50 protein-coding genes and 2 rRNA genes (2 of these 52 running past the window's edge) are annotated in these 57,671 nt (G+C 38.5%); 17 read left to right on the top strand and 35 right to left on the bottom strand.

Annotated elements, in window-relative coordinates; translation table 11 throughout:
• Positions 1–1,296 carry the 5' portion of a cation:proton antiporter gene (locus G4Y78_RS00905; RefSeq protein ID WP_163830807.1) on the bottom strand. The gene continues 1,170 nt to the left of window position 1, outside the view, so the window shows 1,296 of its 2,466 coding nt (coding positions 1–1,296); it begins with the start codon at positions 1,294–1,296; its stop codon lies off the left edge, out of view.
• Positions 1,297–1,435: 139 nt separating this feature from the next.
• Here G4Y78_RS00905 and G4Y78_RS00900 point away from each other — a divergent pair, with 139 nt between their 5' ends.
• Both G4Y78_RS00900 and murI read left to right on the top strand, forming a co-directional pair.
• A complete protein-coding gene (locus tag G4Y78_RS00900; RefSeq protein WP_163830806.1) occupies positions 1,436–2,407 on the top strand; it encodes a hypothetical protein in 972 nt (323 codons plus the stop codon).
• Positions 2,408–2,469: 62 nt separating this feature from the next.
• Entirely contained in the window at positions 2,470–3,324 is an 855-nt protein-coding gene (gene murI / locus G4Y78_RS00895) for a glutamate racemase (protein WP_163830805.1), read from the top strand.
• Here murI and G4Y78_RS00890 read toward each other — a convergent pair.
• Positions 3,321–5,204 (bottom strand): methyl-accepting chemotaxis protein, encoded by a 1,884-nt coding sequence (locus G4Y78_RS00890; protein ID WP_163830804.1) that lies wholly within the window; start codon positions 5,202–5,204, stop codon positions 3,321–3,323. The genes murI and G4Y78_RS00890 overlap by 4 nt on opposite strands.
• Before the next feature lie 196 nt (positions 5,205–5,400).
• Between G4Y78_RS00890 and G4Y78_RS00885 the strand changes: the two genes are divergently transcribed.
• Positions 5,401–6,894: an aldehyde dehydrogenase gene (locus G4Y78_RS00885; protein WP_163830803.1), complete on the top strand. Its 1,494-nt coding sequence runs from the start codon at positions 5,401–5,403 to the stop codon at positions 6,892–6,894.
• Between the two features lie 66 nt (positions 6,895–6,960).
• Here the strand turns inward: G4Y78_RS00885 and G4Y78_RS00880 are convergent, their stop codons facing one another.
• The 5 genes from G4Y78_RS00880 to G4Y78_RS00860 form a co-directional block, all read right to left on the bottom strand.
• Positions 6,961–7,161, bottom strand: a complete 201-nt coding sequence (locus tag G4Y78_RS00880; RefSeq protein WP_163830802.1) for a hypothetical protein — start codon at positions 7,159–7,161, stop codon at positions 6,961–6,963.
• Positions 7,158–8,012 carry a methyl-accepting chemotaxis protein gene (locus tag G4Y78_RS00875; protein ID WP_163830801.1) on the bottom strand — a complete coding sequence of 285 codons (855 nt, stop codon included), beginning with the start codon at positions 8,010–8,012 and terminating at the stop codon, positions 7,158–7,160. Before G4Y78_RS00875 ends, G4Y78_RS00880 begins: the two co-directional genes overlap by 4 nt.
• A gap of 38 nt (positions 8,013–8,050) precedes the next feature.
• Entirely contained in the window at positions 8,051–9,229 is a 1,179-nt protein-coding gene (locus tag G4Y78_RS00870) for a PAS domain-containing protein (RefSeq protein WP_163830800.1), read from the bottom strand.
• Between the two features lie 86 nt (positions 9,230–9,315).
• The gene (locus G4Y78_RS00865; RefSeq protein WP_163830799.1) at positions 9,316–10,107 is read right to left on the bottom strand and encodes a hypothetical protein; all 792 of its coding nucleotides are present in this window, start codon (positions 10,105–10,107) and stop codon (positions 9,316–9,318) included.
• Between the two features lie 252 nt (positions 10,108–10,359).
• On the bottom strand, positions 10,360–10,950 hold the full coding sequence (locus tag G4Y78_RS00860; protein ID WP_163830798.1) for a hypothetical protein: 591 nt from the start codon (positions 10,948–10,950) through the stop codon (positions 10,360–10,362).
• Positions 10,951–11,510: 560 nt separating this feature from the next.
• On the opposite strand from G4Y78_RS00860, the gene G4Y78_RS00855 reads away from it, so the two are divergent.
• A complete protein-coding gene (locus G4Y78_RS00855; protein ID WP_163830797.1) occupies positions 11,511–12,782 on the top strand; it encodes a coiled-coil domain-containing protein in 1,272 nt (423 codons plus the stop codon).
• Between the two features lie 149 nt (positions 12,783–12,931).
• On the opposite strand, the gene G4Y78_RS00850 is transcribed toward G4Y78_RS00855, so the two are convergent.
• The 5 genes from G4Y78_RS00850 to soxR all read right to left on the bottom strand — a co-directional run bounded on the left by G4Y78_RS00850 (position 12,932) and on the right by soxR (position 18,484).
• On the bottom strand, positions 12,932–13,483 hold the full coding sequence (locus tag G4Y78_RS00850) for an HNH endonuclease (protein ID WP_163830796.1): 552 nt from the start codon (positions 13,481–13,483) through the stop codon (positions 12,932–12,934).
• 552 nt (positions 13,484–14,035) lie between these two features.
• Positions 14,036–14,719: a response regulator transcription factor gene (locus tag G4Y78_RS00845; RefSeq protein ID WP_163830795.1), complete on the bottom strand. Its 684-nt coding sequence runs from the start codon at positions 14,717–14,719 to the stop codon at positions 14,036–14,038.
• Positions 14,720–14,732: 13 nt separating this feature from the next.
• Entirely contained in the window at positions 14,733–16,400 is a 1,668-nt protein-coding gene (locus G4Y78_RS00840) for a sensor histidine kinase (protein ID WP_163830794.1), read from the bottom strand.
• An 80-nt stretch (positions 16,401–16,480) separates the two neighbouring features.
• Complete coding sequence (locus G4Y78_RS00835; protein ID WP_163830793.1) at positions 16,481–17,821, bottom strand: vWA domain-containing protein; 1,341 nt, start codon at positions 17,819–17,821, stop codon at positions 16,481–16,483.
• A 222-nt stretch (positions 17,822–18,043) separates the two neighbouring features.
• On the bottom strand, positions 18,044–18,484 hold the full coding sequence (gene soxR, locus G4Y78_RS00830) for a redox-sensitive transcriptional activator SoxR (protein ID WP_163830792.1): 441 nt from the start codon (positions 18,482–18,484) through the stop codon (positions 18,044–18,046).
• Positions 18,485–18,600: 116 nt separating this feature from the next.
• On the opposite strand from soxR, the gene G4Y78_RS00825 reads away from it, so the two are divergent.
• Both G4Y78_RS00825 and G4Y78_RS00820 read left to right on the top strand, forming a co-directional pair.
• The gene (locus G4Y78_RS00825) at positions 18,601–19,017 is read left to right on the top strand and encodes a VOC family protein (protein ID WP_163830791.1); all 417 of its coding nucleotides are present in this window, start codon (positions 18,601–18,603) and stop codon (positions 19,015–19,017) included.
• A 38-nt stretch (positions 19,018–19,055) separates the two neighbouring features.
• The gene (locus G4Y78_RS00820) at positions 19,056–19,607 is read left to right on the top strand and encodes an NADPH-dependent FMN reductase (RefSeq protein WP_163830790.1); all 552 of its coding nucleotides are present in this window, start codon (positions 19,056–19,058) and stop codon (positions 19,605–19,607) included.
• A gap of 138 nt (positions 19,608–19,745) precedes the next feature.
• Here G4Y78_RS00820 and G4Y78_RS00815 read toward each other — a convergent pair whose 3' ends face one another.
• The 4 genes from G4Y78_RS00815 to G4Y78_RS00800 all read right to left on the bottom strand — a co-directional run bounded on the left by G4Y78_RS00815 (position 19,746) and on the right by G4Y78_RS00800 (position 24,021).
• The gene (locus tag G4Y78_RS00815; protein WP_163830789.1) at positions 19,746–20,621 is read right to left on the bottom strand and encodes a queuosine precursor transporter; all 876 of its coding nucleotides are present in this window, start codon (positions 20,619–20,621) and stop codon (positions 19,746–19,748) included.
• 11 nt (positions 20,622–20,632) lie between these two features.
• Positions 20,633–21,268 carry a helix-turn-helix domain-containing protein gene (locus G4Y78_RS00810; RefSeq protein WP_163830788.1) on the bottom strand — a complete coding sequence of 212 codons (636 nt, stop codon included), beginning with the start codon at positions 21,266–21,268 and terminating at the stop codon, positions 20,633–20,635.
• Between the two features lie 191 nt (positions 21,269–21,459).
• Positions 21,460–22,248 (bottom strand): class I SAM-dependent methyltransferase, encoded by a 789-nt coding sequence (locus tag G4Y78_RS00805; protein WP_163830787.1) that lies wholly within the window; start codon positions 22,246–22,248, stop codon positions 21,460–21,462.
• A gap of 186 nt (positions 22,249–22,434) precedes the next feature.
• The gene (locus G4Y78_RS00800; protein WP_163830786.1) at positions 22,435–24,021 is read right to left on the bottom strand and encodes a methyl-accepting chemotaxis protein; all 1,587 of its coding nucleotides are present in this window, start codon (positions 24,019–24,021) and stop codon (positions 22,435–22,437) included.
• A 607-nt stretch (positions 24,022–24,628) separates the two neighbouring features.
• Between G4Y78_RS00800 and G4Y78_RS00795 the strand changes: the two genes are divergently transcribed.
• On the top strand, positions 24,629–27,409 hold the full coding sequence (locus tag G4Y78_RS00795; RefSeq protein WP_163830785.1) for a M16 family metallopeptidase: 2,781 nt from the start codon (positions 24,629–24,631) through the stop codon (positions 27,407–27,409).
• A 136-nt stretch (positions 27,410–27,545) separates the two neighbouring features.
• On the opposite strand, the gene G4Y78_RS00790 is transcribed toward G4Y78_RS00795, so the two are convergent.
• The 4 genes from G4Y78_RS00790 to G4Y78_RS00775 form a co-directional block, all read right to left on the bottom strand.
• Positions 27,546–27,842: a hypothetical protein gene (locus G4Y78_RS00790; protein WP_163830784.1), complete on the bottom strand. Its 297-nt coding sequence runs from the start codon at positions 27,840–27,842 to the stop codon at positions 27,546–27,548.
• A 161-nt stretch (positions 27,843–28,003) separates the two neighbouring features.
• Complete coding sequence (locus G4Y78_RS00785) at positions 28,004–28,537, bottom strand: hypothetical protein (protein WP_163830783.1); 534 nt, start codon at positions 28,535–28,537, stop codon at positions 28,004–28,006.
• A 144-nt stretch (positions 28,538–28,681) separates the two neighbouring features.
• Positions 28,682–29,617 carry an IS1595 family transposase gene (locus tag G4Y78_RS00780; RefSeq protein ID WP_163830705.1) on the bottom strand — a complete coding sequence of 312 codons (936 nt, stop codon included), beginning with the start codon at positions 29,615–29,617 and terminating at the stop codon, positions 28,682–28,684.
• A 73-nt stretch (positions 29,618–29,690) separates the two neighbouring features.
• Entirely contained in the window at positions 29,691–30,056 is a 366-nt protein-coding gene (locus tag G4Y78_RS00775; protein ID WP_163830782.1) for a hypothetical protein, read from the bottom strand.
• Between the two features lie 300 nt (positions 30,057–30,356).
• Between G4Y78_RS00775 and G4Y78_RS00770 the strand changes: the two genes are divergently transcribed.
• Positions 30,357–30,839, top strand: a complete 483-nt coding sequence (locus G4Y78_RS00770; protein WP_163830781.1) for a MaoC family dehydratase — start codon at positions 30,357–30,359, stop codon at positions 30,837–30,839.
• Between the two features lie 7 nt (positions 30,840–30,846).
• On the opposite strand, the gene phaZ is transcribed toward G4Y78_RS00770, so the two are convergent.
• Positions 30,847–32,013, bottom strand: a complete 1,167-nt coding sequence (phaZ, locus tag G4Y78_RS00765; protein ID WP_222937616.1) for a poly(3-hydroxyalkanoate) depolymerase — start codon at positions 32,011–32,013, stop codon at positions 30,847–30,849.
• A 13-nt stretch (positions 32,014–32,026) separates the two neighbouring features.
• Positions 32,027–33,826, bottom strand: coding sequence for an alpha/beta fold hydrolase (locus G4Y78_RS00760; protein ID WP_222937615.1), 1,800 nt, complete (start codon positions 33,824–33,826; stop codon positions 32,027–32,029).
• A gap of 499 nt (positions 33,827–34,325) precedes the next feature.
• On the opposite strand from G4Y78_RS00760, the gene G4Y78_RS00755 reads away from it, so the two are divergent.
• The gene (locus tag G4Y78_RS00755) at positions 34,326–34,757 is read left to right on the top strand and encodes a phasin family protein (protein ID WP_163830780.1); all 432 of its coding nucleotides are present in this window, start codon (positions 34,326–34,328) and stop codon (positions 34,755–34,757) included.
• A 141-nt stretch (positions 34,758–34,898) separates the two neighbouring features.
• On the opposite strand, the gene G4Y78_RS00750 is transcribed toward G4Y78_RS00755, so the two are convergent.
• The 5 genes from G4Y78_RS00750 to uvrD form a co-directional block, all read right to left on the bottom strand.
• Positions 34,899–35,537, bottom strand: coding sequence for a TetR/AcrR family transcriptional regulator (locus G4Y78_RS00750; protein ID WP_163830779.1), 639 nt, complete (start codon positions 35,535–35,537; stop codon positions 34,899–34,901).
• A 277-nt stretch (positions 35,538–35,814) separates the two neighbouring features.
• The gene (locus G4Y78_RS00745) at positions 35,815–36,090 is read right to left on the bottom strand and encodes a polyhydroxyalkanoic acid system family protein (protein WP_163830778.1); all 276 of its coding nucleotides are present in this window, start codon (positions 36,088–36,090) and stop codon (positions 35,815–35,817) included.
• A gap of 61 nt (positions 36,091–36,151) precedes the next feature.
• Positions 36,152–36,457 (bottom strand): hypothetical protein, encoded by a 306-nt coding sequence (locus G4Y78_RS00740; RefSeq protein ID WP_163830777.1) that lies wholly within the window; start codon positions 36,455–36,457, stop codon positions 36,152–36,154.
• A 171-nt stretch (positions 36,458–36,628) separates the two neighbouring features.
• Positions 36,629–37,747, bottom strand: coding sequence for a TRAP transporter substrate-binding protein (locus G4Y78_RS00735; RefSeq protein ID WP_163830776.1), 1,119 nt, complete (start codon positions 37,745–37,747; stop codon positions 36,629–36,631).
• Between the two features lie 417 nt (positions 37,748–38,164).
• On the bottom strand, positions 38,165–40,354 hold the full coding sequence (gene uvrD / locus G4Y78_RS00730) for a DNA helicase II (protein ID WP_163830775.1): 2,190 nt from the start codon (positions 40,352–40,354) through the stop codon (positions 38,165–38,167).
• Positions 40,355–40,541: 187 nt separating this feature from the next.
• On the opposite strand from uvrD, the gene hexR reads away from it, so the two are divergent.
• Complete coding sequence (hexR, locus tag G4Y78_RS00725) at positions 40,542–41,402, top strand: transcriptional regulator HexR (protein WP_163830774.1); 861 nt, start codon at positions 40,542–40,544, stop codon at positions 41,400–41,402.
• A gap of 463 nt (positions 41,403–41,865) precedes the next feature.
• On the top strand, positions 41,866–42,054 hold the full coding sequence (locus G4Y78_RS00720; protein ID WP_163830773.1) for a PA3496 family putative envelope integrity protein: 189 nt from the start codon (positions 41,866–41,868) through the stop codon (positions 42,052–42,054).
• 171 nt (positions 42,055–42,225) lie between these two features.
• On the opposite strand, the gene G4Y78_RS00715 is transcribed toward G4Y78_RS00720, so the two are convergent.
• Entirely contained in the window at positions 42,226–43,113 is an 888-nt protein-coding gene (locus tag G4Y78_RS00715; RefSeq protein ID WP_163830772.1) for a DUF4123 domain-containing protein, read from the bottom strand.
• A 452-nt stretch (positions 43,114–43,565) separates the two neighbouring features.
• Between G4Y78_RS00715 and G4Y78_RS00710 the strand changes: the two genes are divergently transcribed.
• Positions 43,566–45,275, top strand: coding sequence for a SufS family cysteine desulfurase (locus G4Y78_RS00710; RefSeq protein ID WP_230425672.1), 1,710 nt, complete (start codon positions 43,566–43,568; stop codon positions 45,273–45,275).
• Here the strand turns inward: G4Y78_RS00710 and tcdA are convergent.
• Together tcdA and G4Y78_RS00700 are read right to left on the bottom strand one after the other, a co-directional pair.
• Complete coding sequence (tcdA, locus tag G4Y78_RS00705; protein ID WP_163836344.1) at positions 45,270–46,052, bottom strand: tRNA cyclic N6-threonylcarbamoyladenosine(37) synthase TcdA; 783 nt, start codon at positions 46,050–46,052, stop codon at positions 45,270–45,272. The two genes, G4Y78_RS00710 and tcdA, sit on opposite strands and share 6 nt — an antisense overlap.
• 175 nt (positions 46,053–46,227) lie before the next feature.
• Positions 46,228–46,977, bottom strand: coding sequence for a M48 family metallopeptidase (locus G4Y78_RS00700; protein WP_230425671.1), 750 nt, complete (start codon positions 46,975–46,977; stop codon positions 46,228–46,230).
• A gap of 826 nt (positions 46,978–47,803) precedes the next feature.
• On the opposite strand from G4Y78_RS00700, the gene G4Y78_RS00695 reads away from it, so the two are divergent.
• The 3 genes from G4Y78_RS00695 (at position 47,804) to G4Y78_RS00685 (ending at position 50,489) form a co-directional block, all read left to right on the top strand.
• A complete protein-coding gene (locus G4Y78_RS00695) occupies positions 47,804–48,223 on the top strand; it encodes a Mov34/MPN/PAD-1 family protein (RefSeq protein ID WP_163830771.1) in 420 nt (139 codons plus the stop codon).
• A 114-nt stretch (positions 48,224–48,337) separates the two neighbouring features.
• Positions 48,338–49,474 (top strand): ImmA/IrrE family metallo-endopeptidase, encoded by a 1,137-nt coding sequence (locus G4Y78_RS00690; RefSeq protein WP_163830770.1) that lies wholly within the window; start codon positions 48,338–48,340, stop codon positions 49,472–49,474.
• A 352-nt stretch (positions 49,475–49,826) separates the two neighbouring features.
• A complete protein-coding gene (locus tag G4Y78_RS00685; protein WP_163830769.1) occupies positions 49,827–50,489 on the top strand; it encodes a DUF4360 domain-containing protein in 663 nt (220 codons plus the stop codon).
• Here the strand turns inward: G4Y78_RS00685 and G4Y78_RS00680 are convergent.
• Positions 50,476–50,829 carry a VOC family protein gene (locus G4Y78_RS00680; protein ID WP_163830768.1) on the bottom strand — a complete coding sequence of 118 codons (354 nt, stop codon included), beginning with the start codon at positions 50,827–50,829 and terminating at the stop codon, positions 50,476–50,478. The genes G4Y78_RS00685 and G4Y78_RS00680 overlap by 14 nt on opposite strands.
• Before the next feature lie 271 nt (positions 50,830–51,100).
• Here G4Y78_RS00680 and G4Y78_RS00675 point away from each other — a divergent pair, with 271 nt between their 5' ends.
• Positions 51,101–51,802: a response regulator transcription factor gene (locus G4Y78_RS00675; protein ID WP_163830767.1), complete on the top strand. Its 702-nt coding sequence runs from the start codon at positions 51,101–51,103 to the stop codon at positions 51,800–51,802.
• A gap of 14 nt (positions 51,803–51,816) precedes the next feature.
• Positions 51,817–53,136, top strand: a complete 1,320-nt coding sequence (locus G4Y78_RS00670; RefSeq protein WP_163830766.1) for a sensor histidine kinase — start codon at positions 51,817–51,819, stop codon at positions 53,134–53,136.
• Positions 53,137–53,163: 27 nt separating this feature from the next.
• Here G4Y78_RS00670 and G4Y78_RS00665 read toward each other — a convergent pair whose 3' ends face one another.
• The 4 genes from G4Y78_RS00665 to G4Y78_RS00650 all read right to left on the bottom strand — a co-directional run.
• The gene (locus G4Y78_RS00665; protein ID WP_163830765.1) at positions 53,164–53,655 is read right to left on the bottom strand and encodes a GNAT family N-acetyltransferase; all 492 of its coding nucleotides are present in this window, start codon (positions 53,653–53,655) and stop codon (positions 53,164–53,166) included.
• 104 nt (positions 53,656–53,759) lie between these two features.
• Positions 53,760–54,803, bottom strand: coding sequence for an ADP-ribosylglycohydrolase family protein (locus G4Y78_RS00660; RefSeq protein ID WP_163830764.1), 1,044 nt, complete (start codon positions 54,801–54,803; stop codon positions 53,760–53,762).
• A 237-nt stretch (positions 54,804–55,040) separates the two neighbouring features.
• Positions 55,041–55,156, bottom strand: a 5S ribosomal RNA gene (gene rrf / locus G4Y78_RS00655).
• Between the two features lie 154 nt (positions 55,157–55,310).
• A 23S ribosomal RNA gene (locus tag G4Y78_RS00650) occupies positions 55,311–57,671 on the bottom strand; it runs 528 nt beyond the window's last position.

The following is a 57,671-nucleotide window of genomic DNA, read 5'->3' as shown; positions in this document are numbered from 1 at the left end:
GGCTTGCTTAGCTGGAGGTAGTTGATCTAACTTTAGTTTTTTTAATACCCAGCCCATGCTGGCACCATTAATTAATATGGTAAATACTACTATTCCAGCACACAAAAATAATATTTGATCACGTACATCCCTGGGTAATATATCATCCTGAGCAATAATTAATGCTAGCGCCAATGAGACAGCCCCTCTTAACCCACCCCACACTAACACAATTGCTTTTTCTCGGGTAATTCCAATGCCTATTCGTTTTAGCAGTGGCATAAATAAAGTCACAGCAAGTGCACGTATAACTTGAATACCTACATATAAAATAACCAACGCTATCCAAGCATTGATATCATCCAAATGTACTCTTGCTGCAATTAATACCCCTACTAATAAAAAAATTAAAGTATTGGCAATATGCGCCATCATTTCCCAAAAGCTATGGAGAAACTCTGCCACTTCTGGTGATATTCTCGTACGCCCAATACCAGCAAAGATAAGCGCTAAAGTAACAACTGCCACAATACCAGAAACATGCATTTGCTCTGCAGCAAAATAAACTAAATAAGCAGTAGCAATTGACAAGGTAATTTCTATCATTGGGTCATTAAAAACCCTACCAATCCATGCCATTACTAAAAATCCAGCCAAAACTCCCAAAATCAAACCAATACTCACCACCCAGGTGAAATCACCTGCTACCCCCAAAATATTAACGCTTTCTTGCTCACTAATTGCCACCGCCCAACCATAAAATAATGAAAAAAATACAATCGCAGTGCCATCATTAAGTAAAGACTCCCCTTCTATTAAAGTTTCCAGTCGCTTTCGCGAACTCACTTCTTTTAACATAGCCACAACAGCTACAGGATCCGTAGCACTGATCATGGCTCCAAACATTAAACACAAAGCCCAACTCCACTCCCATGGAAACGTCCATTTAGCCAGAGCAGCAGTCAAAGTTGTGGCCACAATTAATCCGGGAACAGCTAATAAAGCAATTTGTGCAAAAATTCTTCTAAATAGATGAACTTCAAGAGAGAATGCGCTTTCGAAAATTAACGTAGGTAAAAATAAAAATAAAATTAAATGCGGGTCAACCTCTGCTACTAGTTTTAATGTTCCATCCAATAGTGGAATGTGCTCCGTAAAAAAGCCACTACGTTGAATTAACCCAAGCCCAAGACCAATAACCAGTAAACATACAGAGTAAGGCATTTGAGTGCCTTTAATAATATTCCTCAGTGCAGCTCCTATAAGTAAGGCAATAATGATAAAAACTAATACGGAGATACCTGTATCATACTGCATGGTTACAACTTAACATTAGTAAGCACTGAAGATCAGTACTATTGTTATAGTATCGATATGCTATTGAGCAAAGGTTTATAGCTTTAGCTATACCTTCTTAATTATGATAGCTAATTCAACCGGTATAAGTGAGTTTATAATGGCTTATACAGCACCAATCAACGACATTAAAATACCTGATAAGCGTCAATTAATTAACTCCATCAATGATATATGCTTACTTTATTTAACCAGTAAACTTACGAAAACAGATTATCGTATTACCATTGAGGGGAGCTGGCCAACAACTGAAGAAATTGATCTTCCTTACCTCTACTTTGAAAATATTAATATGCCTAAAGCTAAAGATGCTGGTTATATTATCGAAACAAAAGCCGTTTTTAATTACTTTAATCAATATCCAGAAATAACAGATGAGATGTTTAATTATGAGTTGAGAGCACTTGCTCGCAGCTTTTGTGTGCCAGGCTCTGTATGGCACTGCTTAGGTTTTAGCTACTTTTCTTTTGATTTTTTATTTGCATCAAGAATTAATGAGTATTCCCGACAAGTTAGCTTCCCTCCAGACTATCAGTATTTAACTGATAAGCAATTTCCTTATTATGCTTGCTTACAACTAGCAGAAAAAGAAGTAACAGGGGTGGTTTTAGGCAAAGAGCACGGTCAACTTATTTTCAGATTTTTTGAAGATTATACAGGGGCAGCTCCCCAATGGCTGCCTAGTACAGGTGATGAACTCTATATTGATGATGCCAACCAGCATTCTATTGTGCTGTTCGAACATGATTTACTACTAGTACCAGAAGAAACCACTATTATTCCTGATTTCTTTAGTGAACAGGCTACAGATATCTCTGAAGAAGCCATCACAGCTCATTTTTCCAATCTTTTTTTACACACAACGCCACATAAACTCGATATAACAGCCAAAGCCAATAATGTCGTTTCATTACAACCGATCAGGCAGCATTATCAAGCTGCTGAAACCGAAGACCTATCAGTAATCACTCATGAAGCTGATGAACCAACCACTGAAGGATTGTTAACAGTTTTGATTCTTGCCATCTGCCTCGCAGTATCCGCTTTCCTTTTTGAAGCCTATGTTCTGTAATTCAAATCAAAAGCTCAGTAAAATACCCAGCTTCAATTTGAATATAGACTTAACGATAGCCAATGGTGACAGCATTAATTTTTGACTCTGGTGTAGGTGGCTTAAGCATCTTTCAAGCAGTATCACGGTTAATACCACAACTTTCCGTGGTGTATGCCAGTGATAACGCAGCTTTTCCCTATGGCACCAAAGATGCTGACTGGTTACAGCAGCGGGTAGTTGATTGTGTACATGCTATTAGCAACCGTTGTTCGTTCGATATTATTATTATCGCCTGTAATACTGCTAGCACTATTGTGCTGCCTAGTTTACGTAGCTGTTTCGAAATCCCAGTTGTAGGTGTGGTTCCAGCAATAAAAACAGCAGCCCAGGAAACCAAAACCGGGTGTATTGGCTTACTTGCGACCCCCGGTACTGTGACCCGTCCTTACACTGATCAATTGATTAAAGACTTTGCTAGCCATTGCCAGGTGATCAAAATCGGCTCTACTGAGATGGTTGAACTAGCTGAACAGAAGTTAAGGGGCGAGCAAATTTGCCTTAACCGGCTGACTGCTGTTATTCAACCCTTATTTGATCAATCACAGGCCCATCCAGCCTCCTCTACTCATCAACCTGATCAGGTCGTGCTTGGCTGTACTCACTTTCCTTTGCTTCGAGAAGAATTACAACAACTAGCTCCCGATATAAGCTGGGTGGACTCAGGCACCGCTATTGCCAATCGAGTCGCCTCTTTACTACCACATATAACCCATATAGCAAACGACTCTGTTGGCTCTGCAACCAATCCAGTTCACTTAAAAAGTAATGGCCATATCGCCTTGTTCACTGAAGCGAACCAACAAATAAACCGGCTAATACCTGCGCTAAAACTGTTAGGAATTGAAGAAGTCGATTATTTAAATCTACCCGTTTAAATTTTAAAGCTACCGACTAACTTTTGTAACTTAGTCGATTGTTCATCTACCTCACCACAGGCTTGCAAGGTTTGTTGTAAACAATCAACTGATTCTTGGTTTAAGTGATTGATATGGGTAATTTCCTCATCCAAAGTACCCACTACTGAGGTTTGCTCTTCTGTTGCAGTCGCAACAGATTGGTTCATGCCATCTATTTCACCAATCACTGAATTGACTTCATTTAACATATTGCCCGCTTCATTCACCACATTCACACTTTGTCTGCTAAATTCCTGGCTTTTATTCATTGTTTCTACTGCTGTATGAACACCACTTTGTAACTCTTCAATCATACTGTGAATTTCTTGAGCAGACTCTTGGGTACGATGGGCTAGCCCTCTCACTTCATCAGCAACCACGGCAAAACCACGGCCAGCCTCACCTGCCCTGGCAGCCTCAATTGCCGCATTTAAAGCTAATAGATTGGTTTGCTCACTAATCCCTTTAATGACCTCTAATATTTTTCCAATGTTTTCAGTGTTAGCACTTAAGTTTTGAATGTGATCACTTGAACTAGTTATATTGCTCGACAGCTGTTCTATAATTTCAATGGATTGGCTCATTACAGTTTTGCCTTCCACCGTTGTATGCTTCGCTTCCGAAGCGCGATCAGAAGCTGATGCTGCATTTTGAGCAATTTCATGTGCTGCAGCACCTAACTGATTAATTGCTGTAGCAATACTACTAGTGCGGTGTGACTGTTCATCAGATTTATTCATGCTGGTTTCAGTCCATGACAACACTTTTTGAAATAACTCTGCTAGCGTAGCACTAGCTTGTGCAACGTTTTTTATAGACTCATGTATTCTACCAATGAATAAATTGAAATTATCGGCAAGCTGACCTAACTCATCCTTTGAGTTAACTTTAAGTCGCTTGGTTAAGTCTCCCTCTCCTGCTGCAACATCACTCATTGCAATAGAAATATCTGCAAGTGGTTTTAAGACCACCTTCATCATAAAACTCAGCAAGCCTACAATGAGTAATATGCCAACAAGGGTAAAAGTAACTGCCGACATCATAAACTGGTTAATAGCAGCAAATGCTTTTCCTCTATCCACTACCAAACCAATATACCAATCAACGGTTTTAATACCAGATATAGGCACAAACATGGTTAGCGCATCCATTTCTTCTACAATGGCCCGCTGCAAACCGCTATTCTTTATATCAATTTTTTTATTGCCATAGAAATCGCTAATGTTTTTTTCAACCCATTCACCATTAGGGTGAATAATAATTTTTCCATCACCAGTTGCCAGAAAACCATAACCTAAACCACCAAAGTCTTCTTTATTAACCATTTCAGAAATACTTTTTAGTGAAATATCTCCCCCTGCCACGCCAATAAAACTACCTTGCTGTTTGACATTGCTAACAGCAGTAATTAGCAGCTCTTTTGAGTCAGCATCAACGTATGGCTCGGTAAATGTATTAGCGTTTTTAGCTTTGGCTAGTTGATACCATGGCCGCTTACGTGGATCATAATCTGCACCACTGGGTTTATCATTATTATCAATAAATTTACCATCCTGCTCCCTGCCCACATAAACTGAATCAAACTGACTAGACCAACCTGCTTGGTCCACAATGGCCCTTACCCTTTGATCATCAACAGGCTTATCCAGACTTTTAGCTACTGCATCCATTATTTGCAGTTTATTGTTCATCCAGTCAGCAATACTATGGGCAGTTAATCCTGCTAATTGCCCTAAGTCTTTCACCAAGTCTGACTCTGTTTGGCTTTTAATTAATATATACTGGGATCCACTAAACCCAGCAAATGCAACTACCATTACAGCTGAAGCAGCAAAAAGTATTTTGTGGGTAAACTTCATAGGTAACCTATATTACTTACCATTCAGTTATTACCAAATCAGAACCTGTTAATACTACTTGTGATGGCTTAAGTAATATTGGCAGGCCATCTATACCTTTATATATAACTTATGCAGAATCCATCCTTAAGAATAGCTTAATAAAATGAAAATGCTTGTTATAATGCTTTTTTAGGATATGGACAGGCAAGTTACAATGAAAAAGTTAACCCAACAGGACTGGGAACACCGCAGCAAACAATTATCTTTCCCTAATCAAGCATTTATTAACGGCCAATGGCAAGCAGCCCAAGCCGGGGCAGTCTTTAATTGCATTAGTCCAATCGATGGCCGAATACTAAGTGAAGTGGCTAGTTGTACCCAAACAGATGTCGATTTGGCTGTTGCTGCAGCTAGAAATGCCTTTAATCAACAACTATGGTCTGGTCTCCCCCCTACAAAACGTAAAAAAATACTGCTTAAGCTGGCTAAGTTGATTTCCCAAAACCAGGAAGAGTTGGCTTTATTAGAAACCCTGGATATGGGAAAACCCATTAACGACAGTCTAACTATTGATATCCCTGCTGCAGCCCAATGTATCCAATGGCATGCAGAAGCCATAGATAAAGTATATGGTGAAATTGCCCCGACTGCAGCAGACACAATTGGTCTAGTCACCCGTGAACCGGTTGGTGTCGTAGGCGCAATCGTACCCTGGAATTTTCCTTTGCTGATGGCTTGTTGGAAAATCGCACCTGCCTTAGCAGCCGGCAACAGTGTTATTTTAAAACCATCAGAAAAGTCACCATTAACTGCATTAAAGTTAGCAGAGTTGGTTCACCAAGCAGGCATTCCAGCTGGTGTTTTTAATGTATTACCTGGGCTAGGCGAAGACGCTGGCAAAGCTATTGCACTTCATCCAGATATAGACACTTTAGTGTTTACGGGGTCAACTCGTACTGGCAAACAACTATTGATGTATTCGGGCCAATCCAATATGAAACGGGTATGGATTGAAGCAGGTGGCAAAAGTCCTAATATTGTTTTTGCTGATGCCCCTGATTTAAATGCCGCTGCCAAAGCAGCTGCCCAAGCTATTTGCTTCAATCAAGGAGAAGTTTGTACTGCAGGCTCACGCTTATTAGTAGAAAGCAGTATTCAAAACGAGTTTGTTAAATTAGTACAACTAGAGTTAGCCAGCTGGCAACCAAGCCACCCTTTAAACCCTGAAACCCAAATAGGTGCAGTTATTGATCAAACTCAACTGCAAACTATTTTAAATTACATTCAATTAGGTAAAGAGGAAGGCGCCCAATTAATAACTGGTGGTAACCAATGTTTACAAGACAGTGGCGGTTTATTTGTAGAGCCTACTATTTTTGATAATGTCACCAACCAAATGCGCATTGCCCAAGAAGAAATTTTTGGCCCAGTGCTGTCTTGTATCAGTTTTAACTCTATAGAAGAGGCAATTAACATTGCCAACGATAGTCAATACGGTCTTGCAGCAGCAATTTGGACTAAAGATATCAGCAAAGCTCACCGAGTAGCTAAGGCATTACGGGCTGGATCAGTCTGGATTAACCAGTATGACGGTGGTGATATGACGGCACCATTTGGCGGTTATAAACAGTCAGGTAATGGAAGGGATAAATCACTCCACGCCTTTGATAAATACACGGAAATTAAAGCGACCTGGATTCAGTTATAAAAATAAATAATAAGCTCCTTTATAGGAGCTTATTACACTCTTGCTTACTATTTTTCTTAAAACCTTTTAAAACTCATCCCATTCGCCATCATCTTCATAAGATACTGATGACTGGTGATTTTTAGACATTTTATGTTGTGTAACTGGCGATTTATACTGATTTATAGGCTTATTTCCTGGTCCTATAGTGTGAGTATGGCTATTATCACCACTTACTGTAATGACAGAATTGGCATCTAGACTGAAAAAGTTCATCAATCTATTCATTTTTTCTGCATGCTCATACTGGCTGCAGAAGATTCCTCTACTAATGCAGCATTTTGCTGAGTCATTTCATCCATTTGAGAAATGGCAGAGTTAACTTCATTAATACCAGACTCTTGCTCTTGAGCACTAGCTGTAATTTGATCAACCATCTTGCTGACTTTATCAACTGACTCAATTATTTCATTGAGTGTTTCACCCGACTTTTTAACTAACTCTGTACCATCATTAACCTTTAGCACACTATCTCGAATAAGGTTTTTGATTTCTTGAGCTGAAGTTGCAGAGCGTTGAGCCAAATTACGTACTTCTCCTGCCACCACAGCAAAACCTCTACCATATTCACCAGCTCTTGCTGCTTCAACTGCACTATTCAATGCTAACAAATTAGTCTGAAATGCAATTTCATCAATTACACCAACAATATCTTCAATTTTTTTGCTAGCCGTATTAATTTCTTCCATAGCAAGTACAGCTTGATTTACAACCTCTCCACCACTTTCTGCTTTTTCTTTAGCAGTTACTGACATCCGATTAGCTTCACGGGCATTTTCTGCATTACTTCTTACCGTGCTAGTCATCTCTTCCATACTAGCAGCAGTTTCCTCTAAAGAAGAGGCCTGCTCTTCAGTACGTGAACTTAAATCTTCACTACCCTGTGCTATTTGTTGGGCACCTGAGGCAACGGCTTCACTAGCAGACATAATTTCACCAATAATCTCAGTGAGACGCTCTATGGTAGAATTAGCATCAGCTTTCAATTTAGCAAAATCACCTTGGTAGTCTTTATCAATTTTCTCAGTTAAATTACCATTAGCTAATGCATCTAATACCCTAGCGGTATCATTAACCACCTATTCAGCAATATCAACCAATTTATTAATCCCCAAACTTAAATTACTAAAAAAACCCTCTTTATTTTTTCTTCAATACGCTTGGTTAAATCACCATTCACCGCTGCTGTGACAACACTATCAATCTCTTGTTCAATAGCCAATTCCTGAGTTCTATCTGCCCATTCAACAACGGAACCTAAACGCTCACCAGAATCACTAAATACTGGATTCACAATAATACGCATTGTTCTATCACCAAGAGTTAACTGGCTTTCAAAGGCACTATTCAAATCTTTCAGGATATTTCGCTGATGAGATGGATTTTTATGAAATACATCAATACAAGTTCCTACTAATTTATTGATATCAAAATTATTCAAGCCTTTCTTTATATCATCTTCAGCATTTCGCAACATTATATCTAATGAATTATTTAAATAAACTATTTCTAAATCATTATTTGCAATCATAACACTTGATGTAACACTGTCCAATGCTTGTTTCACTCTACTATTTTCGGCTGCAAGATGTTGTGTTTCTTTATCTTTCGCCAATTTCTCAGTTTGATCGTCCCACTCAACTACCGAACCTAGTCGCTCACCATTTTTATCTAGAATTGGAGTGGAAATTATATTAAAAGTACGCCTACCTACAGAAATTTTACTTTTATAAGTGCTAGTTAGCTCATTCAAAACTTTACGTTGATGTGCAGGATTTTTATGAAACCGGTCAATTGATCCTCCTAGTAAATTATTTGAATCAAAATTGTTAATTTCCTGCTTTATATCAGCTTCTGCTGCTTGCATCATTTCAACCGCTGACTCATTCATGTAAATAATATCAAAATTATTATCAGCAATCATGACATTAGTAGTTGCCACATCCAGTGCTTGTTTAACTCGGGAGCTTTCTTTCATTTGCTTTTGTAAACTATCTATATTTTCTTTGAGTTTTGCTTGTAAATCGACTAATCTGGTTATGACCGTACCTACTTCATCTTTAGACTGTAAAGATGTTACGTCTCTCGATTTATAATTACCTGAATTAATATCATCAAATATTTCTAATATAGTGCGAAGCCCTCGATTAATAACTTGATTAAACCACCAAGTAAATAATAATCCTATGCTTACCAATGCCAAAATAATTAATAAATGTTCTGTTCTTTCAGCTTTGATTGCCTCTAATTTTAATGACAGCAGTCTGGAGGTATTGGAGTCTATTTTTTGAAACAATTTATTTGACAGCTCTATTACTAGAGAGCCTTTAGAAAAAAGAATACTTCCAGATATACTACTCTCAACTCGAGTAGCCGTTGCATTTAGTATATTATCATTAATTTCTTGTAAAAAATATTTATTGCAGAATCCAATTCCTTTTCATAGTTTACAAGATTTTGTTTAAGTTCAATGTCATTGGTATTACTGTAAGCTATAACTAACATCTTTTTAAGATTACTGATATAACTCTTAACATTCCTAATATGTAGTTTTAATTCAACTCTTTGGTCAAATGTTATCTCTTGTTTATTTATTATCTCTGTTGCGCTCCCCCTAAGCTGGCCTAACTCATTAATTAAAACAGGAAGAACATTTACTTCAACATTAAATAAGTAGTTATTGGCAACAGAAGCATCTAAAATTAACTTAGACTGAGTACTATCATGCAATATAAGATCATGAATTTGTTTAATTAACTGATTGTGTGTATTGAAAGATTGAGTAGCCTCTATATTAAAGGAAGTCAGTTTTAGGTTTTCCCATTCATTTTTAATCGATGATAGCTTATGGTTTATAATCAATACTGAGCTATGTTTAACATCAAGTTGTTTTAAATTTTCTAGATTATTTTCGATATTATTTCGCTCAGATTGTATCTGTGATGCTAGATTTTTATTACCATTAAGATAAGCATTTGTTAAATCACGATGCTTCGCCAGACTCATTTGCAAAGGATAAGTATTAATTAAATATTCCTTACCAACCATCTGCTTTTCAACAAAATTAATGTGGTAATTTTCAGAGTCAAGAAAAAATTTCAATAACATTACCGTTGGAATAAATAATATTATTGAGTATATAGATAACTTAAATGAAAGATTTAAGTCTTTCACCCATTGAGATAACTTTTTTTCCCATCATGTTGAGGTCCTCCCTTGACTCTTAACAAGGTTAGCTAATCACTAATATCCTGCCAACTTAGAAAAGATCTGATTTTTAAAATTTAGTCATATAGAATAATAAAGATACAAGCGCTATCCTAACAGCGCCTATAATGAAGGAATTAAGAAAAATATATGATCTGAAAACTGTTGGATTTTTTAAAATCAGCCAAGTAACATATTATTTATCATAATTTTTTATATTTATACAGCTTCTTGCACTGATTCAGTTGACTCTTGATTTTGACTAAACTCAATACCAACTTTTGATTCAAATATTTTAAACTGATCCAAGCAGTATAAACCGGATTCACTTCGTATTAACATTGATTTAACATGCTTAGCTATTTTTTTAATTTCAAAATCTGATGTTTCTGATTTAAGCAAATTTACTATATCTGTACCTATTAATATTCTTGAGTTGAACTTTTGTTTTGCTATTAGTTTCACACTACTCTCAATAGCAGAACCAGACATTGTATTATTGGTAACCTTGAATTCACCATAAGCAGTACTACTATGCAACATATCACCAAAACTAAAGAGGAGTCCCTGAATATGCTCTAAAGCAAGTAATTCATGCAGTATCAATAGCTTAATATCGTCCTGACTATAACCACTATCAAATGGCCTTACTCTGACAAATGCTTCTTTTAGTTTATAACAATATACATTTAACTCTTTAGATACATCATGCTGAAATATATTTTTTATTGCTTTTAGTACGGCAGCATGTTGGTATTTTTTTATAATTGAAGAAAGATCTATATACGTCACTACCGCATCTTTTATCATAAATAGACTCCATTTAAATTTTTTATTTATAATATGCCATTAACCTACTGTTTTTCCCCAAACTAGCTTAGAAATAACCATACCTGTTAATTTTTGGATAGTCCATAGATAGTTTATATATTTTACCTAATTTACCATATTGCTTACATAGAGGTTTAAATAAGACAGTATTATGTCTAATAATTTGTATCCCACATTCACCAGACCTCTGCCATACTGAATTATCAAATGGTCTCAATATACAAACTTTCTCAGAATTAAGTATTCTACTTAAACTAAATAATATCAACCTCCGATATATTATTTATAAGTTACAATATAAAACACGAAAATCATATGCCCAAAGCATAAGACAAACTGATATTGACTTAGGTTCAATTTTTAAAATTACAGTGGATAACATTTCTGATAAATGAACTATAATTATAGTAGTTAGGTAATAACACAACCAAAAGAATATATAAAACAATAGCTTATTCAATATTAGCAATAAGCATCCAATCTGCCATAAAATTGTATAATAGTATACATAAAACAGATTCGGTTTGGTATCATCTTATATGCAAGACAAACTTTTCTTAATTTTATTAGTTAACTACTCTCTAGTTATTAGTGTCATTGCTTTTATTGCCTTAAAGCAACTAAATAAAATTAACAAAAAAGGAAAAGATTATTTGTCAAACAAATATAATATTATAGAAAAATACTTAAAGCTAAATTTAGATGAAATTTCAGATGAAATTAGCCTTAACGGAGATTTAAGTACTAAGGAATTTTTGAAATTAAAAATATCAAAAAGGCACATTTTATATCTTAGGCGAATTTTATTCAACTCAGAGATAGAACTTTTTCAACACGCCATAAACAATGAAAAAATATATTCAATAAAAACAGAATATAACTCTTTTATTGAAAGAACACATAGAGAAATCAGCAAATTAGTAGAAAAGAAGCAAGTAGATTACATTACTTATTTAAATAACCAGTTGCAATTACTAAATGAACAACAATCCTATCATGGCAAGTCAACTTTAAGTAATGCTTCTATTGTAGGTTTGACGTTACCTAATTTTTTAACATTAAGGAAAGAGCTTATTAAACTTGAAGTTTCTGCATTAAAAAGAAAATTAGAACAAAATAATTTCCACCATTTTTTGCACGAGAGATATAAAATACTCTTTAACAAACTTCTATCTACTAATGAAAAAATTGATGTAGAAAAAATAAATGATATATACATCATAAATCTAGAAAAAAAACATACTAAAGAGATTAAGTCTTACCAAGATAAAATCAAAAAGCTCGAAGAGCTAAAAGAATCTTATGAAACTATAATTGACGAATTAAGTAATAAAGGAGTGCCCAAAATAGATGACAGCAAACTAAATGATGAAATACTGCAAAATTTCACTAATTTAATCAAAGCCTCAAATGAAAAGATATTATCTCTTGAAAAAGAAATTAAAGATTATGAGCTAGCCATTTCAGAAATAAATGCAAAAAATGACCGACTTAAGAAAAAAGATACTTCAGCTATTGACTCAGATGATATTGAAGAGAAAAAAATGCTGCAAGAGTTCTTTGAAGATATAACTAAACTCACTAAGAAGATAAATAACTTAGAGAATGAAAAACTTACTCTTGAACAACAACTAAAAGAAAAAAATAAAATTATCCTCTCACTTAAGTCATCAGACTACAAACAAGCTTACGAATCCGCTATTAGTAAGCTAAAAATGCTAAACCATTCCTATGAAGAGCTTGAAGAAATGTATATTAAACTGTTGAAACAGCACCAAAACCAGGGAACAGATATAAAGAAAGTAAGTTAATCACGAGATTCTTAGGGTTTTGACGAAGCAGTTTGCTTTATGTTCTTTGAGCCTTAATGATTTTTCAAGATTTTAAAGTAAGCTAGGGTTTGTTAACACTATAAGCCTATAAGTGATAACACCCCCTAAAAGTCTTCGTGAATGGTATACTATGCAGCGACCCAACTTCTTTGCCCTGTAAATCTAGCGCTTAAGTATTCCATTTGATCACCTAAAATATTACGGTTAGCAAGATACATAAATTCAAAAACATTGGGCTTGAATGGAATTGCTAACAATTGCATACCGGCTTGTTCTGGTGTACAACCGCCTTTATAACCATTACAACGTTGGCATGCAGCGACTACATTCGTCCAAATGTCAGCACCACCTTGCACTCTTGGAATAATATGATCACGAGTTAACTCTTTATCTGTAAATATTTCTCCACAATACATACAATGAAACTCATCACGTCTAAATAAAAGAGAGTTACTTAGTGCTGGCGTAAAATTTTTCTTTTTATAATTGCCGTCACAAGCAATTATCGGTGCTAAATCCAATTCTGATCGAGACCCGTTTTGATTGAAGCCGCCCCTCAAATTGTAACTCTTTTCCCCTAATGACCACAGTACCTGTTGTTTAACATACAGTATTGCAGCTTCATTTTTTGAAAGCCAGGAAATTGGTAAGCCTGATTTATTTAAACGTAAGATTTTCATTATCACTACTCACTGATATCTCTATTATTTTCACCAGTAGAACTGAATGGATTTGTAGAGGGTTACTAGTTTCATTTTATTCCTTTATTAGGGTGCTTATATAAATACACTTTCAGATTAACCCTTTAAGATATAATTAAAACGAAGGGCATATTATGGGCACAAGGCACACTGCCTTCTTGAAAGGCATACTCTTACTTTCTATTAGGCATAAAAAAACCCGGAGCTTGTATGCCTTCCGGGTTCTTTTAAAAGTTTATCTTTCAAAAACTACCTTAGAAGGCTCATGCGCCTCCTAAAGTTAGAGACGCAATTACTGGATTGGTTCCTGGTTCAGGTCATAGCTACCCTTGCCCGTACCTATTGTTAGGCAGTGTACCCTGGATAAATATGACTGATTTGACGGTAGTTGTTGCATCTCTTGTTACCGAATATACTCTTTATAAATAATGTCTTAAGGACGTTCTCTGATTGTAAACGTTTTCTACGTGTTTGTTTAAAATTTAGGTATCTTAATGCTATAAATAATAATGTCAAGCCTTTAGGGCACCTTTATTCAACTCGGTATCCAACCCCATGCACTGTTTTAATTATTGCAGGATTCTTAGGGTCCACTTCTATTGCCTTCCGTAGTTTTGATATATGCTGGTCTAAAGTACGACTTGATGCAATATAGCCACGCCCCCAACAGTGATTAAACAAAGCATCTCGATCAACTACTTTACCTCGCTCTACATATAATAAGCTGAGAATCTTGATATCTCGTAAGCTCAGATCAATTATTTGCTCTCCCCTTTGAGCCCTCAGCTCATCAGGGTAAATAACTAAACCAGAAATTGTAAATGTACTGACTTTTGTTACTTTGGACTGTAACCGTAAATAACGACGAGTCACGGCACGAATTCTTGCGACAACCTCTCGGGTGCCAAATGGTTTCATAATATAATCATCAGCTCCTAACTCCAAGCCAAGTACCTGATCAATTTCTTCCGATTTGGCAGTAATAAAAATAACTGGGATATCTTGATTAATTTGTCGAATTTCACGACACAAAGTGTAACCGTCTTTCTCTGGCATCATTATATCCAATAGAACTAAATCAGGATGCTCAGCCTGAAACAGCAGCCATGCTTGTAGACCGTTTTCTGCAAGAATACAGTAGTATCCCTCATTGCTGAGCAAGTCGTTTAATCCTTCTCGGATAAAAGTATCATCTTCAGCTATTAACACTTTCATTGATATATACCCATCATTCAGACGAGACATTAATACTCAAGACAAGGCAAGTACCCACTTCCATACCTGAAAGGGTTAAGTCTCCTCCATGTAGCCTTGCTAATTGCCTGGCAATATTCAACCCAATACCAGTACCACTAATACCATCGGTTAGTTTTGAACTTACTCTGTAGAATGGTTCAAAAATTCTATTACGGGCATACGTAGGAATTCCAGGCCCATAGTCTTGAACTGTTATTTTACAATGTTCATTCAGCAATTGAGTAGTTACACTAATATTTTTCCCATCATGTGCATATTTTTCAGCATTACTGAACAAATTATTCAGTATTTGCTCAATTACTCCTTTATCAAAATAAACAGGCTGTTCAGCAGAATAACTAACCTCAAACTGCATACCTTTATTATGAAGAGTAGCTTCAAAAGCGACTATCGTGTTTTTAACACATTCATCAATAATACCTGGCAGTTTATTTATTTTAATTGCATTACGCTGAGCCCGAGAAAAATTAAGTACATTTTCAATTAACCTTGAAAGGCGCAAGCTCTCTCCCGTAATTACCTTTAAGTATTTACTTTGTTGCTGATCTTCCTCATATAACTGATCAGTTAATAACTCTGCATACATTCGTATATTAGTCAGTGGTGTTTTTAGCTCATGAGAAACTTGATTAACAAAGCTTACTCGTTGCTGTGCTTGAATCATTTCTCGTTGTTGTTCACGGTAAAAGTAAACACCTAAACCAATTAGCGCAATCATAAAAGCCAACAAACCAGTTAAAGTACCAACCCAATTTAGATTAACCATTTTTGAATTATCACCAAAATATGCAACCTTCCAATTCGCTAACGGTGGCGACAAATAACGGGTTCCTAACGCTTGTTCATTTTCTTTAATAACATAGCTACCCCACTGATACAGGATATTTGATTTATCATTAAGCAACCGAATTGCAGATTGATGCAGGCTTTTACTATATTGAGATGCATCTGGTAAACGATTAATTAAGTCTGATAACATTCGCATTCGGTTTAAATCAAAACCAATCACCCGATTTAGCGAGTCTTTTACCCAGAATAATAATCGGTGGTGGTTCCCTGAATACCAACTAATCCAACCACTAGATAAAATATTAGGTGCAAAACTCGCTACTGCTTTCTTCTGACTAGCAGGACTGGCAAAAGCTTCTACTTCTAATCGTGCCGTACTGTCAGTAGATACCTGCAACTGCTGTGCTTCGTCTTGGCTGGCCAAGTGCTGAAATAGCTCTGGATTACTCCATATGGGTTTGGTTTGGCTAATAAAATTCTCCTCCTTAATTGATATTTGATTATTGGAAGGAAATAGTAAGCTTCCTGAATTCGCTAAAATAAAAATATTCTGCACTAAAGGTGAGGCTTGCAAATAGTCCCTTACTTGATCGGTTAATTTCGACTGCTGTAAATTAGCCAAGGTTTGCTGATCCGATCTTAATTGTATTTCAAGTTGTTCAAAGTAGGCTTGTAACTCTCGTTCCACTCTTTTCAGTTGTGAGTCTATTAAGCTTTGCGCTTGATGAGCCTGAACGATCTGCTCATTTTTTTGTAACTCATAGCTTAACCAGGAAAGAATACAAATAGGTAGGGTAATAAGTAACACCAACACATATTTAATTTTCTGTTGTGCCGTCAGTTTTCTCATTTCACTCCTCAGAGAATAATGCAAAACTACCTCAAATTAAGCTTCCTCTCCCTCCCTTTGGGAGAGGAAGCTTGATTAGGCTAATAACTCTGTTGCTTAGCCCGTTTGTATTGTTTCTCTTTCAGCAGTTTCCGATTTTTATTCCAATCAGCCTCAGATTCAAGTGCAGCTGCATCACCCAATACTTCTTCCTGTTGTTTTTTCAATTTTTCAGATTTCACTATTTTTGACTCTTCAGCAAGATAATCAGCACTCTGTTTTAACGCAGCTTTTGCTGCAGGAATATTACCTTCATCTCTTAGCCTGATCGCTTTCTTAGTCTCCTCATTTGCTACCTGTTCAACAGAATCTTCATAGACATCTTTATTAATTGCTTCCACAACCTGTTGCTTAGATTGAGAAAAACTTGCTACAGCTAACCCTGACAGAGCCTCCTGTTTTTTGTTAAACATGTTGTTATAGTTTACTTGTACTGAAGCTATGTCTTTTTGCTGGCCAGCTTTACCTGGTGGCACTTCCACTTCTAGAATCAAGTATTTTTCTTGAGTGCTATACAACTGATTAAGTCGGGTTCTTACTTTATTGCCAATCACTTCTCCCTCACGGCCAAGAATTCGAATCGGCCGAACTCCACTGGCACAATGAATTTCAATATTCACCCCCTGAGCAATCACAGATAAAACATCACCAAATTCACTATGAAATATTTTTGCCAGATCCTGAGCATTTTCTACAAAAGCATGGTTACCATCACTATATCCAGCTAGTTGGGTCATTAAATCTTCATTATAACCCAGTCCTAAACCAATAGTGGTAACACTAATGCCCTCTTTAGCTAGTGAAGCGCCTAACTGACCAAGCTCAGACGGTAACTGAGGCCCCACATTAGCTAAGCCATCAGATAATAAAATAACCCGATTTACTCGGTTAGCACTGATATATTTACGAATTTCATCAGCACCTTTACTAACTCCCGCAAAAAGAGCTGTTGATCCATTTGCCTGAATCTGTCTTATCATATTGGCAATATTTGTCTTATTAACCACTTTAGTAGCAGGAACTACTACACTCACAGTAGTGTCATAAGTCACTACAGAAACGATGTCCTCCGCCCCTAACTGATTAATTGCCATAATCGCTGCATCTCTGGCATGACGAATTTTATTGCCCTGCATAGAACCTGATTTATCTAGGACAATAGCTATATTGGTAGGGGTTCGTTTAACTGTGGCTTGATCTGGTTTAATACCTGTTAATGAAATTTTCACAAAAGCTTTTTGTGCTTTATCTGCTTCTAATACTGGGGTGGCTAAATCTACTGCCAGATTAATGGGCTCTACTCTCGCGCTGGCAATAGTTGCAACCAGCATTAAGCTGCTTACCACACCTGCGGCGAGTTGTTTGAAATTACTTACTTTCATGGCTACTCTCCTGATTGATTAGCTGTTATCTTCCACTGTAATGGCTAAACCCCATGCTGTGGTCAGACAAAAGTAAGTGATATGTAAAATGTTTGTAAAAGCTGTTGTAAGTCTTTTTGGTGCTTTCAAGGAGAGTAGCAAAATCAATGTACAGCAAATATCAAGGTGATCCAAAACCTGCATCAGCTATGTGAAACTAGAAACCAGTTGCAATATAATTTTTTATTTCCTATCCAATATTACAGGTCCGGTACCTTCTGCAGCCAATTTGTCATCTTCATTGTAAATTGGACAGTTTTTCATTGATAAACATCCGCAGCCAATGCAGCCTGTCAACGAATCCCGCAGTCGCTCAAGATATGCAATGCGCGCATTGATATCATCCCGCCAGCTGGTTGATAGTAACTGCCAGTCTTCCATTGTGGGGGTACGGTTATCCGGCAATGCAGCAAAAGCTTTTTTGATAGACGCTAAACTAATTCCCATTTTTTGGGCTGCTTTTATCACCGATATTCTCCGTAGCACATCAGGCTTGTAACGCCTCTGATTACCAGCATTACGCCAGCTACGGATAAGCCCCTTTTCTTCATAGAAGTGTAAGGTGCTTACTTTAAGCCCGCATCGTTTGGCAACTTTACCAACGCTCCAAGTCGCTTGTTGCATAGGACCTCCAGAGTTTTTTAAATAATAGTGAAAAAAACACTTTACCTCAAGTTAACTTGAGGTTTTATCCTGCAACGGAACAAGAGCACTAGCCAACAAAACAAGGAGAAAACCGTATGTATCTTGAGCATGTAAACCTAGTGGTATCAAATATCCCTAAAGTACTGGCTTTTTATCAAGCAGCTTTTCCCCACTGGAAAATCCGTACAGAAGGTAGCGGTCATTGGAATGGCAAGCCTCGAAACTGGATACACTTTGGTGATGATTATCACTACATCGCATTTAGTGATCATGGCAAAGGGGAAAATAGGAATTTAGAAGGCCATCAAGTTGGGTTCGCCCACTTTGCCTATGTCACCAACAGTATTGAAACCACAATTTCTCGTCTCAAAAGTGCCGGTTTTGAAATCCACAAAGAAGGTGTAGAAGAGCCATACCGCAAGAATGTGTACTTTCTTGATCCAGCAGGCTACGAAGTAGAGTTTGTTGAGTATTTAAGTGATATTCCTGAGCAAAGAAACCTTACACGTTAATATACCCTTCCCTTTGAAGTTACCAAAAAGGAGAGCATATGAAAATTTTAGCATTTGCAGCAAGTAATAATAAAAGTTCTATTAATCAACGACTAGCGTTGTATACAGCTAATCTGATCGACAATGCCAAAGTTGAAACACTGAATATTAATGATTACGAAATGCCCATCTTCAGTGACGAGAGAGAAGCACAATTGGGGCAACCCAAAGAAGCTAAAGCATTTTTCAATAAGCTTGCTGAAGCAGATGCTATTATTGTTTCTTTTGCTGAACACAACGGTACTTTTACAGCTGCTTTCAAAAATCTGTACGATTGGACCTCCCGAATTAACAAATCCATATTCGGTAATAAACCAACTATTTTTCTTGCGACCTCACCTGGCCCCAGTGGTGCCCAAAGTGTTCTAAGAGCCGCCGTGGAATCAGCTCCCTTCATGGGAGCTGATATTAAAGACAGTGTTTCTATTCCAAACTTCTTTAATAATTTTGATACAGAAAATAATCGACTTATCAATCCAAAATTTGAAACAAAAATAAAGCATGCTGTAGCTCAATTGACCAATTCGGTTGTTCCAGTTGTTTATAAGTAACATTGAGTTCAGGTCATGTATTGCCATATCTGCTGATGGCCCCCTAAACAGTACCCTGTTCTAAAGCAATACAACATCTTCAGGGAGCCATTGATACAGTAAGATATTTAGGGCAAAACAAGACCTGCCCCCAAGGATTTAAACTGTACTCAATGCCTGCGCTTTACTGCTTTGCCTGCGAATCAACCAAAGTAATAAATAAGTGACTGGAATCATCAATACTGCGTAGCCTAGCTTAAAGGTAAAGTTTTCTGTCATATAGGCCCAGGTTTCTATGCTGGCTAGTTTTTCAATATAAAATAATGCTATCCACACTATGGTATAAACTATTTGCCCCAAGCCTGTTGATGTAATAGACCTAAACCAGAGTTTTTTACCACGCATTAAACCCTTTAACCGAGAAAAACAAACAGCATTGGTAAAGTCAGCAGCAACCAGACATATTGCATTAATGCAAAATAAATATGGCAACTTATTAAATACAGTTGAATAATGCATCACAATGTCTTGTGATGCTAAATTAGTAAGCTGTAACGATGCATATAAGCCTATGGCAACTATCAATAATGTTGTGGCTGCCGACCAGATGACTTTTCTTACTGTTCGATAACCAAACAATTCTGAGATAAGATCAATCACCATAAAAGTGAGAGGAAAAATCAAAATACCGCCGGGCTGAGTAAAGCCTAAAATTTCGATCTTTTTTGGTGATATGGGAATAGCCACCAACAAAAAGCCAATAAACAGCGCAACTAGTAATGGCAACCAATTCCAATAACTGTGTATAGTCACAACCACTTGGCCATTACTATCATTAATAAAAATTCGGTCATCAAACCGCTTAGCTACTTGTGCTATATGTCTAGCATCTGTATCTGAAAAGTGTTCTATTATGTTTTTTTCGACTAGTTTTACAGCCGCTTCAGTATAGCTAACCCCATTTTTACTTTGAAAAGTAACCTTTCCATGTTCACTGATTTCTCTTAGAATAAAAAAACAGCCTTGTAATTGCATTGAGCATACTCCTATTGATACATAACAGATAAAACAACTGCCGTAAATGGGTTACGACTACTTCCAATTTGTGAGTGAGGCTGAAAAAAAATAGGTGTAAGCTTTTTTCTTCCTTGGATAACTGCAGCTTTACTTAATGTTATCCCATGCACACCCTTATTAATGATGATACTGTTTTCCGGGTATTGGTCATCATACAAATAACGCAGTATTAACAACGCCCCTTTTGGTAAAAAACTGATAAACTCCTTGGTAACCCTTATAACCAAGTAGTCCTCCATATCTATTTGGTGGTTTTGCACCAAATAACGTAAGCTGCCATTACTTGTTCTACTGTCAGCAGCGACAACAACATCCCAGTCGTATATGGGTAACTGAATAACCAAACCTTGCTGTTGATTTTGAGATGAGCCAACTTCACCCGATTTTAGCTCTGCCGCTCCAACACCAGTCATTAACCAAATATCACTTACGTTTAACGCTTTTGCTATTTTTTTAATTTGTTTAGCATACTTCTTAAAGCCGGAATTAGAGAGTTGAGTTAATTTAAACAAGCTAATATCTGCTTGTTTTGCAAGCTCAGCATACGTTAATCCTCTAGCACGCATGGCTTCACTTAGCCTATCAGGAAATTCGTTTGACCCCATGCAAGCTGCTATCTGCCAAGTTATAAAGTACCAGCATTCTAATACTAAAGTTCTAGTTGTCAAATAGCAGTTTAAGCAACTTATATTAAATTGGTTATTTCATGTTCTAAGCAAGGCATTTCATCAGTTATCAGAGATGTTGGCTTTTTTCTCGAATATCAAAAAAATAGGAGTATTGTGTTTGTTAGTATTTACATTTTTAATTTAAAAAAAGCTCTCCTATACTCAGCCTTAGTAACAGCCATATCTTCTGCTGCTGCACAAAAAATATCCTTAAATATTACGGGTAAATTGGCTGTTATTGCTTGTGAAAAATTAGCTCTGTTAAAATAAGCTTGGGCAGGTCCTGACTCAAACAAATCCCACAGTTTTAATGGTGAAGCTAGTTCAGTCACAAGGCTGTCTTCCTCTGCATAATCAACACCATAACCTAAACTTTGAAAAAACTTAGTATATTCATCAATTGTGGTTAAATGAAACCAAGGACAATGGTAACTGCTATAGATTTCTTTTAGCTGCTCATTTGATATTGTTTGGTCAATCACCTGCTGTAGTTCAAAACACCAATTCTTAAGTGGTGTTTGAATTGCCAAACAACTATTTTTAGTCATTAATTGTTGTATTCGCTTTAATGTTACGGCTGGCTTTTTAAACCAATGCATTACAGAGTTAATGAAGACAATATCGAATCTACTGAATGATTCCAGTGCTATTGTTTCGATATCACCTTCCAGAAAGCAACCTCTTGGCAAGTATTGTTTAGCGGTATTAATCATACCAGGGGATATATCTATTCCCACAATATCCCCTGTTGTTAGGCTAGCCATAACGGATGATAGGCGTCCATCACCACAACCAATATCGATTATACTTTCACCACCGTGTAAAACAAGTTGGTTTATTAGCTTCACACCTGCCGATTGCTGGTTAATACCTAATCGATGATACTCCTTGGCTACCCTTGAAAAATCAACTGTCATAATCCGCTCATTACCCTCATTGGCATTTATTTACATGTGATGTATTGAGATTTGATTATATCAGCAACTATAGTCTTTTAAATACAATAAGGCAGTTGTTTTACTTTACTTTGTGGATTAATAATATATAAATAAAAATCGAGTTGAGATAACTAAACATAGAAATCATTCGTGAAGAGTATATATTTAAATTCGAAACTGTTGCACTAAACTATTCAGCTCTTGCCCCATTGAATGCAGACGATTTGAATTCTGGCTAGTGGCTTCCATACCGTGTGACATTTCACTCACTGCATCAGCAATTCTGGTAATGTTTTTATTAATTTCTTCAATAACCGAAGTTTGCTCCTCTGAAGCAGTTGCTATTTGATGATTCATTTCAGTAATCACACCAATCGAGTCCTTAATTGCGGTTAGTGATTCACCCGCTTCTTCTGCTTGGTGTGAGGTACTATCACTCAACTCACGACTCACTGTCATCACTTTTACAGCTGTCGCAGATTGCTGCTGTAACCGAGTAATCATCTCATGTATTTCCTGGGTACTACTTTGAGTTCGACTTGCTAGTGTTCTAACTTCATCCGCAACTACAGCAAAACCTCTTCCCTGTTCTCCTGCACGGGCCGCTTCTATAGCGGCATTTAACGCTAATAAATTAGTTTGTTCAGCAATACTACCAATCACGCCTAATACTGAACCTATGTTTTCTGTTTCGTTGCCTAATGCATCCATTACTTTTTCTGCTTCTTGCAACTGTTCTGCAAGTGAAGCAATAGAGTTGATTGTGTTTATCACAATATCATTACCTTTTAATGCACTTGTTTGTGCATTAGTAGCTTCATCAGCTGCCTGAGTTGCACTAGCTGCTATCTCTTGTGCAGTTAGCGACATTTCATTAATAGCTGTTGCAACCTGTTCTGTTTCAGATGCTTGGGCATGCATTTGCTTACTGCTCGTCTGTACGACATTGTTAATTTCTGAACTTGCGTCATTAATATGTGATGATGCATCTGCTACTTTTTGAATAATACCGTGTAACTTAGCGACAAAGGTATTAAAAGCTTCTGCCAATTTGCCCATTTCCGACTGACCACTAATTTCAAGTCGCTTAGTAAGGTCACCTTCTCCTTCCGAAATATCACACATTAACTCAACTGTACCTTTAATTGGACTAGTAATTGAGTTGGTTACCAAAATGGAACAAAAGCCTAAAATAATAACTGCAACGGTACCTACCCCCAAAATTGTCATTAATGTCTGCTGTTTTGCTTCTTCTGCTTTAGCTCTTAGTACACTAATTGTTTTATCTATTCCATCGATATAAAATCCTGTGCCTATAAAAATCTGCCACTTTTCCAGAGGTAGTGCATAACTAAGTTTTGGTTCTGGTGTTTTGGAACCTGGCTTTTCCCATACATATTCAACATAACCCCCACCTTTTTTAGCTGCTTCAATTAACAGTTTTATCAGCAGTACACCATTAGGGTCTTTTAATCCAATTAAATTTTTTCCTTCAAGCTGCTGAGGCTTAGCACCATGCACGACTGCTAAGCCATCATATTGGTAGGCAAATAAATATCCTTCTTTTCCATAACGTATTTGCCTAAGTATTTTGAATGCTTCTTGTTTTGCAGTGTCGCTATTACTTTCATAGACATGGCTAATAGCTGTATTTGCCATATCTAAATATCCTTTTAACTCAGCTTTTTTTTCTTCAATTAATGTGTTTCTGAAACTGCCAAGCTCATACTCAATAAATTTATCTGTTGTCATATAGCTAATAACACTAATAAGCACAGTTATTACTATAACAGGAACTATTGCTATTAATAATATTTTATGTTTTAAGTGCAACATTTTTTTACAGCCTTACACTACAATTCGAGCTTGCAAGCATTGCTTCAAGAATAGCTGATCGTAATATTTTAGCGAGGCAGCACTGATAAAAGCACACAATACACAAAGTATACTCTTCGCGAATAATTTTTAGGCTTTGTTAGCATCACTCTGGCCACCAAGGATGGTGGAAATTCAGTTAATGCATGGAGCATTTAACTGTCATCCCAGTCATTTAGTTTATCTAAGCGTCCAGTAGATTTGCCCTGGACTTCATCTATCGGTGGCCTCGCACTTGTGAGAGCAAAAATTTACATAACAGGTTTGGAGTAAAACCCCTCTTCCTACTGTCAATAACATCACAGTTATCAACCAACAGTACAAATGTTCAAAAAACAAGCATTCTTGTTAAAGTTGGAACATTGCTACTTGTTCATTTGACAATGGTTGGTTAAGCAACGTAGTTTTTTGCCAGTTTGTAGAAATAACAAAACAATGTAGCTAAAAACTCATAGCCCACTATAGGATGAAACAGAGGTTAAATATGGTACCACTACGCCGCTCGTTGTTAGCTTTATCAGTTTGTGCACTACTTAGCGGTGGCTATGCCATAACAACAACGGCAAGTACTCCTGCCAAAGGCTATAGCCAAACCATTAGCTTACCTAGCATTCAGTATGAAAAGTTTACATTACCTAATGGACTAACTGTTATTGTCCACGAAGATCGTAAAGCCCCTGTTATTGCAGTAAATGTCTGGTACAAAGTTGGCTCAAAGGATGAAGTACCAGGTAAAACAGGCTTCGCTCATTTATTCGAGCACTTGATGTTTCAAGGCTCTGAAAACTATAAAGGCGAATTCTTTGAGCCATTCGAAAAAGCCGGCGCAACAGACCAAAATGGCACCACAAATAGTGACCGTACTAATTATTTTGAAACAGTACCAACCAACGCGTTGGATATGGCTTTATGGATGGAGTCTGACCGTATGGGGCACTTCCTTGGCAGCATTACCAAAGCCAAATTGGATGAGCAACGAGGGGTTGTCCAAAATGAAAAACGCCAAGGTGAAAACCAGCCTTATGGCAAAGTATGGGAGTTAATTACCAAAGCCAGCTTTCCTTCTGGACACCCCTACTCATGGGAAACCATCGGCTCAATGGAAGACTTAAATGCAGCTAGCCTTGAAGATGTAAAGAACTGGTTCAAACAATACTACGGCCCTAATAATGCCATATTAGTGCTTTCTGGAGATATTGATGCTGCAACAGCTAAATCCAAAGCGTTACAGTATTTTGGTGATATCCCTCCAGGGCCATCAGTAACCAAAGCCTATAGTTGGGTAGCCCCATTAACAGAAAACAAACGCTTCAGCATGACTGACCGGGTGCCACAATCACGCCTGATTATGGTTTGGAATACTCCAGCATCAGGAACCAAAGAAGCTGAGCAAATGTCTTTAGTAGCCAACCTGCTTAGTTCAGGTAAACAATCACGGCTTTATAAGCGCCTAGTCCATGATGATAAACTGGCTTCCTCCGTTAGTGTGTTTAATCACAGCAGACAGCTAGCTGGACAGCTATTTATTATGGCCGATGCCAAGCCAGGTATTTCATTGGCTAAATTAGAACGTGCTATCAAAGAAGAGTTATCACGTTTACAAAGTAGTGGGCCTACTTTAGATGAGTTAGCGTTGGTTAAAACTCAGCAAGCTGCTGGCTTTATTCGCCAATTAGAACGAGTAGGTGGTTTTGGTGGCAAGTCAGATATTCTGGCTGCTGGTGAATTTTACGCTAATGATCCCGCTTTTTATTTAAAGTCTTACGAATATCAGAAAAAAACTTCTCCAGCCGATATTCGTAAAGTGATGAAAAAATGGCTGACCAAAGGCAAAGTTGTTGTAGAAGTTGAACCAACAACAAAATTAACCAAAACCAAATCAACCGTAGATCGGAGTGCTGTACCAGGTGCTGGTGAGGTTAAGCCATTCAAACTACCTGAAGTTAGCCAAACCACTCTAAGTAACGGCCTAAAAGTACTATTAGCAAGTCGGCCTGGTACTTCAACAGTAGAAATGGACTGGTTATTTGATGCTGGCTATGCAGCAGATGCACAACATAGTCCAGGTACTGCCAATTTTACCCTGGCCATGATGAAAGAAGGCACCAAAAGCAAAGACAGCATTGCCCTGGATAAAGAATTAAGCAAGTTAGGCGCAGACATTAGCGTTGGCTCATCAGTTGATAGCTCATCGGTATCGTTAAGCGCACTGAAAGATAATATTGAAAAAAGTGTTGCCTTAGCAGCCGATGTCATTCAAAACCCCGCTTTTAGAGCTGCAGACTTCGACCGATTACGCTCTAATTGGCTGGACAGTATTGCCCAGGAAAAAGCCAGGCCCTTCAGCACAGCTTTACGGGTATTACCACAACTGTTGTATGGCGTTAAACATGCTTACAGCACTCCTTGGACTGGATCAGGTACTGAAGAGTCAATCACTCGATTAAATATAGGTGATTTAACCAAGTTTCATAAACAATGGGTTCGTCCCGATAATGCCCAGCTGATCGTTGTAGGCGATATTCACATGGAAGAGCTGAAACCATTACTGGAAAAGCAACTGGGTAAATGGCAAGCACCTAAAACACCTATGCCGGTTAAGAATCTAGCCGATGCAACCAAAGGCCAAGATACCCAAATTTATTTAGTAGACAAACCAGGAGCAATTCAATCGACCATAATTGCTGGTCAGCTATTGCCATCTTCTAAAGATGATCGCTCCTTAACTATGAAAATTGCTAATACTATTTTGGGTGGGCAGTTCAGTGCCCGGCTTAATATGAACTTGCGGGAAGATAAGCACTGGTCTTATGGTGCTTACAGCAAGCTCAATAGCGCTGTTGGGCAACGGCCATTTATTATGTATGCCTCTGTCCAAACCGATAAAACTTCACCTGCATTACAAGAGCTACAAAAGGAAGTAAAACAGTATGTTTCCAATAAACCAGCTTCAGCAGATGAGCTGAAAAAAGTTAAAGATAACTGGTTACGAAGTAAAGCAGGTGCCTACGAAACGAATGGAGCTTTATTATCTGCTATTAGTGGTTTGTTAGAAGTAGATCGGCCACTGGATGATTTATACAACTTTGATCAACGGGTAAGTAATATTTCTTTGAAAGATGTGCAACAAGTGTCTAAAGAATTACTTGAACCCAATAAGTTAACGTGGGTTATTGTTGGTGATTTGAAAAAAATTGAGCCATCCATTACCCAACTTAAGCTAGGTAAAGTAACCAAACTGGATAAAAACGGTAACCCGCTATAAATCTCCTGTAGCTTCAGCTTCACCCAGTAATTATTCTAAACTTCTGGGTGAAGCCTACACTTTAGGTAAGTTTTCTCATCTGGACCAGCTGACTTTATTTTATAAAGCCTCAAAGATCTATGTAACCTGTCTTGCATTAAAAAACCATCTCCACGTTAGCAGTCTGCTTTGATGTTGATAGTTTGACAGACTTAAGACTTAGCAATAACACCTCTTCAAAGTGTTTCTCTGGGAGATTATAAAATGCCAGTAAACGAACAGCCGATCTTACAACCAAACAGGCCCAGCTAAAAAAGTCTAATTGAATGTTTGAAGAATTTACTATGAAATTCTCTTTAAGTAAGGATTTATACTGTTCAATGTATTGCAGTACTTTAACAGTTTCGTTACTGCAACACTTCTCTGGGCAAAGCCCCACATCACTCTCGTTCACTCAGCAACTCCTTAATACTACTACTGACTTTGTTTTATACAAGCAAAGACTCAGCCATGGCTAACTTTAGCTGCTAAGCCATTATAAAATAGTTAAAAATCCTCATTTGATGGTATAATTGAGTTTTACTTAAAACACTAATCGTATAGTTTTTAGACACATTATGTTGTTGAAGCAAAGGTATCAAATAAAGCTAATTCAGTAATAACTGAATTTATCCAAATAGCCATTTCAGTAGTTTGATCAAGCATAAAATAGTCTGCTTCATGTTTATGCCAACAACCTGTTGGGCTTTGATTTTCAACAATATAGTCCAAAATGGATAAGGCAAATTCAGAATACACTAAATCCCCTGTTAAACGAGTAGCTTTTGCTGCTGCCCAAGCCACCTTATGACTAAACAAGCTTTCTTGAATACCATGGCAACCACACGCAAAGCCTAATAAATCAAGCGCAAAATCCATATACTGTTCTTCTGCTGTTGCTTGATAAATATCAAGTAAAAAAGCAGCAGGATAACCTAAAAGAAAGTATAACTGTCTTTTTTCTGTTTTATTTATACAATAAAAAATTGACTCTTGTTCACTAAAAGTATGAATTAAATGACCATTAGCATCCATTTTTAATAGCAAACGATCAGAATATGGCTGCGCTTTCAGACCATGAACAATACACTCAGCTGCTTTAATTGCCATATCAACGCCGCCAATGCACAAACTAACACGGCCTAAGTGAGCGGTGGTAAACAAGTCTATTTGTTGACCTTCCTTGGATTTTTTAAACCCATTACTATACCCCCCAAGCTTAGGGTGTAAAAAATTACCTAATTATCATCATACCTAAGCTATATTTAGTAGCTTACCTGGTAGTGGAGGTGTTCTCAGTGCTACAAATGCTAGCCTAGGAATAAATTCTACTAAGCTAAATCTTCGATTAAATCGATACTGAAATTCAGCAAGATAACGTTGTGCATATTTAGCGCGAATAGCATGATAAGTACTACGTAAAGCACTTTTTAAGTTTCCAAGGATGGTGTTAACCCAATAAAATTCAGGTTCCTCTACTGATGCACGACCACCACCGCATACAATTTTATCATGAAGACAACCTGCTTCTATGACACCATTAAAACAGGCCAGTCCATCGGAGATTACGGTACTGCCCTTGGCCAAATTCTGCCTACTCCAAGCCGTTATCTCTTCTTTATTAAACCCTTTTAAAATGCTCAGTTTAATTCGTGTCGGTTGACCTTGTTTTGTTGTTTCTACGGCTGCTACAAAAGGTATTTTCCCATCTGCTCCCCTACCTCTTTTGCAACCTGTACGCTCACCACCAAGATAGGCATCATCAATTTCAATAAAACCCGACAATTGCTTGGTGCCTTCTCTTTCTTGCATCACTTTCATGAGCTTATGTTTCATTCTCCAGGCAGCTTGATAGGAAATACCTAAATGGCGATGTAATTCTATGGCTGATATACCTTTTTTGTCTTGGGAGATCAAATACATCCCTTGGAACCAAGTCTTTAATGGTAATTTGGTTGATTCAAAGATAGTACCTGCAGTTACAGATGTTTGCTGGTGACATTTATAGCACTGCTGAAGCTTTCTAGTAGTGAGTTGACAGCATTTGTCGTATCCACAATTGGGGCACTGAAAACCTTCTGGCCATCGCAATTTGTATAAGGTATTAAAGCATTGTTCTTCTGTACCATATTGTTTGAGAAACTCGTTTAAACTCAGGCCTTTTTGAAATTGAACTTTGTTGATAGCCATTATTTATACCTTCTCAATTAAGTTTCCATGCTGTTCAAATATACAGCAGTTAATGGCTTAGGTATAGTGATAATTAGGAAAAATTATGGAGGAATTCATAAGCATGAATACTGATATCAAACCGTTCCAGTTTATGGGCAGCAATTGCCAACCAACCGTTCATATAGGGTTGATAGCTATCTAAAATGGTATTAACCGATTTCAATTCAGGATAAGTAAGAAAGTCGCCATCTTCCTTAAAGTAGTATTGCTTAATTGCCTCAATAAAATGTTCACATTGCGGTAACTTACCAGCTAATTGAAGTAACGTAGGGTATTTATAAATTGATGACAAATCCACTTCTCCTGCATGAATCATCTCAGGAGAAAGTCGCTTAGTTAAATACTCATAACTCTTATTAATGGCCTTTTGGTATTGTTCTATCCTGGTTGTTAACACAGCTAGGCCTCCATACCCACCTAATTTTAGGGCTTTTCTAAAAATTTTAAAAATACATTTTTTAGAAAAGTCCTATATACAAAATCTTAAAATTACCATACAAAAACTGCCATGTTATATATTACAAATGACTTTTAGTTGCTAGATATGTAAGATATATTTCTCACGAAATAACCTGTAGTACTAAACACTCTAAAAGTTAAAGCAATAAAGTAAAACAAAGCAAAGACAGTTAACAGCAGTATAGCCAACAGTTTTTACATTAACATGGGTATTATTCCAAACTAAGGACTTACTTATATGGCTAGCAATGCCGAACTCGCACTTGAAATATTTAATTCCAATGAAGGGTTAGAAGATGGCGTAGGAGACTGGTTAACAATCGACCAGGAACGTATCAATAAATTTGCTGATGCTACTTTAGACCATCAATTTATTCATGTAGATCCTGAAAAGTCAGCAAAACATTCTCCATTTAAAAAAACCATTGCTCATGGCTTTCTTACCTTATCCCTCGTTACTCACCTATCACAAACCGTTAAAAGCAAAATACCAGAAGCTTTTAACAATCTGGCCTTAATGGTTAATTACGGCCTGGATAAAGTTCGCTTTACTGCTCCAGTGCTAGTCGACTCAAAAGTAAGAGCCAGCCGACAGTTGATTTCTGCAGAATTGAAAGACCCGAAAACCATTCAATTAAAACAAAAAATCACGGTTGAAGTTGAAGGACAAGATAAACCAGCATGTGTTGCCGAAGTGGTATTCAGGTTAATCTACCAATAATATTTTCCTATTTGACTTCAGGAGGCTTGCTTTCACTCGTTGCACCTCCTGACTCGGTTTTTAATTTTATATGTACTTTTTCAGAATTTTTGCTATCAACATTAGTTATTTTATTGTCTGTATCATCGCTATTTTTAGATTCATTGTTTTGACTACTGACTCTTTCAGTATTAATACCAGTGCTCTCAGTACTTTTGCTCTTAGTTACTTTTCTAGTTTTGAGTTGCCTGACTTTTTTAGCTTTAGGCTTAGTTACTTCAATCTCTTCTTCCAGCGTTTCAGCTGTTGATTCAACCTCAACAACTGTTTTATTACGTTCAGGGTTAGTCAGTCGATTCTGGTTGTCTTTTAAAAAGTCCAGAACAATTGGTGCAATTTCCTTGGTTCTGGTTAATAAAAATAAATGGCCACACCTTATTACTCTTAACTCTGAGTTTGGAATTAAACGAGCCATCAACTTAGCATTAGCTAATGGAATAATTGGGTCATCATCTCCTGCCAGAATTAAAGTTGGCTGTTTAATTTGATGTAGCCAGTGAAAACTCGTCCAGCCTGCTCCAGCAAGTATTTGATAGTAATAACCGATACCACTTGGCGAGCGAATCTTTAGAGAGTGATTTTTGATTAAACGTGAATTACGACGAAATGCCCCGCCATAAATACTAGCAGCAATTTTCTCCATATAACTAGGCTGCACATAGCGACGGGGACTCGCCATTTTAAGTAATACTGATAATTTCGCTGGTATAGCTACACTCCCCATCGACGTAGCGGCTAACACTAACCGGTTACAACGATATGGGTGGTCGTAAGCAAACTGCTGGGCAAGGGCTCCCCCCCAGGATACTCCTAATATATTAACTTGCCCGTAATTCATTTCATCCAGCATTTTGCTGACTAACCTGACCAAACCTGGAAACCGATAAGGCAACTTGGGTGTGGAAGAACCACCAGTGCCTGGCGCATCAAATGCGATTACCTCAACCCCTTCCAATTCATCTGCAAAGGGTTTAATTAGCTCTAAATTAGCGCCAATCCCATTAAACACCAACAATGGTAAAATATCTGAGCTACCTGGACGTATCGCCACCCTCAGAATTTGCCCATCAATATCCAGGGTTTTAAAGCGAACTCGCATGGGCTCGCGGATATTGGTTGAGAATGTAGTTTCCAACGATTACCCCTACTTAGTCGTGGACATAAAGCCCAGGCGCAGCTTCCATAGGTGGATGCTGTTTACTACCCAACTCTTTAGCTACTGGCTTTTGTTCACCTGAGCGGCTGCATAACCATTTTTGCCAATGAGACCACCAACTACCTTTATTAAAGGTCGCCCCTTTCTTCCACAGCTGAGGGTCAGCTGATAATTCATTATTAGTATAAAAATTTGCCTTGAGATTAGACGGAGGGTTCAAAATACTTTGAATATGCCCACTATTACTTAAAATAAACTCTCGTTTCCCCTCCATTAACTGACTTGAACGATAACATGCTTCCCAAAGCGTGATATGGTCATTAATGCCTGCTACAGCATAACTATCACATGTTACTTTCTTTAAATTAATTACCTGTCCATCAATTTTTAACACACCAGGCAAGGTCAGTGGATTTTGTTTGTATAGATCAATAAAATCACTATGCAGTTTTGCAGGTAAACGCGTAGTGTCGTTATTCCAATAAAGTACATCAAATGCTGGTGGTTCTTTACCCAGTAAATAGTTATTAACCCAATAATTCCAAATTAGATCATTTGGCCTTAACCAAGCGAACGCTTTGGCCATATCTTTACCTTCTAAAATGCCCTGCTTCTCTGAAGCTTTTCTCGCTAATTCCAGCGCTTTATCCGTAGCAAATAAAGCAATATCTGAGTCGATATTGGTATCTAATACACTGACTAACTGGGTAATGGTATTAACCGAACAATCATCTTTGGCAGCTAAATAACCTGCCAAAGTAGCTGAAGTAATACCACCAGAACAAGCACCAACTAGATTAACTTTGTCACTTTCAGTTATTTCTTTGACTGCATTCATTGCATCATTAGCAGCTAGAATATATTGCTCCAGTCCCCAATGGCGATGCTCTTGCGTTGGATTCCGCCAGCTAATGATAAACGTTTGCAAGCCTGATTTAGCACAAAACTGCACAAAGCTTTTATCCGGCGTCAGGTCAAATACAAAAAACTTGTTGATTTGTGGTGGAATAATTAAGACAGGTATTTTTAAAACTTTTTCTGTAGCTGGCTTATACTGGATAAGCTCTAATATCTCATTGCGAAAAACCACTGATCCTTCAGATAGACCCAAGTTGTCTCCTACTTTAAAGACACCTTGTTTAACTTGTGAAGGCATCCCCCCATTGGCTTTAATATCTTCCAACAAGTGAACTAAACCTTTTTCCAGGCTGGTGCCACCGGTTTCAAAAACTCGCTTAATCACTTCCGGATTAAGTAAAGTATTGGAAGGTGATAAAGCATCTGTCAGCAAAGAGATAATGAACTTCGCTCTTCGACTATCTTCCTGAGTCATATCAGTTTCATCAACCCAATCATGCAAGCGTTGACGCCACACATAATATGCCTGTAAATAACGCCGATACAGAGGATTTTCTTTCCAGGTAGGGTCTTTAAAACGACGATCTCCCTTGGTATTTGGCTCCTCAAATTTACCTAAAACGACTTGTGAAATATCTTTGCTGAACCCAACAGCCTGCTTCAAACTAGCACCAGGATTGACTACCGCATGCTTAACGATACTACCTGCTGTAGACCATAAATCTTTACGATTAAAACCCATTGCAGGATTTGCTACAGTTGACGTTTCAGCCTCCGACTTTTCCCCTTTTTCTCGATTAGTAACGTCTAGGCCCTGCGATAAGATATGCCGTAGTTGTTCTGCAACAGCCTGATCACTGTTATCCAGTTTCTTTATAGATTCACTGAGCTTGGCAATTCGCTCATTAATATCTTTTATGATGGCTTCACTCATTGACGCAAAATTCCTTTATATTCTGTAAATACACACCAACCTTGGTTGCCTTTGAACTTTTTCAAACATTCGTAACTTGTTAAGAACAATTTGAAAAAAGTATCGAGCAATGCTGTAGCAAATTCTGCCAAATAAGACTAATAACATAATGCTTCAACAATAATCGCTCTTTGCAATATCACATCTTTATGTAAGTGATAGTCGCTACTACAACCCTCTCTATGCTATTAAACTATACTAAGCTTTTAGTCACTTACGTGTAGAGTTGCTTTTTAAGCAGGTTATATTAACCTACTTTAATTAGAATATTTTTTACTTAAAAATTAACTCCACTTCATTGTCATTCTAATCAGCAAAGTTAGTATGTTCATTCTAATTTTCACTGCTAGGCTTGAATCATGTTAACGGGCGTGTTAAGGAACGAACATGCTCTCATGTTCTATAAAGGATGAGTTGTCTCGCCTGCTTCCTGTAATGCCATACAAAGAGGAATAGCAATATGTCAGATGTAAAACCGGCTGATAAATCTGAAGAAAGGGAAAAAAGCTTACTATCTAACATCCGAGAATCTGCTCATAAGATCTGGCTCGCGGGCTTGGGAGCTTATGCTCAGTATGAAAAGCTTGGGCAGGAAGGGATTAGATTTTTTGAAACTCTTGTAAAAGATGGCGAAGAGGTTCAAGCACGCACCCAGCATCGCATGGATGAGATGAAAGAAAAACTTAAATCTAAAACAACCGATAAGCTAGAAAACAGAATAAATCAACTGAGAGATATCTTGCCAACAAGCACTAGAGACGAGCTAAAAGAGTTATCTCATCAGATTGAAGAGCTTAGTGAAGCAGTAAAAGCACTGGCATCCGAAAAAAAGCCGGCTACCAGTGCTAGCCGCAGTAGCAGCAGTACCACTAAGAAGGCTGTTTCAGCCTAGTTACACACCTATCCTGGTAAACGCACATCATTTTGCAGGGGATTTTCCCCTGCCTTTTTGTTTTTAATATGGCTTTAAAAAAATTACTACGAATATATGTCAAATTAGCGACAAGTAATTTATTATTAGCACCTCTAACTATTAGTTATTTACTGTCTTTTCTTTATACATTCTACTAATGGATTGTAAGCTCGCTCTTTGCTCAGCAACTAAATAGGGTGCAATCAAAGACATCACTTGGTAAATTCCCAAACTTATATAATTACTGTCGTATGCATTTTTATGTCTCATCACCTGGTAATTTAACCAAAAAGTTGCAATAACCACAGCATTGTCAGCCAACGCTTCAATTTCCTCTTCAGTAGCCATCAAAAAATCTGCTTTTTTCAGACTCTGGCATACTTCAATGAACATTTGCTTTTTGCGACTTATAAGTCGGTTAAATCGTGACTGAATTTTTTTGTACTTAGCCAGCAAATTAGATAAATCTCGGTAAAAAAAACGATAATTTTGAATAGCCTCGAAAATAATGTGCAAATAAAGCCAGTAGTCATCCACCGCTAATTTATGCCGAGAAGGAGATTCTAATAACTCGATTAAATCATGCTCAAATCGCATGTAAAGCTCTAGAATAATGGCATCTTTCCCTTGAAAGTGGTAGTAAAGATTACCAGGACTGATTTCCATTTCATTGGAAATATCTATAGTGGTGATATTAGGCTCACCAAAATCATTAAATAATTCCAAGCTAGTTAGGAGAATCCGTTCTCGTGTTTTCATATAACAAGTTTTTCAGCTACTTTACAAGAAAAACTCTATAGCCATAGCGAAGGGGTTTTAGGCAAGGCCATCGAGCGATGAGTTCCAGTAGCACTTTTATATAAATTAAAGTGGCTACCGCAAGTCTTGCAGTAGCAGACTTGCCCCCAGGAGCTTATTGGAATAAGTGACTGGGGTGACAGTTAAATGCTCCATGCATTAACTGAATTTCCACCATCCTTAGTAGTCAGAGCTAAGGTAACAAAGCCTAAAAGCTATTCGCGAAGGATATAGCAACTTAGCCGATTAATTTATCCAAACGTTGACTAATCTGCTGTTCAATGGTGCCTTTTAATGGCTTCATCAACAAGCTTAATTCAACACTAATATCGACTTTCTGGTCATCGACTACAATTTTACCTTTTGCACCTGTTTTCTTGAATAACAGTGTATCCTGCTGCCACTCATAAGTCGCACCCATGCTTTGTTGTAACTCTTCTGCTATTTTTTGTACAGCACTTTTCGCCTTTTCTTTTGAAGTGCCATGATCTCTTTGAATATTAATTTTCGACATATTATCTATCAAAACTCATCTTAAAATTTACTGTATACTCACAGCGAAGGGCAATACTGGTTTACGATTGCTGTTTTAATATTTGAAGCGCTGATAACACTTCTTTAATGCCAGCCAAAGTAACTGCTTGCATGGTGGCAAATCCTTCTGGACTCTGTTGCTGTACTTGTTGAGTTAATTGGATCCGTTGTTGAGCTTCAGCTTCTTTTTGCTCCTGGGTTTGGTAATAGCGGACATGCCCAATGGTCGAACCAAGCAAATGAACTAGTTGAATTAATTCTTGCTGGGAGCTGGCTGCCAAGGTTTCTTCTAATAATTGATGATATCGCTGAATATCCGCTAAACTGGTTTCATTCTGATCAGTCAAAGGGGTGCCTCTTTACTCAAGCTAAATGACAAGGCTTGTTCTAGTTTGCACAAAGGGATTCTCTTCAAGCAAACCTGAACAGACTTCTAGAATGTATACCAGGAGTTAACTATAAAAGGCAAACCTGCAACATCTGCTACAGGTTTATTGATGTGAAAACAGAGTATAGGACTATAACGCGCGGGTTTCGTAGAACGCCTGTTCAGAAATCATATGATAAGCACGAGATTGCTCTGCAAACTTAGTAAAAGACTCATACACCTTTTTAGTCAAGTCACTCGTATTAGCCACTTCCTGAATAACTTCATTAGATACAACATGCAGCTGTTTTAGAACATCTTTTGGCAGCTTCAACAGCTCAACTTTATGCTCATTGACTAAGGTGTTAAGTGCCTGATTATTTCGTGCTGTATATTCATCTAGCATATCCTGATTGGATGCTCGAATCGCTTGCTCAACAATCATTTGTAAATCTTCCGGTAACGCTTTTAGTGCTTTTTTATTAATTATGACTTCTAAAGTTGTGCCTGGCTCATGCCAACCAGGATAGTAGTAGTACTTTGCTGCCTTATATAGACCAAAGGCCAAATCATTGTAAGGACCCACCCACTCGGTAGCATCAATAGTTCCGGTTTGTAATGCAGTAAATAACTCTCCTCCAGGAATATTGACGGGTACACCTCCCAGCTTTTTCAGTACTTCGCCTCCTAGACCAGGGATTCTCATTTTTAACCCTTTTAAATCTTCTAAAGAGTTAATCTTTTTACGGAACCAGCCAGCCATTTGCACCCCAGTGTTACCACCAGCAAAAGGCTTCAGATTAAACTGGTCATAGGCTTCATCCCACAACTGTTGGCCACCCCCATAGTGAATCCAGCTATTCATTTCCTGAGCATTTAAACCAAAGGGAACAGCAGCAAAAAATTGCGCAGCAGGCTCTTTGCCTTTCCAGTAATAAGCAGCACCGTGCCCTATTTCAGCAGTGCCAGCTGAAACAGCACTGAAAACTTCCAAAGCAGGAACTAGCTCACCAGCACCATACACTTTAATTTCCAGTCGGCCATTACTCATTTTTGCAATATTTTTAGCAAAGCGCTCAGGAGCTGTACCCAAGCCCGGAAAATTCTTCGGCCAAGTGGTTACCATTTTCCACTGAATGGCCTCTTTACTGGCCGCTTTTTCACCTGCCCCTTCTGGGCCACAATCTTCAGGCTGTTTTTTACCACAGGCAGATAGCGCTGCAGCACTAGCACCAATGCCTAGTGCAGTTACAAAGTCGCGTCGTTTCATATGAATGACTCCCTATCTATTCGTGAAACTTTAACCCGAGGGAAAATAATGCCCAGAATCTTTGGTATCCGATAAGCTATTCGGGTTAACTCACGGTATTTGTTGTTTTGTATTATTTAGTTTGTATTTGTTAACCTACATTTTTAAAAGCCATGCAATAACACACAGCCCAACATAAGCAACCGCTTACTATCTGACAACCCATTTGCAAAGCTTGTTTAGATATACCTGTCATAGTTTACAAGTGTAGTACTTATGCTCAAGACACTATGCACCACTTGTTGGCCAATCTGCAAGTTGGTTTCAGCGCTTTGAAGTTTTTTATGCTCGTTATTACAAACTACAGCATTCAAGCCCAAAAACAGTATAAATAAGCTCGAGATGTGTTTTGTAAGTCTAGATACCACCTCCGATGATTTACTCAATAATCTCTAGCTTGGCATAAGTAACCACCAACCATTTAGCACCTTCATTTGCAAAGTTAACTTGAACTCTTGCCTGAGCGCCCTGCCCTTCGTAGTTGATAATAGTCCCTTCACCAAAAATACTATGCTGCACTCGCTGGCCTATATGCAAGTCAGTGTCAGGAATTTCAGCTTTGTTGGCTACTGGTACTACGCGGGTAAAAGTTGGTCGTGTAATAGACGCATTCACTCGTATTTCTTTAACTAATTCTGCTGGTATTTCTTTTATAAAACGCGACGGCCTATTTATATTTTCCTGGCCATGTAACCGCCGAGACTCAGCGTAAGTTAAGTACAGCTGCTCCATCGCCCGGGTAATACCTACATAACACAAGCGCCGTTCTTCCTCTAACCCATCAGGATCACCTAAAGATATTTTATGGGGAAATAAACCTTGCTCCATACCGGTTAAAAATACCAGTGGGAATTCCAGGCCTTTTGCAGAATGTAAAGTCATGAGCTGCACACAGTCGTCAAACTGATCAGCCTGAGTATCACCAGCTTCTAATGCCGCATGATCTAAAAATGCGGCTAAAGGGCTAGGCTGTTCTTCAGCACCTTCTATGAAATAATCATCGGGGTCAAATGCCTTACAAGCAGATATCAGTTCTTCTAGGTTTTCTACCCTAGCCCGACCTTTTTCTCCCTTTTCCTTTTGATGGAATTCAACTAATCCACTCATTGTAATGACCTGATCGGCTAATTCAGCCAAGTCCATATCATCAGTGGCTGTATCAATCTTATTAATCAGCTGTAAAAATCCAGTTAATGCATTTGCTGCCCGTGCTGATAACAATCGCTGATTAATCACCTGTTCAGCAGCTTGCCACAAGCTGGCATCATTGGTCTTGGCATTAATACGAACAAATTCTAGGGTTTTATTGCCAATACCTCGAGTTGGCAAATTCACCACTCGCTCGAATGCACCATCATCATTTCGGTTAACCAATAACCGTAAATAAGCTAATGCATTTTTAATTTCAGCACGCTCGAAAAATCGTAAACCACCATAAATACGATAAGGTATGCTATCTCTTAATAACGCCTCTTCTAATACCCGAGACTGCGCATTTGAACGATATAAAACAGCGATATCACTATATTTACCCTGATTTTTTTCTATGTAACTAGTGATACGTTGAGCAATAAAACGGGATTCATCAACTTCATTAAATCCAGCAAAAAGCTGAATTACCTCACCTTTATCACCATCAGTCCACAGTTCTTTACCTAGCCGACTAGGGTTATGTGCAATCAGAGCATTGGCTGCTTGTAAGATAGTTTTGGTAGAACGGTAATTTTGTTCTAGACGAATAGTATGGCTATTGGCAAAGTCTTTACCAAACTGTCGGATATTCTCAATTTTCGCGCCACGCCAGCCATATATGGATTGGTCATCATCACCCACGACCATAACTGGGATTTGATTCCCAGATAATACTCTTAGCCAAGCATATTGAATGGTGTTAGTGTCTTGAAACTCATCTACGAGCAAATAACGAAAGCGCTGCTGGTAATGTTTTAAGATCTCTGGCTTGTTTAGCCAAATTTCGTGAGCTCGCAGTAATAATTCAGCAAAATCCACCATACCTGATAGTTTACAGGCCTCTTCGTAAGCCTGATAAACTTTCAACATGGTGACATCAAACTGGTCACCGTAGGCTTCAATGTTTTGTGGACGACGCCCTTCATCCTTCTGGCTGTTGATATACCACTGAGCTTGTTTAGGGGGCCATTTTGCTTCATCTAAATTCAAGCCCTTCATAATGCGTTTTATTAAGCGCAGCTGATCATCAGCATCTAATATCTGAAAGTTTTCAGAAAGCCCTGCATCACGCCAATGCAGTCTCAATAAGCGATGAGCTAAACCATGAAAGGTGCCCACCCACATGCCTCGAGTATTCACCCCCAATAATGATTCGATTCTGTGGCGCATTTCTGCAGCTGCTTTATTGGTAAAGGTGACTGCCATAATCGCATGAGGTGAAATGCCTTCAGCCTGAATCAGCCAGGCAATCCGATGAACCAACACACGGGTTTTACCACTCCCGGCACCGGCTAATACCAAGCAATTTCCAATCGGCGAAGCAACTACTTCACGTTGAGCAGCATTGAGAGAGTCTAAAGTTTGGGATACATCCATAATGACTTGTAATAAGCTTGTAAATTGATCGGAAATCGCACAGCGTTCGTCTTATAAGGCCACATTAGTTTAGCGGCCTGTTACCTTGGCTGGCAATGACACAAGCTATTAATACTTATTTCCATATAGTTTGTATGCATTTTTTGTAGTATAACTACAAAAAGGCCCAGCAAAGATTCACCCCTACATGGTTTCTATTCAGCTATTACAACAAATCCAGCAGTGTTATAGCCAACTTCGTCGCTCTGAGCAAAAAGTGGCAGACTTTGTATTGCATAGCCCCGTACGCGTAATGCATATCAGTATTGCTGACCTAGCAACTGCAGCAGAAGTCAGTGAACCAACCGTTTTAAGGTTTTGCCGGGCTGTGGGTTGTAGTGGCTTTCAGGACTTCAAACTACAGCTGGCACAGTGCCTTGCCTCTGGTAGCAACTTTGGCCAGTTTGCAATCAATCAAGATGACTCTCCTGCCGACTACAAGTCAAAAATTATTGACTCAACCATTAGCACGCTTTCAAGTGTTCGCGATAGCTTAGATGATTTGGTTCTAGAGCAGGCCATTACCGCTTTATCTGTGGCAAAGCGTGTAGAGTTCTACGGTTTTGGAGCCTCCGGTGCAGTAGCCATAGATGCTCAGCATAAGTTCTTTCGCTTGCAGCTATCAGCCGCAGCTTACTCAGACCCCCATATGCAGTCCATGTCTGCCGCTACGTTGACTCCAGATGACTGCGTGGTGGCTATATCCCAAACTGGTCGTACCCGAGAACTGATTCATACAATTCAACTCGTCAGCCAGCAGCAGGCAAAAGTTATTGCTATTTGCCCCAAACAAAGTCCATTAGCCAAACTGTGCGATTTTGCTTTACATGTTGAAGCAATAGAAGACACTGATGTTTATACTCCACTAACTTCAAGAATTGCTCATTTGGTAGTGATTGATATTCTAGCCATGGGAGTAGCAATGTCTCGTGGGCCAGAGTTGGCTGCACATCTCAAGACAGTTAAGAATAACTTACGCAGCCTACGAATTTCCCCACCAAAAACTTAAGGGCAACTCAAACTTTATATATACAAGTCCCCTGGTAGCACATAATAAATAATAACTAGTAAATTATTTTCATTTTAACTGGGTTGGTAATTTGAAAATGTTATTAAAAAGTTATTAACGAAGGGCTGCTCTGCTGTTACATTGACCTAAGGAAAAGTCGCTGATTAGAGAAATACCTTTTTCGTGAAAAGCAGCACTTTTCTGGGTAGGCGACCAGCTTCTTGGAAGCTGTTTCACAGCCCTGAATAGCTGGTAGCCTTGTAAAAAAACATACTACTAATCCCTTAACTTAGGTACTAAAACATAAGACTCTTAAGTAAATCTAAAACTTAGAGTTCATAATAAATTTGAAGGCAGTTGAAGTTTAAATAACCAAAATAGCATTACCATAAAACATTAATCATACTGTCATAAAGCTATTGCATCTTAACCAACTACTAACACCAGAAAGGGATGCGGCACTATGCAAATACAAGTACCCGAGCAAACTAATCAGCCCATTTACATCTCTTCTTCAAGCAACTCAACATCGAGTAGCAACCGAGAAAAGTCTTCTCAGCGTTCTCTTGAGGCAAGGCGTGCTATTGAGGACTATTTTGAGAATAAACGCTTAAACCATTTGATAGGCGAGGATTACTGGGAGGATGACTAACCTGAATATTTCACCAAACTACAGAAATATTCAGGTTAATCAATCAAGGCTTATAACATTAACTAATCTTGGTAATTTATTAATAAGCAGCCTCTGGAGCAGAATACCACAGAGGCTGTTTAAGAGTTTTGTTAATTAGATTTTGTAGTTTGACTACCTAATCCCTTCAGGTTAAGCACAAATTTTTCGAGCCTGATAGTTCTGCAGCAAGTTAGTAATTTCTCGAGCTGATATATAAGTTGCCATTTGTGCTTTATTCAAAGCCGATTCAATAATGGAGTATTCTTGTGTAACCGGTGATAACAACTGACACAAGTTTCCTACTACTGGCTGCTTTTCTTTACCTACAACAACTGACATATCTTCATGTTGCTTCAAATTTTGTTTGGCTAGTAACAACAACTCGGCATATACATCGGATGTTATTAGCTCAGCATTTTGAAGTTTTAAATAATCTACTACAGCAAATGGCATACTCAGTTCAACCAACCTCTCCAGCTGACGCTCCGTTAATGTAAAAGTTAACTTTTTATTAACAAAATGATAACAACTGGCTTGCTCATTCTCGATTTGGCACACGGCTCTACTGCATAAATCAACATAAATACAAATACTTGCAGGACCTAACAAGCTTGCAAACGTTTGCTTATTACAAACCAAGTTTAAGCCTGAAATCACTCTGGGGTCATATAGCTTAAAATGCGCCCAGTGCTGATTAGGTAAATTTATTTCCAATGCTGCTTTAAAGTGACTATAAAGCTGAGCATGCTCACAATGGCTAATAATGAAGATACCCACTGGTAAATCCATTGATTGTTGTAGCAGCCACTCAAACAACGGTGAGCCAATATTCACTTTAATTAAATAAGGTGCTACATCACACAGCTCTTCCTCTGGCGTCCCCCTGAATAATGAATCACATTGTGGATTATCCTCTAGCTCCCAAATTCGCTCTGGTAACTCTGGCAAACTGGCTGAGTCAATAATAAAGTACAGCCCTGCATGGTTGTGCTTTTCGAGTGCAACCTTGATTTGCTGTCTATACTCGTCAAGCAACATACTCCCTCCTTTGCTAGAAACAGCCTGAAGTATGGTAAAAATCCAAACTGCTTCTTATGCCCCGATTTAATTATTGCTAAAAGCCATTGCAGATGGCTAAGTTATAACCTGTTATTGCTTTTATTACTGAAATTCTCTCATCTACTTAGTTACTTAAGCTTTTAACGCCTGCTGTTCAATTATCAACCAAAATAGATTACAAGAATAATACTACGAGACTATTATCATTAGTATTTATAGTATGATCTAAATTTACCCTCTTCACAGCCCCTGACTGCAATCCATGTATCTACACATACAAGAGACTATATAATAGTTGAATGTTTATATAACTAAAAGCTATTACACTGTTTGCGCTTACACTTCTTTACTTTGAAATAAAGACGACAATAGCAAAACCGCTATATCGAAAACAGTTTTTCAGTCATGATATTGAGTAATATCTTTTATGAATGCAGGTCAACTTTGTTGGTAACCAAGCTGTAATGACTTCCCTATTTAATGTAAAAGCACTGCGCACGTTATTTCCTATTTTACAAACAACAGTTAATAGCCAACCATTGGTGTATTTTGATAACGCCGCTACTACTCAAAAACCACTCAGTGTTATTCAGGCCATTAGCAACTACTACCAACACTGTAATGCTAATGTCCACAGAGCTTCTCATTACCTCAGCACTGAAGCCACGATAGGATTTGAAGCTGCACGGAAAACTGTTCAACAGTTTATTAATGCAAGTTCGTCAACCGAGATTATCTGGACCCGTGGTGCTACAGAAGCAATAAATTTGGTTGCCTATAGTTATGGCCATCATTTTATTAAAGAAGGGGATGAAATACTCATTACTGTTTTAGAGCATCACGCCAATATAGTACCGTGGCAACAGTTAGCTAAAACCACTGGCGCTACATTAAAAGCAGTATTAATCAACGAGACTGGGGAGTTAGACAAACAGGATTTTAGCAACAAGCTCAGTAATAAAACTAAACTTGTCTGCCTTAGCCATGTTTCCAATGCCATTGGTACTATTAATCCTATTCAGTTGTTAATTAAAGAAGCCCATGATTCAGGCGCCTTAGTATTAATTGATGCAGCCCAATCTGTCACCCATACACAACTTGATGTACAAACACTCGATTGTGATTTCTTAGTATTTTCTGGTCATAAGCTTTATGGCCCTACGGGCATTGGTGTGTTATATGCTAAAGGTGCCTTACTAGAAATGATGCCTCCATGGCAAATGGGAGGCGAAATGATTGAACAAGTAACCTTAGAAGACACTCATTTCAATCAAGTACCTTTTAAATTTGAGGCAGGCACACCAAATATTGCAGGCGCTATTGGGTTAGCTCGCGCCATTGAGTTTCTTAACCAGCTTGATATAAACCACGTAAAGCAACATGAACAGGCCTTGGCAAACTATGCTGAGTCTTTAATTCAACAATTACCAGGTATTCGTTTTTTCAGTAATGCAGCTGATAAAATTGGTATTGTTTCCTTTCTTATTGATGGCCACCACCCCCAAGATATTGGCTTGTTACTCGACCAAAAGGGGGTTGCGGTGAGAGTAGGCCACCATTGTGCTATGCCATTAATGCAGCATTTTAATATCAACGGCACTATTCGTGTGTCATTTGCCGCATATAACACCACACAAGAAGTCGAGCAGTTTGCCAGTGCACTCATAGATATTTGCCAACCAGCCACCATGATCCCCACCAATTTGAACCTAAACATAGGTGAACAAACTGACCTTGAAAACATGCTTGCTAAAAAATTATTAAGTTTTCACAACTGGGATCAACGTTACCGTTACTTAATGCAACTGGGTAAACAGCTGCCACCATGGCCCGACCAGCAAAAAAACGATGAAAAATTAGTACCTGGTTGCGAAAGTCGAGTATGGCTTGATGCAACTTACCATCCTGATATCAATCAATTTACCATTACTGCTGATAGTGATGCTCGGGTAATGAAAGGTTTACTCGCATTATTAATCAGCTTTTACGATGATCAGTCTCCCGACTTTATTAAAAGCTTTGATATCAACGCTCAATTTGCTCAAATTGGTTTAGATAAACACTTGAGCCCTTCACGCACTAACGGCTTGGCAGCAATTATCAAGTACATAAGACAACTGGCAAACTCTGTCTCACTATGATTTATTAATTTTCCGTAATGCACAGGATGCTGCAACAAAGCCAAAGGAAGCGGTAACCATGGTTGCCGCGCCGAACCCCCCGCTACAGTCCAGACGTACCCCACCTTCCATTACAGATTTTTGCTGACATACAGAGCCATCAGGCTTTGGGTAGATCAGTTGTTCAGTGGAATAAACGCATTCAACACTAAAACGTCGTTTCGGGTTGGTAGAAAATCGATATTCCCTACGTAACAAATTACGCACTTTCGCTAACAACGGGTCATTATAGGTTCTACTTAAGTCACCTGTTGTTATTAGGGTCGGATCGATTTGACCACCTGCTCCACCCGTCACCACAATAGGCAGCTTACGTCGTTTACAATAAGCAATCATAGCGGCTTTAGAGCGCACACTATCTATCGCATCAATCACACAATCAAGATTATCAATCAGGTAGTCTTCTAAAGTGTCTGTGGTAATAAAGTCATCAATGCAGTTGACTTTGCAATGAGGGTTAATTGTTTTAATCCGTTCAGCCATTACCTCTACTTTGGGTAAGCCAACGGTATTTTGTAAAGCATGAATTTGACGATTGGTGTTGGTGATACAAATATCATCAAGGTCAATCAGCGTGATAGTGCCAACCGCTGATCTGGCCAGGGCTTCAGCAGCCCACGACCCTACGCCACCAATACCTATAACTGCGATATGGCTTTGCCTAAATACCTCAACCGCATCACTCCCGTATAGTCTTCTTAAGCCGCCAAAGCGCTGCTCAAAATCAGCCTCAGCCATCATCACCTACATCCAATAGCCCTAATTATGGGCAGCATTATGAGCTAAACAGCCACAATTTGTCATATTAACAAACAGCAATTTAAACTAGTGTAGTGGGTAGCTGGAGAAGGAAGGCAATAAATGGAATATTAGGAGCTGCAACAAACAGCTCCCAAGTTTTAGCAACTTAAGCTTACTTAGCAATTTCAGCTTTGATCTTATTAATCCGTTCAGATGTCGCTGGGTGAGAAGAAAGTAAACCACCACCTTCGCCAGAATAGCGTTTTAGCTTTTGAAATGCACTTATAGCTGCACTAGGATTTAATCCCCGCTGCTTCATAAAGGCGACACCGTATGCATCCGCTTCTAACTCATCAGACTGAGAAAACTGAGCATTAACAAATTGTAGTGCAATTTCTCCCAGTTGTGACTGAGCTAAATCAGCAACCGTACCACCTGCAGCAGCTACGCCTTCTCTTGCTGAAGCAGCAAGCAATGTTTGCTTGTATTGGTTAAATGAGTGCTTGAGCTTTACGTGACCAATTTCATGACCAATTACAGAAAGTAATTCCTGATCATTGAGAATATCCATCAAGCCAGAATAAACCCTTACTGTTCCATCTGGCATTGCAAAAGCATTCATTTCTTTTGATAGATAAACTTTATAATTCAGCTTTAAGCCATCGACTTGTTGATACTTACTTACTAATCGATTCAAACGCTTAGTGTATAAGCTATTTGCTGGTGCAACTTTTGATTTTTTGTCCATTTCTTGAGCAGAAAGTTTGGCGCTGTTAATCACTTCATTCTCGGTGACTGTTGCAGCAGTTAATACACCACCTATTGCACTCATTCCTGCTTCATTTTCTAAAAAGCCTGATTTACAGCCAGCTAAAGCCAGTACAATGGCAACAGAAGCCGTCATTGATTTCAGCTTATTCATGCCTTTAACCTCCATCTCAAATCCATATACTGCAAAATTTCCAATTATGGTATTGTCAAATTATGCAGCCTTCAGGTAATGTCGCTTACCAATAATAAAAATAAAGTCGCGAAGTATAACACGAACTTTTACCATTACATGAATGAATTTGTGTGATAGGGTTTTGTTAATCCCAAGAGCATATACTATTTCCTACCACTAACTTCTACTGAATCAGCTACTGCTACTGAAGTTATTTCATACCCTTCAAAAGTACTCACTCACAACGACTTCTTTGAGTAAATAATCCATCTTGTATGCAGCTCCCTCTACTCATCAGTAACTTTAAGCATCAATCTTAATGAAGCAATTGTTTCACCATATTTAAAAAATAAGTTTTCCTTACCTCTAATTTTAAAAACAATTGTTTACAAAAGGATAGCCAATACTAAGCCGGGTTTACACATAATAGACCACTTTCTAATTTGGCACATTAATATTACTGAATACTGCTTACCTTCTTTCAAAAGATCAATAAGTGGTTTGTCAAGATGCCTACTTTTCAGAAACTTTCAAGCCACCACCAATAAAAAATTGATTTGGAATACTTTTAAAAATTGGCTTATATATATTGGGTAGATTGAAAGCTTTTACATGTGCTTATTAAATAAACAGGCAGTATTGTTACAAGTTATTGTTATTAATGTGGGAGTAAATCTGAGTAAGTTAAAGCATGCGAAATGTATTGAATTATTACAACCAGCATGCTTAATCCACATAAACTTACTCCGCTAATATTACTCTCACTTATAACTTTTTAGTAGTTGTCAGTTTAGGGAAAGCAACCATGAGTATTAAACTGACTCGTCAAATTATGTCAGCTATTCTGACCCAAGCAGAAAGCACATACCCTGCCAAATGCTTCGGGTTCATAGTTGGCAAAAAAGAAGGAGGTATTGCTACAGGCTGCTACTATATTGCCTGTGATAAAATGGATCATATCAAAGAGTGCCCTTTGTCACTTACTGATTCACATACTTATAAGTCAGTTAAAAATAAAGCAGGAGCAGAAGGCCTAACAATTGTTAGTATGGTTCATACGCAATCAGACTTTACTGATGAACCATCACAACTGGATTGCTTATATAGCTGGCCAGGAATAACCCATATTATTATTTCACTCTCTCATGGTAAAGCTGTTAGTTGTCATGCCTGGCAATTAACTAACGACAAACGAAGTTTTATACAAGAACAAATCGTTCAATAGTCAGTCAAATTTAATTTATATACTTATTCAAAAATTTATTTGTTCAGAAGTTATTTTCTTACTTGTTAGCAAAAATCAATTTTAAACTGTCAATAGTTTATGGTTTATATAAAAATGGCTTCTGTTAATACTATCAATAGTAATAATTTACGAGCAGCCAGGCTCATCAATCAGCTTAGCTTGTATGAGTTATCAGAGTTATTAAATATTTCCGTTTCTACACTGGTAAAAATGGAAGCAGGAATAAGTCAGCCCAACTGCACATTAATCAAACAACTATGCTGCCGACTAGGAATTTTACCAGCTTTTTTAACAAACTTCAGTCGTTATAACATCCATGAAGATGCTGTATATTATATTTCTACTACAGCAGCAGAAAATTCTATTACAAAAAATAATAATCCCCTAGCTCAAGCAACAGCTTACTTAAACTTATATTATGACCTTATTCGGGTTTTGAAGACACAGTTTAGATTTCCTAACAATTTTCCAAAGATATATGATTCTTATGCACCTTCCAAGAAAAATATTGAACAATTGGCTGATACCTGTCGTTTCCACTGGGGGTTAGGATTTTCTCCTATAGAGAACGTTATTACGCTGATTGAAAGGTCTGGCGGGATTGTAACTTCATTCCCCAACCTTTATTCCAGTATCGATTCTATGTCCATAACTTATCCCCACCCTATTATTGTCATTAATCCTAAAAAAACGGCGTATCAAATTCGTTTTGATGTTGCAATGCACTGCGGTGCAATTGTTAGCAACTTTTTTTTTACAAACAAAAGTATATCCGAAACCAAACAAAATCTAGAGCATTTTGCGTTAGCTTTGCTTATGCCAGCTGGAAGTTTTCACAATGAATTTATTCGTAGCAAATCCAATATCTGCTGGCCTGAAATTACTTCATTACAGCAACGCTGGGGAGTAAGCAAAGAAGCGATTATTTATAGAGCTTTTCAACTTAAGTTAATTAATATTAAGCAACTTCATTTTAGCTTAGCCAAGCTGAGAACCAACCCTTCTATTCATTTAAATACTCAAAAGGTCAAGAAGGAGCATCCCCTCTTTATCACCAATCACATTCAACAATTAGACAAGACCCAACAACTTTCTGTTGAAGTGATTGCTCAGCACCTGGCTATCAAAAAGCTACTACTAACCAACCTTTTTATTGAATTTAAAAACCTACTATCAAATAATTCGGCAAACCGCCAACCAAAACAACATAATGTGATTTCCATTCACTAAAGTTCAGTCTTTTGGTAGATATAAAATTTTCTGGCTTTGTTAGTCAGTTCAACAATACTAATATTACCGATGCATTCAAAGAATCATACAATGTTTAGCACAGAAAACTGTGTTTTTATATTTGTGCTATTGATTAATATAAAGAATTGCTTTCTCATACTCTTTATTAGTTCAAATATCTGACCAACTTCAAATACTCTGTTTTTTCAGATTATTTTTCAGTGAAAATGACTATCACTCACAGTGACAGCTTCGCTATAATCCCTTTTAAAATAACTAACAATACACAGGACTACCAGTACAAGACATTTGTTGTAACTATATATTATTAAATACATGGAGTGTGTGAATTATGGTTCGCTTATTACAGCGTTTATTACTTTATCAATTAAGTCACTTATTAATAGTACCAGCAAGCTTTGCTGCTAAGTCTTCTTTTGTCATTTATCCTGGAGAAGCTTATATACAATCAGTCAATTATAGTGGTACTGGCTGCCCGCTAGGATCTGCTAACTTTACTTTTCATAAAAACGCAAATGAGTTTAATGTAAGTTTCAAACACTTCAAGTTAAATAACTATACAAATTATAATACAAGTTATTGCGAGTTAAAATTTACTATCGTTGCTCCACCTGGTGTTGCCTACCAACTAAATTCACTCACATACCAAGGCTATGCTTCATTAGACCAAGCAGGTATGGTTACTATTGCGAATGCTAGCCGCCTAAAGGGCACAACGTCTATCAATAAGTCAACTCAGTATGTATATGGATCACTAGACAATTCAACTAAGCAGCGCTTTCAACAAACGGCATTAAGTAACCACTATCAAACTTGGTCAACCTGTAATAAGCAGCGTCCTTTAAAAATAACAACGACTGTCAACCTTAACAGCAAAGATCAAGAAAGTACTATAGCTATAGACTCGATTAATGGAAAAATCACCTTTTCCAGGCAGTATTGTGATGAAAAATTAAACTCGGAGATAAAAAAGCAATTAATTACTTATAAATAAATTTTATTATATGCTGGTCTAAATCTTCAACAAAGGCCCCATAATAAGTCTGCTCATATATTAACCGCGTTGCAGGCTCAGCTTGAGAGTAGCCACCACTTGCTATTGCAAGCTGATAACACTCATCAACTTTCTGTCTGCTAGGCAGCTGAAAAGCCATCTGTACAGCGGGTGTTGTTTTAGCTCCTCCTATAAGCCAGAGCCGAGGTTTATTGTCTCCAATCGCAACCCAGCCTTGCACCTCAGAAATCACTTTATAGCCAAGTGGCCCTAACACAGCTTTATAGAACTCTTTACTAGCCATGTAGTCCATTACATAAACACCAATGTGATCAAGCATGTTTTTTAATCAACTTTAACAGTTAATGCTAATGAGCTTTTATCCAATATTATGTGCTATCCAAAGATGCATTAGAAGCTCTGCCAAGTTATTAATGAGCAGTTCAAACTTGCTATTTTTTAATTAAATTATTGTTAATTTTAGACTACATTTTTATCTTATGAGACTGACAACAAAGTAGGCTGAACTCTGTGTAAATATTATGTAAAGAGCCCTGATCACTATTTCGGCTATGTTAATATGACCGCAGAGTGGCTATAGAGAAACATTAATGTCATATCGTTTATTACTAGTTGAAGATGATCAAGAGCTTGCAGAATTGCTTATAGATTATCTAGAGCTTGAGTCTTTTACCATTACTTGGGAGCCTTCTGGTGATAAGGGCCTAGACATCGCCTTAACTGAGAGCTTCGATGTCATTATCCTTGACATAATGCTACCAGGTCTAAGCGGTGTAGACTTTCTTAAAAAATTTCGTCAGCAACGCCTTACCCCTGTCATCATGCTAACTGCAAGGGGTGAAGAGTTAGACCGAATCTTAGGCTTTGAGCTGGGTGCAGACGACTACCTGCCTAAGCCTTGTAGCCCAAGAGAACTTGTTGCCAGAATTAAAGCTGTAATTCGACGAGTAGTCATGGACCAACAAACCTCAAAAACGACCCAACCTAACAATTTATTGACAGTTGGACCTTTACTTCTCAACTTATCCAGTCATGAAGCCATTGCATCTGGAAAACAGCTAAATCTTACTGGCACAGAGTTTGAGTTGTTGTCACTGTTAATGCAACATGCTGGCGAGGTAGTAAGCAAAGAAACACTATCAATTCAAGCACTTGGCAAACAGCTTTCATTATACGACCGCAGTGTTGATATGCATGTAAGCAATTTACGCAAAAAAATAGCAGACCTCTGTGATACACCAAGTTTGATTAAAACAATTAGAGGAAAAGGCTATCTGCTTAAGCAATATTAGATTAGCCTTGATATATGTTTAGGCAAATCTTCTGGAAGATATTACTCGTCTTTTGGGCAGCACTTATCGTGATTGCCATACTTTCATCTTGGATTACCAGAGAAATTGTTGAAAGTGAGCTAGGCCTACATGAGAAGTTTGTCCAAGATCAGAAAAACTCCACAGAAGCGGTTGCCATATATGAAACAAAAGGGAAAAAAGCATTAGCCGGCTGGGTACAATCCCTCAATGAAGAAACTGGGCTAAGAGCATTTTTAATAACTCCCACAGGAACTTCAGCCACAACAACCCCACTACCAAGATCTATTAAACGCTTTTTACAAAAGCGATATTACCTTCCTCCCTGGGCCGAGCCAACTACAGTAACAACTGAACAAGGAGAATATTTATACTTCAGCCTCGGTCCCAGCTTTCCCCCACCACCAAAACACCGTCATGATATTCTCTGGTGGAGTAGGGCCATTACCAGTTTATTTGTCTTGTTTATTGTTTCTATTTTCTTTTCCAAGCATCTGGCCAACCCTCTGAAAGAGCTAACCATCATATCCCAAAGTTTAGCCAAAGGTGATTTTGCCAAAAGAGTAAACCCTAAAATAGAATATAGGCTTGATGAAATTGGCATATTGGCCCGGGAATTCAATCATATGGCGGAAAAAATCCAGCAAAACCATGACAACCTACAACGGTTGTTTCATGGTATATCCCATGAACTGAAAACCCCACTAGCCAGACAACGAGTAGCAATTGAGTTAATTGCCAAAAAAGGAGCCGAACCAACTTTACTAGAAAAGATGAATAGACAAATAATATTATTGGATAGCCTAATAGACGAACTAATAACAATTACTAAATTACAAGAACCAACGGTAGAAATATCAAAAAAAGAACTACAAATTGCTGTAATTATTCAAGAAGTAATAGAAGATAATACTTTAGAAGCAGATCTAAAGCAGATTAAAATAAATATCACTGATAATACTACCCATAAAGTTAAAGGGGATACAAAACTTATTTACCGGGCCATTGATAATATTGTTCGTAATGCTATCAAATACTCCCCAGAAAATACCACAATCACTATTGACTGCTTTGAAAAGGCCAACAGTTACCATGTTGATATTATTGACCAGGGTTCAGGAGTACCTGAAGATACTTTAAACAAACTTGTCGAGCCTTTTTACCGTGTTGATAGCGCACGAGCAAGAAATACTGGTGGACATGGTTTAGGGCTCGCTATTGCTAACAGTATTATCCAGGCACATCATGGTGAACTGCATTTTGATAATATACCCGTTGGAGGCTTAAAAGCCTCTATTAAATTTTCACTAATTTAATCTCAACTTCATTTATTGGTATATTATCTAAAGTATTGTTCTTGCCATGTAATGAACATCTACATATTCACCATTACGAAAAGCAAAAGCCTTAGCGATACCTTCTTTTACAAAATCGTACTTTTCATACAAAGCAATTGCTGCTTGGTTATCAATATAAACTGTTAATTCAAGACGCTTTAATGCCAACCAATTTTCAGCTAAATCAATAGCGGCACTCAGCAGCTTAGAACCAATACCTTTTCCTTGGTATTCCTCATGAACGGCTATACCCAAATGTGCTACATGCTTTCTTCTGATATTATCAGCAACCCCTAAATGTAAGTGACCGACTACTTTTCCTTCTACAACAGCGACTAGAGAATGAGTATTATCAGGTGTTTCTGACAATCTTTTGAGCCAACGATCAAGTGATGGATAAGGCAATTGTAAAGTACCAGAGTAATTTGACAGCTGCTCCATAAAAACTTTTATTTCTGGAATATCACTACTTTCTCTATGTCTTATTAAAATATCCATTACTTCACTTTATTTCTATAATTATGAGAATTACATTAGTCACAAACTCCAATCTAGCCCCTATTCAGGTATTTTAATAGTAAGCATTTTCACTTATCTTTTTACTAATAAGGAGGCAGTAGTCTTCTAAACCCATGAAACAAAACAATAATCATGAATACTATATTTCTTAACAGGCTAAACACCAAGGGTATCTTTGTTGGCTTTATTGCCTCGTTCTCTGCAGCTAGCTGAACAGCAATTTTTTCAATTTCATTAATGGAAGTAGGCCAATCACATATACTAGACAACCATTTTTCAGGAATACCAGATTTACCAACAGTAGTTCCAACAATTCCTCCTACTATTGCTGCAACTGTATCAGTATCTCCTCCACACTTAATAGCACTTGTTATAGCAGCCTCAAAGTTATCGCAGTGACATAACCAAGAATGAATAGCAATAGGTACCGTATGATAGATATAGCCGGTAACACCCTTAGCTAGACCTAAAGAATCTGCAAAGTCTTGGGTGACCTCCCCATTGTTAACACTTGATACAGCTTTTTGAATGAGCTCAATTAACTCCTGTGCTTCTGAAGACAAGTTTTCATTGAGCAACTGTAGGAAATCATTTCCATTAACTTGAGAGTTTGTTTTGGCATAAAAAGCGGCTAAAGCAACAGCCAGCGCTCCAAATTCAGCTTTTGGGTCTATGTGGGTAATGATGGTATTAGCTTTTATAAAAGCTTTTAATTGTTCTAAGTCCTTAACAGCAACACCAATAATTACCGAACGCATCGCAGGGCCATTTCCAGCTGAATAGATACCAGAATTATTGGATTTAAAACCTAACCATAATTTTACAATGGCACGAAGAGTCGCAAAGCCAATACCTGCAGGCAGAGCTAAAAGCCAATAGCGTAATCGTTTTGCCAACCTTTCTTGAAATATTTCAACATTTCCATTTGCTTCAATAAGTAACTGAGCAACCATGACTGTATGCTCAGTGTCATCTGATATCATACCATGTCCAAATACCAGTCGATGACTGAGCTTTTCACCTACTAGCTTATTTACACGATTTTTTGATAACCCTTCATAGGGTAAGCCAATAGCATCACCAGCAGCTGTACCTAAAATACAGCCAATAACTTTCTGCTCAACCATCTCATTCTATTTTCTACCTGTTTTTAAAGGAATCCCTTACCCAACACTTTAAGTCTTAAACTTATAATATACATAAGACAACTGAATCCCACTCTCATCAAAATACAACAACTAGTTTATTAAAAAGAGAAACAGCCTAACAAATCAAGCAAGAGTTAAAAAAGATAAATACGGAATTTTTCCGAACAAAGCAAAAAACCCCCAACACGAAGTGCTGAGGGTTCTCTTAAATAAGGCGCTTGACGATGACCTACTCTCACATGGGGAGACCCCACACTACCATCGGCGCGGAGCGGTTTCACTACTGAGTTCGGGATGGATTCAGGTGGTTCACACTCGCTATAGTCGTCAAGCAAAACTGGCATTTGGAACTGTTTTGCTTAGCTTGTTTTGTAATCTGAATTCTGCTTTGTCTTGATTGTAATACTCTATTACGTTCGATGTATTTCTTCGTTGTGCTTGCCTGTTTCGCTTTGATTTGTGTTTCCCAAATCATTTTGGCGTTATATGGTCAAGCCTCACGAGCAATTAGTACGGGTTAGCTCAATGCCTCACAACACTTACACACCCCGCCTATCAACGTCGTCGTCTTCAACGGCTCTTCAGGACCCTCAAGGGGTCAGGGAAGTCTCATCTTGAAGGGGCTTCCCGCTTAGATGCTTTCAGCGGTTATCCCGTCCGAACTTAGCTACCGGGCAATGCGTCTGGCGACACAACCCGAACACCAGTGGTTCGTCCACTCCGGTCCTCTCGTACTAGGAGCAGCTCTCCTCAAACTTCCAACGTCCACGGCAGATAGGGACCGAACTGTCTCACGACGTTCTAAACCCAGCTCGCGTACCACTTTAAATGGCGAACAGCCATACCCTTGGGACCGGCTTCAGCCCCAGGATGTGATGAGCCGACATCGAGGTGCCAAACACCGCCGTCGATGTGAACTCTTGGGCGGTATCAGCCTGTTATCCCCGGAGTACCTTTTATCCGTTGAGCGATGGCCCTTCCATTCAGAACCACCGGATCACTAAGACCTACTTTCGTACCTGCTCGACATGTACGTCTCGCAGTCAAGCGCGCTTATACCTTTACACTAACCGCATGATGTCCGACCATGCTTAGCGCACCTTCGTGCTCCTCCGTTACTCTTTGGGAGGAGACCGCCCCAGTCAAACTACCCACCACACACTGTCCTCGATCCCGATCAGGGACCAGAGTTAGAACCTCAAACATACCAGGCTGGTATTTCAAGATTGGCTCCACGATGACTAGCGTCACCGCTTCAAAGCCTCCCAGCTATCCTACACAAGTAGGCTCAAAGTCCAGTGTGAAGCTGTAGTAAAGGTTCACGGGGTCTTTCCGTCTAGCCGCGGATACACTGCATCTTCACAGCGATTTCAATTTCACTGAGTCTCGGGTGGAGACAGCGTGGCCATCGTTACGCCATTCGTGCAGGTCGGAACTTACCCGACAAGGAATTTCGCTACCTTAGGACCGTTATAGTTACGGCCGCCGTTTACCGGGGCTTCGATCAAGAGCTTCGCCGAAGCTAACCCCATCAATTAACCTTCCGGCACCGGGCAGGCGTCACACCCTATACGTCCACTTACGTGTTTGCAGAGTGCTGTGTTTTTAATAAACAGTCGCAGCCACCTGGTATCTTCGACCGGCTCCAGCTCCATTCGCAAGGAATTTCACCAGCTCCGGCGCACCTTCTCCCGAAGTTACGGTGCCATTTTGCCTAGTTCCTTCACCCGAGTTCTCTCAAGCGCCTTGGTATTCTCTACCTGACCACCTGTGTCGGTTTGGGGTACGGTTAATAATGACCTGAAGCTTAGAAGCTTTTCCTGGAAGCATGGCATCAATTACTTCCTCATCCGAAGATGAGTTCGATATCGGCTCTCAGTATTAGCACCCCGGATTTGCCTAAGATGCCTACCTACAACCTTAAACCTGGACAACCATCGCCAGGCTAACCTAGCCTTCTCCGTCCCTTCATCGCAGTCATTACTAGTACAGGAATATTAACCTGTTTCCCATCGACTACCACTTTCGTGCTCGCCTTAGGGGCCGACTCACCCTGCGCCGATTAGCGTTGCGCAGGAAACCTTGGTCTTCCGGCGAGGGAGCTTCTCACTCCCTTTATCGTTACTCATGTCAGCATTCGCACTTCTGATACCTCCAGCAGACCTCCCGATCTACCTTCGCAGGCGTACAGAACGCTCCTCTACCACCCTAACCTAAGTTAGGATCCGCAGCTTCGGTGTCTAGTTTGAGCCCCGTTACATCTTCCGCGCGAGCCGACTCGACCAGTGAGCTATTACGCTTTCTTTAAAGGGTGGCTGCTTCTAAGCCAACCTCCTGGCTGTCTGGGCCTTCTCACATCGTTTCCCACTTAACTAGAACTTTGGGACCTTAGCTGGCGGTCTGGGTTGTTTCCCTTTCCACGACGGACGTTAGCACCCGCCGTGTGTCTCCCGGATAGCACTCTACGGTATTCGGAGTTTGCATGGGGTTGGTAAGTCGGGATGACCCCCTAGCCCAAACAGTGCTCTACCCCGTAGGTGTTCGTCCGAGGCGCTACCTAAATAGCTTTCGAGGAGAACCAGCTATCTCCGGGCTTGATTAGCCTTTCACTCCGATCCACAAGTCATCCCCTGGCTTTTCAACGACAGTGGGTTCGGGCCTCCAGTCAGTGTTACCTAACCTTCACCCTGCTCATGGATAGATCGCCCGGTTTCGGGTCTATTCCCAGCGACTATTCGCCCTATTAAGACTCGGTTTCCCTACGCCTTCCCTATTCGGTTAAGCTTGCCACTGAAAATAAGTCGCTGACCCATTATACAAAAGGTACGCAGTCACAGAACAAGTCTG

Source organism: Spartinivicinus ruber, assembly GCF_011009015.1.
GTDB classification, from domain to species: Bacteria; Pseudomonadota; Gammaproteobacteria; order Pseudomonadales; family Zooshikellaceae; genus Spartinivicinus; species Spartinivicinus ruber.
This window is presented reverse-complemented; position numbering and strand designations above follow the sequence as displayed.

Excerpts from the sequence above, each read along its gene's own strand:
- G4Y78_RS00900 (WP_163830806.1), top strand. The coding sequence starts at position 1,436 with ATGGCTTATACAGCACCAATCAACGACATTAAAATACCTGATAAGCGT.
- murI (WP_163830805.1), top strand. The coding sequence starts at position 2,470 with ATGGTGACAGCATTAATTTTTGACTCTGGTGTAGGTGGCTTAAGCATC.
- G4Y78_RS00890 (WP_163830804.1), bottom strand. The coding sequence starts at position 5,204 with ATGAAGTTTACCCACAAAATACTTTTTGCTGCTTCAGCTGTAATGGTA.
- G4Y78_RS00885 (WP_163830803.1), top strand. The coding sequence starts at position 5,401 with ATGAAAAAGTTAACCCAACAGGACTGGGAACACCGCAGCAAACAATTA.
- G4Y78_RS00880 (WP_163830802.1), bottom strand. The coding sequence starts at position 7,161 with ATGAATAGATTGATGAACTTTTTCAGTCTAGATGCCAATTCTGTCATT.
- G4Y78_RS00860 (WP_163830798.1), bottom strand. The coding sequence starts at position 10,950 with ATGATAAAAGATGCGGTAGTGACGTATATAGATCTTTCTTCAATTATA.
- G4Y78_RS00855 (WP_163830797.1), top strand. The coding sequence starts at position 11,511 with ATGCAAGACAAACTTTTCTTAATTTTATTAGTTAACTACTCTCTAGTT.
- G4Y78_RS00850 (WP_163830796.1), bottom strand. The coding sequence starts at position 13,483 with ATGAAAATCTTACGTTTAAATAAATCAGGCTTACCAATTTCCTGGCTT.
- G4Y78_RS00845 (WP_163830795.1), bottom strand. The coding sequence starts at position 14,719 with ATGAAAGTGTTAATAGCTGAAGATGATACTTTTATCCGAGAAGGATTA.
- G4Y78_RS00840 (WP_163830794.1), bottom strand. The coding sequence starts at position 16,400 with ATGAGAAAACTGACGGCACAACAGAAAATTAAATATGTGTTGGTGTTA.
- G4Y78_RS00835 (WP_163830793.1), bottom strand. The coding sequence starts at position 17,821 with ATGAAAGTAAGTAATTTCAAACAACTCGCCGCAGGTGTGGTAAGCAGC.
- soxR (WP_163830792.1), bottom strand. The coding sequence starts at position 18,484 with ATGCAACAAGCGACTTGGAGCGTTGGTAAAGTTGCCAAACGATGCGGG.
- G4Y78_RS00825 (WP_163830791.1), top strand. The coding sequence starts at position 18,601 with ATGTATCTTGAGCATGTAAACCTAGTGGTATCAAATATCCCTAAAGTA.
- G4Y78_RS00820 (WP_163830790.1), top strand. The coding sequence starts at position 19,056 with ATGAAAATTTTAGCATTTGCAGCAAGTAATAATAAAAGTTCTATTAAT.
- G4Y78_RS00815 (WP_163830789.1), bottom strand. The coding sequence starts at position 20,621 with ATGCAATTACAAGGCTGTTTTTTTATTCTAAGAGAAATCAGTGAACAT.
- G4Y78_RS00810 (WP_163830788.1), bottom strand. The coding sequence starts at position 21,268 with ATGGGGTCAAACGAATTTCCTGATAGGCTAAGTGAAGCCATGCGTGCT.
- G4Y78_RS00805 (WP_163830787.1), bottom strand. The coding sequence starts at position 22,248 with ATGACAGTTGATTTTTCAAGGGTAGCCAAGGAGTATCATCGATTAGGT.
- G4Y78_RS00800 (WP_163830786.1), bottom strand. The coding sequence starts at position 24,021 with ATGACAACAGATAAATTTATTGAGTATGAGCTTGGCAGTTTCAGAAAC.
- G4Y78_RS00795 (WP_163830785.1), top strand. The coding sequence starts at position 24,629 with ATGGTACCACTACGCCGCTCGTTGTTAGCTTTATCAGTTTGTGCACTA.
- G4Y78_RS00785 (WP_163830783.1), bottom strand. The coding sequence starts at position 28,537 with ATGGCAATTAAAGCAGCTGAGTGTATTGTTCATGGTCTGAAAGCGCAG.
- G4Y78_RS00780 (WP_163830705.1), bottom strand. The coding sequence starts at position 29,617 with ATGGCTATCAACAAAGTTCAATTTCAAAAAGGCCTGAGTTTAAACGAG.
- G4Y78_RS00770 (WP_163830781.1), top strand. The coding sequence starts at position 30,357 with ATGGCTAGCAATGCCGAACTCGCACTTGAAATATTTAATTCCAATGAA.
- G4Y78_RS00760 (WP_222937615.1), bottom strand. The coding sequence starts at position 33,826 with ATGAGTGAAGCCATCATAAAAGATATTAATGAGCGAATTGCCAAGCTC.
- G4Y78_RS00755 (WP_163830780.1), top strand. The coding sequence starts at position 34,326 with ATGTCAGATGTAAAACCGGCTGATAAATCTGAAGAAAGGGAAAAAAGC.
- G4Y78_RS00750 (WP_163830779.1), bottom strand. The coding sequence starts at position 35,537 with ATGAAAACACGAGAACGGATTCTCCTAACTAGCTTGGAATTATTTAAT.
- G4Y78_RS00745 (WP_163830778.1), bottom strand. The coding sequence starts at position 36,090 with ATGTCGAAAATTAATATTCAAAGAGATCATGGCACTTCAAAAGAAAAG.
- G4Y78_RS00735 (WP_163830776.1), bottom strand. The coding sequence starts at position 37,747 with ATGAAACGACGCGACTTTGTAACTGCACTAGGCATTGGTGCTAGTGCT.
- uvrD (WP_163830775.1), bottom strand. The coding sequence starts at position 40,354 with ATGGATGTATCCCAAACTTTAGACTCTCTCAATGCTGCTCAACGTGAA.
- hexR (WP_163830774.1), top strand. The coding sequence starts at position 40,542 with ATGGTTTCTATTCAGCTATTACAACAAATCCAGCAGTGTTATAGCCAA.
- G4Y78_RS00720 (WP_163830773.1), top strand. The coding sequence starts at position 41,866 with ATGCAAATACAAGTACCCGAGCAAACTAATCAGCCCATTTACATCTCT.
- G4Y78_RS00715 (WP_163830772.1), bottom strand. The coding sequence starts at position 43,113 with ATGTTGCTTGACGAGTATAGACAGCAAATCAAGGTTGCACTCGAAAAG.
- G4Y78_RS00710 (WP_230425672.1), top strand. The coding sequence starts at position 43,566 with ATGCAGGTCAACTTTGTTGGTAACCAAGCTGTAATGACTTCCCTATTT.
- tcdA (WP_163836344.1), bottom strand. The coding sequence starts at position 46,052 with ATGGCTGAGGCTGATTTTGAGCAGCGCTTTGGCGGCTTAAGAAGACTA.
- G4Y78_RS00700 (WP_230425671.1), bottom strand. The coding sequence starts at position 46,977 with ATGAATAAGCTGAAATCAATGACGGCTTCTGTTGCCATTGTACTGGCT.
- G4Y78_RS00695 (WP_163830771.1), top strand. The coding sequence starts at position 47,804 with ATGAGTATTAAACTGACTCGTCAAATTATGTCAGCTATTCTGACCCAA.
- G4Y78_RS00690 (WP_163830770.1), top strand. The coding sequence starts at position 48,338 with ATGGCTTCTGTTAATACTATCAATAGTAATAATTTACGAGCAGCCAGG.
- G4Y78_RS00685 (WP_163830769.1), top strand. The coding sequence starts at position 49,827 with ATGGTTCGCTTATTACAGCGTTTATTACTTTATCAATTAAGTCACTTA.
- G4Y78_RS00680 (WP_163830768.1), bottom strand. The coding sequence starts at position 50,829 with ATGCTTGATCACATTGGTGTTTATGTAATGGACTACATGGCTAGTAAA.
- G4Y78_RS00675 (WP_163830767.1), top strand. The coding sequence starts at position 51,101 with ATGTCATATCGTTTATTACTAGTTGAAGATGATCAAGAGCTTGCAGAA.
- G4Y78_RS00670 (WP_163830766.1), top strand. The coding sequence starts at position 51,817 with ATGTTTAGGCAAATCTTCTGGAAGATATTACTCGTCTTTTGGGCAGCA.
- G4Y78_RS00665 (WP_163830765.1), bottom strand. The coding sequence starts at position 53,655 with ATGGATATTTTAATAAGACATAGAGAAAGTAGTGATATTCCAGAAATA.
- G4Y78_RS00660 (WP_163830764.1), bottom strand. The coding sequence starts at position 54,803 with ATGGTTGAGCAGAAAGTTATTGGCTGTATTTTAGGTACAGCTGCTGGT.